Raw genomic sequence first — 57,671 nt, forward strand, 5'->3', positions numbered from 1 at the left:
GCTCACCGGCTTTATGCTCGCCGCCGCGGGCTGCCAATCGGGCGACAATGGCATCCTTGGCCTCGGCTTCGGCAAGAAGAGCGACCCGACAGCGCCACCGCCGCCGCAGGATCCCAAGGTTCTGGCCAGCCAGCTGAATGCCTATTGCCCGAGGGTAACGGTGCGCGACGGCACCGCCTTCTTCAACACCTATGTCAACGAGGTCAAGAAGCTCAAGCCGAAGCTCAAGAAGACCGGCGACGCCGCGGCGGACGCGGCGGCCCAAGCTGCGGCTGATGCCGCCGCCGCCACTCCGCCCGACGATTCGGCGAGGATCATCTATCAAGCCTCGATTTCCGACGTGACCCGCGATTGCAGCCGCGCCGACGGGCAACTGACGATGAAGATCGCGGTCGCCGGAAAGATCGTGCCTGGCCCGAAGTTCACGCCTGGCACCATCACAATGCCGATCCGCACCGCGGTGATGCACGGCACCGACGTGCTTTATTCGCAGATCCACCAGTATCAGGTTCAGGTCACCGATCCCTCGGTCGCCACGCAGTTCGTCTTCACCGACACCAATGTCGTCGTGCCGGCGCCGACGGCGCAGGACTATCAGGCCTATGCCGGCTATGACGAAAACGCGCCGAAGGCGACGACGGACAAGCCGAAGAAGACCCACAGGAAGAAGGCCGCCGCGACGAACTAGGCCCGATCAGGGTGTTTCAAGGGCGCTTGCGTCGCCGCCCCAATTGCTCAGGCGTCGGCTGACCATTCCGACAGTGCCGCGATCACGCTTTTCAGCTCCGCCCATCGGCGGATGACCGTTTCAGCGCCGGCCTCTGTCAACGCATCGGCGTGGCCGGGATAGCTGTGGCTGGCGCCGGTGAAGCCGATCACGCGCATGCCGGCCGCCCTGGCGCCGGCAACGCCGTGCACGGAATCCTCGATGACGAAAGTGTTCGCCGGGTTCGCATCGAACTTTTCCGCCGCGAGCAGGAAGACGTCCGGGGCAGGCTTGGTCTTTTTGCTCGGTATCTCCAGCGCGGAGAAGATACGGCCTGCGAAAAACGGCAGTAGATGCACCTTCTCCAGCATGAATTCTATCCGCTCCGAGCGTGAGTTGGAGCAGATGCAGCGTTGCGTCATGACCGAGGCGACCGCTTCGCGCACGCCCTCTATGGCACGAACATCGCTGCGCAATTTCCTGTCGACGAGCTCTTCGGCGCGGTCGATCAGCGAGGCCTGGAACGGGATCTTGGACTTCTCCTCGATCCGCATCAGGATGTCCTTGAACGTCAGGCCCGCATAGGTCTCGGCAACCTCTTCGGCCGAAATCTCATATCCGGCCAGCGTTATCAGCTCGGCCTCGACCCGCGCGGCGATGATTTCGGAATCGACGAGCACGCCGTCGCAATCGAAGATGACAAGGTTTGGCTGGGGCATGGTGATCCGGACAAAGGCAGGATGGAGGAATGGCCGCTACGGGCTCAGGCGGGGCGGCATACACCAACGGTGGGGTCTTCGCAAACCTGGCAAGCGATCGCGTTGGCCTTCACCGAATATTTACGCTGATCGGTAACCATAACAGCGAGTAAACAGTAACGCGTGCCTTGGGTGTAAACATGTCTGCCGTGCGTCTTCTCGACGAGTTGTCCCACGCCCCCCAGCAATCCGAATGGCTGGACACGATCCTCAAGGGCGACTGCGTCGCGGCCCTCGACCGCCTGCCCGAAAAGTCGATCGACGTCATCTTCGCCGATCCTCCCTACAATCTGCAGCTCGACGGCGATCTGCACCGGCCCGACCAGTCCAAGGTCGATGCGGTCGACGACGACTGGGACCAGTTCGAGAGTTTCGAGGCCTATGACGCCTTCACCCGCGCCTGGCTGCTGGCGGCGCGCCGCGTCTTGAAGCCCAACGGCACCATCTGGGTCATCGGCTCCTATCACAACATCTTCCGCGTCGGCGCCAAGATGCAGGATCTGGGCTTCTGGATCCTCAACGACGTGGTCTGGCGCAAGACCAATCCGATGCCGAATTTCCGCGGCCGTCGCTTCCAGAACGCGCATGAGACGATGATCTGGGCTTCCCGGGATCAGAAGGGCAAGGGCTACACCTTCAACTACGAAGCCATGAAGGCTTCCAACGACGACATTCAGATGCGCTCCGACTGGCTGTTCCCGATCTGCACCGGCGGCGAGCGGCTGAAGAACGACAATGGCGACAAGCTGCATCCGACGCAAAAGCCGGAAGCGCTGCTTGCCCGCATCATGATGGCCTCGACCAAGCCCGGCGACATCGTGCTCGATCCGTTCTTCGGCTCCGGCACGACAGGCGCCGTGGCCAAGCGCCTTGGCCGCCATTTCGTCGGCATCGAGCGCGAGCAGGCCTATATCGACGCCGCCAACGAGCGCATCGATGCGGTGCGGCCGCTGGAAGATGCCGATTTGACGGTGCTGACCGGCAAGCGCGCCGAGCCGCGCGTTGCCTTCGTCAGCCTTCTCGACACCGGACTGATGCAGCCGGGTTCCACGCTCTACGACGCCAAGAAACGCTGGGCGGCCAAGGTGCGCGCCGACGGCACCGTGGCGATCGGCGACAGCGCCGGCTCGATCCACAAGATCGGCGCCGAAGTGCAGGGACTGGACGCCTGCAACGGCTGGACCTTCTGGCACTATGAGCGCAGTGGCGGCCTCACTCCCATCGACGAGTTGCGCCGCATTGCCCGGCTGGGCATGGAGCGGGCAGGGGGTTGAACCCCTGCCGCCTGCCGCCTTCGTGTTGATTCAAGATCTTAGCGGATCGCCGCAAGCGATTCGGATCACGCCTTGATTCCGAACCGCTCAAGGTCTGCCTTAAGCGTCGTGGCGTCGGTGAACAGTACAGCTTGCCAGCCAGCAGCCTTGGCGCCGTCGACATTCTTCTGGCTGTCGTCGATGAACAGCGACGCCACCGGATCGAGGTCGAATGAGGCGACGTGGTGGTCGTAGATCCTGCGGTCCGGCTTGATCAGGCCGATCTCGGCCGACACGGTGATGCCACGCGGGCGGTCAAGGAATGGAAAGCGGCCGCGCGCCTCGATGAAGGTGTCGGCGGCCCAGTTGGTCAGCAGCGTTACATCGTGGCCGGTGTCGATCAGTCTCTCCAGGATGGCGACGCTGTCGTCATAGGCGTGCGGCGCCATTTCATGCCAGTGACGGCGGAAATTGCGGATGTTTTCCGCATGATCGGGATGCTCGGCGATGGCAAGCGCCTCGGCCTCTTCCCAGGTCCGGCCGCGATCCTGCTCGATGTTCCAGTCATGCGTGCAGACATTGTCGAAGAACCACTTTCTCTCCTCGGCATCGGGAATGAGGCGACTGAACGGAATGTTGGGGTCGTAGTGGACCAGCACCTTGCCGATGTCGAAAACGATGTGGCGGATTTCAGTCATGAAGCCTCTTTCAATGCTGGCGTTGCTTTGGTGCATGTCGCCAAAAGTGTGCGGCGGTTCGCGGAAAACGACATACAAAAATCAAACGATCCAAAGCACGTCGCGGTGTAACCACCTCACATTCGACGTGCTTTGGTCGCGCCGGGTATCGCAGCCTCGATTGCCTTTTTAATGACAGTTGGCAGGGCCTCTCCGGAAATTTCGTGGGCCAGCGACCAGAAATGCCCTGCGGGTGCATCACCTTTGATGTCGGCGTGAAAGACGTCGAGCTCCAGCGCGAAATGGGTGAAGACATGGGTGATTGTTCCGGCGCGCCGCCAGTCGCCGGGAAAGGGTGCCGCCGCCGGCGTGGTGGCACCGTCCCCCCGCGCCGTCCAGGCCGTGGTCGGCACTTCGGTCATGCCGCCGAGCAAACCTTTCTCGGGCCGTTTGCGCAGAAGAATGGCGCCGTCCTCACGCTCGGCGATGAAAGCCGCGCCGCGCCGCAGCGGCTTGTCGGCTTTTGGCAGCCGCACCGGGAAATTTTCGGGATCGCCCGAGACGACGGCGCTGCAATCTTCGCGCAGCGGGCACAACATGCAGCGCGGTCGGCGCGGCGTGCAGATCGTGGCGCCGAGATCCATCATCGCCTGAGCGAAGTCGCCCGGCCTTGCCGCCGGCACCATGGCCTCGACATGGGCACGGATCCCGGCCTTGGCTTCGCTCAGCGGCGTGGTGATCGAAAACAGCCGTGATATGACGCGTTCGACATTGCCATCGACAACCGCGGCGGGGCGGTCGAAGGCGATGGCCGTGATCGCCGCCGATGTGTAGGCGCCGATGCCGGGCAGGTCTCGCAAGCCTGCCTCGGTGTCGGGAAACCGGCCGCCGCGCGCCGCCACCAGATCGGCGCAGGCCTTGAGGTTGCGGGCGCGGGAGTAATACCCCAGCCCCGCCCAGGCCTTCATCACATCCTCGGTTGGCGCCGCGGCCAGCGCCTCGACATCGGGCCATTTCTCGACAAAGGCGCGGAAATAGGCCTTCACCGCCTCGACCGTGGTCTGCTGCAGCATGACTTCGGACAGCCAGATGCGGTATGGGTCGGGGCGGACACCGCGTGCATGCTCGCGCGGGCTCACGCGCCACGGCAATTCGCGATGATGCACGTCGTACCAGGCCAGAAGGCGCGACGCGGTATCGTCCGGAATCGCCTTGCGAGTCTGGGCCTTGGGGGACTGGGCCTTGCGGGTCTGCTCTGCTGATGCCATTGATCGTGTATTGGCCTGGCCGGTATCTGCTGGGGTCGTGGCTGGAGAACGTACATGGCAGGGAGAACGCCCTACGGCAATCCCGTCCCGGTGAGCGATCTTGCGACCAAAATCCTCGATCCGGTGCTGCGCAAGCGGGCAGGCATCTCGATTGGTCTTGTCCAATCCTGGGAAGAGATCGCCGGACCGCGGCTGGCCAGTCGATCGCGGCCCGAAAAAATCCAGTGGCCGCGCCGCCTGCATGAGGACGATCCGTTCGAGCCAGCGGTGCTCGTTATCGCCTGCGAGGGCATGGCGGCGCTTCATCTGCAACACGAGACCGGCGAGATCATCAACCGGGTCAACGCCTTCCTCGGCTTTACGGCGATAGGCCGCATCAGAATCGTGCAAAAACCGGTGACGACGGACAAAGGACAGCCTAAACCGACCTTCAGGCCCTTGACGGCGGTGGAGCAGAACAAGTTGTCCAGCACGGTCGAACGGATCGAGGATGACGGGCTGCGCGCCTCGCTGGAACGGCTTGGCGCAACCATTTTGGGTGAAAGAAAGTCGAAAACCCCTTGAAGACAGTCATCGATTTGTCGTCAACATCTCGCATTCGTGATCACATCGGTCAGGTTTCGCGATTGGATTGGGGATGGAGATGCCTTAATTCGCGCCAACTCTCGCCTTTTCGTGCCTTTGCATTGCAAAATTCAACCCTTGTCAGGTGATTCGTATGAACCGTCCTCCGTTCGGCAAAAGTCTGTCTCGCAGAAACGTCCTGTCTTCGCTGGCCGCCATCCCGGCGGTGGCCCTGCTCGCCGCCTGCAGCAACTCCGGCGAAGAGGCCAAGGCGGCGGATGTGAAGCCAGCTGATCCGGCCGCTCCCGCAAAGCCGGCCACCCCGGCTGCCGTTCAGGTTCCCGAGTCTCAGGGCAATGTCGACATGGCCGAACTGCTGAAGCCGGGCGCGCTGCCCGACAAGCAGCTCGGCAAGGACGATGCCAAGGTGACGATCGTCGAATACGCTTCGATGACCTGCCCGCACTGCGCGCATTTCGCCGAGACCACCTTCCCGGATCTGAAGACCAAGTACATCGACACCGGCAAGGCGCGCTATATCCTGCGCGAATTCCCGTTCGATCCGAGCGCGGAAGCCGGTTTCATGCTGGCGCGCTGCGCCAAGGATAACTATTTCCCGATGGTGGACGTGCTGTTCAGGCAGCAGGCGAACTGGGTTGGCGTGTCGAACACCAAGGATGCGCTGCTGCAAATCTCGAAGCTCGCCGGTTTTACACAGGAGTCGTTCGAGGCCTGCTTGACGGACCAGAAACTTCTGGACGATGTGAGATCGGTCCAGAAGCGCGGCGCCAATGAATTCAAGGTCGACTCGACACCGACCTTCTTCATCAACGGTAAGACCTACAAAGGGGCGATGTCGATTGAGGAAATGTCGGCCATCATCGACCCTCTGCTCTGACATCAGGTCAGCGCTGAAGCGGCAGCGCTTCGGCGCTCGCCTTTATGGGGCGCGTGAATGAAGTTTTCGCGCCTTCGTCTCCTCGGTTTCAAGTCCTTCGTCGAGCCCGGCGAGTTCGTCATCGAACGCGGCCTCACGGGTATTGTCGGGCCGAATGGCTGCGGCAAGTCGAACCTTGTCGAGGCGCTGCGTTGGGTGATGGGCGAAAGCTCCTACAAGAACATGCGCGCGTCCGGCATGGACGACGTCATCTTCTCCGGCTCGGGCACGCGGCCCGCCCGCAACACCGCCGAAGTCACGCTTTTCCTCGACAATACCGACCGTTCGGCGCCCGCCGCCTTCAACGACGCCGATGAGTTGCAGGTGTCGCGACGTATCGAGCGCGAGGCCGGCTCCCTCTATCGCATCAATGGCAAGGAAGCGCGCGCCAAGGACGTGCAGCTTCTGTTTGCCGACCAGTCGACCGGCGCGCGCTCGCCCTCGATGGTCGGGCAGGGCCGTATCGGCGAACTGATCCAGGCCAAGCCGCAGGCGCGCCGTGCGCTGCTCGAAGAGGCCGCCGGCATTTCAGGCCTGCACACCCGCCGCCACGAGGCGGAATTGCGGCTGAAAGCGGCAGAACAGAACCTCGAACGCCTGGACGACGTCGTCGGCGAACTGGAAAGCCAGATCGAAAGCCTGAAGCGCCAGGCGCGCCAGGCCTCCCGCTTCAAGAACCTCTCGGCCGATATCCGCAAGGCTGAGGCAACACTGCTGCATCTGCGCTGGACGCTGGCCAAGACGCAGGAAGGCGAGGCGCGCTCGGCGCTGGCGGTCGCCACGGCACTGGTCGGCGATCGCGCCTCCGCGCAGATGGCCGCCGCCAGGGAGCAAGGCATCGGCGCTCATCGCCTGCCGGACCTGCGTGACGCCGAAGCCGCCGCTGCGGCCGCCTTCCAGCGCCTGTCGATCGCCAAGTCGCAGATCGAGGAGGAGGCCGGCCGCATCCGCAATCGCCAGGCCGAAATCGAGCGCCGCTTGCAGCAACTCGACGGCGACATCGCCCGCGAGGAGCGGATGGTGCGTGACAATGCCGATGTTCTCGAACGGCTTCGCACCGAAGAAGCCGCGTTGAATTCCGAGAACGCCGGTGCGGCGGAACGCGAGGCCACCACCCGTGCGGCGTTCGAACAGGCGGCATCGACGCTTGCGCAAAGCGAAGCCAGGCTTGCCGCGCTGACCGCCGAACGGGCCGAGGCTGCCGCCTCGCGCCATCAGATCGAACGCACGCTGCGTGAAACCGCCGAGCGCCGCGACCGTTTTGCCCGGCAGCTCGCCGAGGTCGACCGCGAATTGTCGGACATCCTCTCCAAGGTCGCCGGCCTGCCGGATCCGGCCGAAAAGCGTGTTCTGGTCGAACAGGCCATGGCGTTGCTGGAAGAGGCCGAGGGCGCCGTGGCGCAGGCCGAGCAGTCGGTCATCGATGCCCGCGCCACCGAAAGCGCTGCCCGTCCGCCGCTTCAGGATGCCAAAGCCGAACTGGCGGGCATCGAGACGGAAGCCCGCACCCTGGCCAAGATCCTCAACGCCGCCAGCGGCGATCTCTTCCCTTCGGTGCTCGAGCAGATCAGTGTCGAGCGCGGCTTCGAGACGGCGCTGGGGGCCGCCCTTGGCGAAGATCTCGACGTGCCGCTCGACCGCAGCGCCCCGGCGCATTGGGGCGAAAGCCAGATCCAGCCGGGCGACGCGGCGCTGCCGGAGGGCATCAAGAGCCTTGCCAACGTGGTTCGTGCCCCGGCGCAGCTTGCCCGCCGCCTGGCGCAGATCGGCATTGTCGATGCTTCCGACGGCCGCCGGTTGCAGGCGCTGCTTGCGCCGGGCCAGCGTCTGGTCAGCCGCGAAGGCGCGCTGTGGCGCTGGGACGGTCTGATCGCCAGCGCCGATGCGCCGACCGCCGCGGCACAGAGGCTGGCGCAGAAGAACCGGCTTGCCGAACTCGATGCCGAGGCGGTTCAGGCGACACTTGTCCTGCGCCAGGCCGAGGAGGCGCTGGCACAGGCGGAGCAAGCGCTTCGCCAGGCGAGCGAGGCCGAACGCAGCACGCGCCAGGCCGGACGCGACGCCCAGCATCGGCTGGACGCCGCCCGCAACGCGCTGGCCGAAGCCGAAAAGGCCGGCGGCGAACTGGCGAGCCGCCGCGCCGCCCTGGATGAAGCACGCGCGCGCATCGTCGACAGCCATGAGGAGACCTCGGCGGCTTTCGTCGAGGCCGAAATGCTGCTGCAGGACGCGCCCGATCTCGGCGACCTGCAATTGCAGCTCGAACAGTCCTCGGCCAATGTCTCGCGCGACCGCGCCACGCTGGCCGACGCGCGGGCCGTCCATGAAGGGCTGCGGCGCGAAGCGGAGGCACGCATACGCCGGCTCGATGCCATTGGCGCCGAACGCAGCAACTGGCTGGTGCGGGCCGAAAACGCCTCGACGCAGATCGCCTCGCTCGGTGAACGCAAGGCCGAGGCCGAGGCCGAGCGTGAACGGCTGGCCGATGCGCCCGACGAGATCGACGCCAAGCGGCGGGCATTGCTGTCGCAGCTCACCGAGGCCGAGACCTTGCGCAAGGCGGCCGCCGATCGCCTGCAGGAAGCGGAGAACAAGCAGGCCGAGTTCGACAAATTGGCCACCGGCGCCATCCAGTCGCTAGCCGAGGCGCGCGAGACCCGGGTGCGCGCCGAAGAGCGGCTGACGGCGGCCGACGAGCGCCGGCTGGAGGTCGAGGCGCGCATCCAGGAAACGCTGAACACGCCGCCGCATCTGGTCATCCGTCACACCGGCCTTGAAGCCGACGATCCGATGCCCGAGATGGCCGAGATTGAACGCCAGCTCGACCGGCTGAAGATCGAGCGCGAACGGCTCGGCGCCGTCAATCTGCGCGCCGAGGAAGAGCAGAAGGAGCTGTCCGACCGGCTGGAGGCGATCGTCTCCGAGCGCGAGGACATCATCGAGGCGATCCGCAAGCTGCGGCAGGCGATCCAGAGCTTGAACCGTGAGGGCCGCGAGCGGCTTCTCGCCGCCTTCGATGTCGTCAACAGCCATTTCCAGCGGCTGTTCTCGCATCTGTTCGGTGGCGGCACGGCGGAATTGCAGCTGATCGAATCGGAGGATCCGCTCGAGGCTGGCCTGGAAATCCTCGCCCGCCCGCCCGGCAAGAAGCCGCAGACGATGACGCTGCTCTCGGGCGGCGAGCAGGCATTGACGGCGATGTCACTGATCTTCGCGGTGTTCCTGACCAATCCGGCGCCGATCTGCGTGCTCGACGAAGTCGACGCGCCGCTCGACGACCACAATGTCGAGCGCTTCTGCAATCTCATGGACGAGATGGCCAAGACGACCGAGACGCGCTTCGTCATCATCACCCACAACCCGATCACCATGGCCCGCATGGACCGGCTGTTCGGCGTGACCATGGCCGAGCAGGGTGTTAGCCAGCTCGTCTCGGTCGATCTGCAGGCGGCAGAGGCGATGCGCGAGGCGAGCTGAAGCGACCGGGCCGGTCCACTCCAATAAGCGATGCCTTCGCGGCACGATCCAGTAGGAAGATATTGGCTGGGGCGCCAGGATTCGAACCTGGGAATGTCGGTACCAAAAACCGATGCCTTACCACTTGGCGACGCCCCAATAGCCATTAGAGCGACGTGCGTCCACTTGGACGCAAAAAGTACGCTCTAACACTAACAATCTTTGCACTGGCCCGAAAATCGATCTCGATTTCGGGCCGGTGCGATCGAGTCGCTTGTGCGGCGCGTTCTTAGCAGAGCAGCCGAAAAGCACAATGCTTATGAGCGACGACAAGAACGCCCAAATCGGGCAATCCACAGATGCCGCCAGACCCGACCGGGGCGGGCTATTCACCCCAGACGGCCAACTCATTGCCGGCCGGATCGGTGAAGTGGAAGCGCCGGCCGCCGGGGAACAGGAAGATTGGCTTGACAATCGTGCCGCCGCTCGTCTCGACCGCTGCTAGCGTTTCTTCCAGATCCTGGGAATAGAGCACCGGCAGCGGCTTGGCCGGTGCTTCCGCGGCATCGGCCTGAAAACCGCCGTCCAGGCCTTCGGCAAAGGCCGAATAGGTCGGCCCGTAATCGGTGAACGACCAGGCAAAGGCGGCACTGTAGAAAGCTTTCAACCGGTCCAGCGTGCCGCCGGTGGCGGGCATTTCCAGATAGTCGAGTTTTCCAGTCAGTTTCATGGGACACCTATTTGTTCTGCTTATGTTCTATTCGCTGAGCCGTGACGTGGCAAGTCTTTTTGCCGCATGTCCGGGCAGGCCTTTTTCTTAATCGATTGTAGCGGCAGCACGGCTTTGCCGGCGCTTGCCTTTCGCACTGCAGCATCTTATCGCTCCAAAGTCGAACACGGGCGGAGCTTTCCATTTCGCCAATCTTTCCAATCTCCTGCAACCGGAGAGCAAAGCATGACCAAATGGGTTTTCACCTTTGGCGATGGTGCGGCGGAAGGCCGTGCCGGCGACAAGAATCTGCTGGGCGGCAAGGGCGCCAATCTCGCCGAGATGTGCAGCCTGGGCCTGCCGGTGCCGCCGGGCTTCACCATCACCACCGAGGTCTGCAACGCTTATTACGCCAACGGCCGCGCCTATCCGGCGGGGCTCGAAGCCGATGTCGCCGTGGCGCTCGACCATATCGGCCGAATCACGGGCCGCCGCTTCGGCGATCCGTCGAAATTGCTTCTGGTGTCGGTGCGCTCCGGCGCCCGCGCCTCGATGCCAGGGATGATGGACACAGTGCTCAATCTTGGCCTCAACGACGAGACGGTGGAGGCGCTGGCCGCTGATTCCGGCGATCCGCGCTTTGCCTATGACAGCTACCGCCGTTTCATCCAGATGTATTCGGACGTCGTCATGGGCCTCGACCACGAGGTGTTCGAGGAGATCCTGGAGGACCAGAAGGCTAGCCTCGGCCATGAACTCGACACCGAACTGACCGCCATGGAATGGCAAGGCGTGATCGCGCTCTACAAGGCCAAGGTCGAGGAGGAGCTCGGCAGGCCGTTCCCGCAGGATCCGCAAGAGCAGCTTTGGGGTGCCATCGGCGCCGTGTTCTCGAGCTGGATGAACAATCGCGCCATCACTTATCGGCGCCTGCACGATATCCCCGAAAGCTGGGGCACGGCGGTCAACGTCCAGGCCATGGTGTTCGGCAATATGGGCGAGACCTCGGCCACCGGCGTCGCCTTCACCCGCAACCCGTCGACAGGCGAAAAGCAGCTCTATGGCGAGTTCCTGGTCAACGCGCAGGGCGAGGATGTCGTGGCCGGCATCCGCACGCCGCAGAACATCACAGAGGCCGCCCGCATCGCCGCCGGCTCCGACAAGCCGTCGCTGCAGAAGCTGATGCCCGACGCCTTCCAGTCTTTCGTCACCATCTCCGACAGCCTCGAAAAGCACTACCGCGACATGCAGGACCTCGAATTCACCATCGAGCGCGGCAAATTGTGGATGCTGCAGACCCGCTCCGGCAAGCGCACCGCCAAGGCGGCGCTGAAGATTGCCGTCGAGATGGCCAGGGACGGCTTGATCACGAAGGAGGAAGCCGTCGCCCGCATCGACCCCGCCTCGCTCGACCAGTTGCTGCACCCGACAATCGACCCGAAAGCGGCGCGCGACGTCATCGGCGTCGGCCTGCCGGCGTCGCCGGGCGCCGCCACCGGCGAGATCGTGTTTTCCTCCGGCGATGCCGAGGATATCAAGGCGCAAGGCCGCAAGGCGATCCTGGTGCGCATCGAAACCAGCCCCGAAGACATCCACGGCATGCATGCGGCCGAAGGCATCCTGACGACGCGCGGCGGCATGACCAGCCACGCCGCCGTGGTCGCGCGCGGCATGGGCAAGCCTTGCGTTTCGGGCGCCGGCTCGCTGCGCGTCGACTACAAGGCCGGCACGCTGCTCTCGATGGGGCAGACCTTCCGCAAGGGTGACATCATCACCATCGATGGCGGCAACGGCCAGGTGCTGAAGGGCGCCGTGGCGATGCTGCAGCCCGAACTGTCGGGCGACTTCGCCGCCATCATGGAATGGGCCGACGCGGTGCGGCGCATGAAGGTGCGCACCAATGCCGAAACGCCGCTCGACGCTCGCATGGCGCGCTCCTTCGGCGCCGAAGGCATCGGGCTTTGCCGCACCGAGCACATGTTCTTCGACGGCGCCCGCATCGTCGCCATGCGCGAGATGATCCTCGCCGACACCGAGAAGGACCGGCGCGCCGCTCTTGCCAAGCTTCTGCCCATGCAGCGCTCGGATTTCCTGGAACTGTTCGAGATCATGGCCGGCCTGCCGGTGACGATCCGGCTGCTCGATCCGCCACTGCATGAATTCCTGCCCAAGACCGAGGCCGAAATCGCCGAGGTAGCGGCGGTCATGAACGTGTCGCCTGACAAGCTCCGGCAGCGCACCGAGGCACTGCACGAATTCAACCCGATGCTCGGCCATCGCGGTTGCCGGCTGGCCGTCTCCTATCCCGAGATCGCCGAGATGCAGGCGCGCGCCATTTTCGAGGCCGCGGTCGAAGCCGGCAAGAAAGCCGGCGCGTTGGTGGTGCCCGAGATCATGGTGCCGCTGGTCGGCCTGGTGAAGGAGCTTGATTACGTCAAGGCGCGCATCGATGCGGTCGCCAAGAGTGTCATGGACGAGAGCGGCGTCAAGATCGATTATCTGACCGGAACCATGATCGAGCTGCCACGAGCGGCGATACGCGCCCATGTCATCGCCGCTACTGCCGAGTTCTTCTCCTTCGGCACCAACGATCTCACCCAGACCACTTTCGGCATCTCGCGCGACGATGCGGCCTCGTTCCTGGAGACCTACCGCCAGAAGGGCATCATCGAGCAGGATCCATTCGTCTCGCTCGACATTGAGGGCGTTGGCGAACTGGTGCGCATGGCCGCGCAAAAGGGCAGGGCGACCCGGCCCGACATCAAGCTCGGCATCTGCGGCGAACATGGTGGCGATCCCGCGTCGATCCGTTTCTGCGAGGAGGTCGGGCTAGACTATGTGTCGTGTTCGCCGTATCGCGTGCCGATCGCCAGGCTGGCTGCGGCGCAGGCAGCGGTACAGGCGGCGAAGGCCGGCAAGGGATAGGACGCAATGCATGTCGCCCGAAGTGAGTTCGATCCATTGAGTTCGATTCTGGGTCAACGGCGTGCATGCAAACAAGGACCTGAAGCGCGTGCATGAACCGGTTTCAATGCGACGCGTTTTAGCCTGCGCGAAAGCTTACGGTTTCGTATGTAAACTCACGCGAACGTGCTGAAGGCACTGCGTAATCTCGACATTGTTCCTGACCAATTTGCTGAAGTCCCGCCAACTGTCCCCGGAAGCACAAGTTGCAGATCTCTCCCGCGCCGTTCCATTCGATCCTGGTCATTCAAACGAAGTTCATAGGCGATATCGTTCTTGCGTCGACGCTCGCCAGGAACCTGCAACTCGAATTCCCCGGCGCCAGGATCGTGTTTCTTTGCGAGGCTCGTTTCGAGAGTTTTGTACTGGCGCATGGCATCGCTTCCGAAGTGGTTGCGTTCAGGCGGTCCCGCATCCGCGGCACCCCGCTGCAGCGTGGAAAAGAACTCTATGCAATGGTGCGAGCCCTGCGCCGCTTCCGCTTCGATTTGACGATCGACCTGACCGATTCAAAGACCTCGCGCTTCGTCAGCGGGCTCGTCAACGCGAAGACACGCGTCGGTTACAATCCTCCCGAGAGGCCACTGAAGCGGCTGGAGCGGCAGCCCGCCAATGTCTTTGCCAAACCGCTGGGATTTGGCGGCCAGCATTTCATCTATCGCTATCTGTCGCCCCTTGAAGCGCTCGGCATCGATCTGCGCGTGACGATGCCCGGCATCCAGCCGCTGCCATCAGAGACGATGAAAGCCCTGGCGCTTCTGGCCAAGCATCATCTCACGCCAAACCGGTTCGTCGCCGTGCATGCGGGCGCGAGTTTCGAGGGCCGGCAGTGGCAGCCGGAACGGTTTGCCGAGGCGATTGACGAGATTGCAGCCGACACTGGACTGGCCGTTGCGCTGGTGGGCGGGCCGGACGAACGCGAGACCGCCGCGCGCATCATCGCCAGCACGGCGGCGCCAGTTGTCGATCTTGTCGGCACAATGTCGCTCGAGACCCTGCTGGCCGCCCTTGAACAGGCGCGGCTGTTTCTCGGCAATGAGAGCGGCCCGATGCATATGGCCGCCGCCGCGGGCACGCCGGTCGTCGGGCTTTTCGGCCTGACGCATCCGGCGCGCTGGGGGCCGGTCGGCGTGCCCAGCATCGCGCTTCGGCCGTCAATGCCGTGCGACTGCGTCGCCAAGGGCCTGTGCCGCCCAACCGATCCCAGCAAGGCCTGCTGCGTCTGGCGCCTGGAGGTGAAGCCAGTCGTTGAAGCCGCGCGCGAACTCCTCGCGCGCACCGAGATGAAGCCGGAGCGCGCCGTCTGAACGGCAATCGAGGCCGAATGGTGCATTCACCAGGCGGGCGGTCAAATTGCCGCGCCAGGCACTTTTCTGCTATCCACCAACCCGATTTCCGCCTTCATGCGGGTCTTGGGATACCGGCTTGAAATCGCCGGTCACGAATTCGCCCTGTCAGGAATTGGTTTGATGCGTCTGCTGCAAAGACATCTCTGCATGATCGCCATGTCGCTGGTGGCGATATCCAGTGCCCAGGCCGCGCCGCTGGTCGAACCCACGCTGCACATCAAGCCCGCGGCAAGCGGGGCCGGCCACGTTGCGCTCACGCTCGATGCCTGCGGCGGACAGACCGACACACGCATTCTCTCGGCGCTGGTGGAAAACAAGATCCCTGCCACCATTTTCGTTACCGGTATCTGGCTGAAGCGCAATGCCGCGGCCGTCGAGATCATGCGGGCGCATCCCGATCTTTTCGAACTGGAGAATCACGGCGGACGCCATGTTCCGGCGGTCGACACGCCGCGCAAGATCTATGGCATACGCAGCGCCGGCAGTCCGGAGGCAGTGCAGGCTGAGGTCGAGTCGGGGGCCGCGGCGCTAGCCAGGACCGGCGGGCCGGCACCGAAATGGTTCCGAGGCGCTACCGCCGAGTACAGTCCCTCGGCAATCGCGATGATCCGCAAGCTCGGCTTCAAGGTTGCCGGCTTCTCGATCAATGGCGATGGCGGCTCGCTGCTCGGCGCCAGGGAAACCGCCAGGCGCATCTCCGCCGCCAAGGACGGTGACGTTATCATCTCACACATCAACCAGCCGACGCATGCCGCCGGCGAGGGCGTGGTGCAGGGCCTGTTGGCGCTGAAGGAAAAAGGCATGACCTTCGTGCGCCTCGACGACGCCGACGGCTTCGGCAACAACGGCACCACCGATTGAGGGTGGCGCCGTCTAGCTGAAGCGTTCAGCCCGGCGTGGCTTCGATCGTCACCTTGCTGGCGTAGAACGCGCCGTGGTCGCGGATTTCGGTCATTTCGTCGAAAGGCCGCTCGTAAGCCACATTGCATTCTGGCCGGCTTCGCCGGCCGCCGGCACGCTCCAATAGCTGGCGTCGCCCTTGTAGGGGCAATGGGTCGAGTGCTGCGTGCTGCTCAGCTTTGTGAAGTCGATGTCGGCGAACGGAATATAGAAAGCGGCGGCATAGGGAGCCTCCGTCAGCACCTTGGCCTTGGTGGATGACGCGATGACCGCATCGCCGGCGCGCACGGTGACGGTGCCGACATAGGGCTCGATGGTGATGATCTTGTCGGGATTGCGCTGGAAGCCGGGGGCCGGGTTGGCGATCTTGTCCATGCTGGTTCTCCTTTGCCTGGCCTCTAAAGTGTGGCGGGCATGGCTGTTCCGCAAGGTCCATGCGCATCACGAAAACAGGCGCCAATCGCCGTGGCATGGCGCCAGCGCAATTCCAGGAAAAGTTTGAGCGGTCTTCCTGGGAGAAGCGCACAGCACTTCCCCCTTGGGAATTGCGTGAAAACAAAGAGTTAGAACGGATCGCCGTTCCGTGAAACGGTGAAATGTTCCAAGCGCTTTCGCGTGTCAGCCCAGGCTCAGGCGGCGGTTTTGAATGCGTCCATCAGTCCGGCATAGGCGGCGGCGATGCCCGCCAACGGGTTGCTGCTTCTGGAGACAGTCTCGACTTTCAGCGAGCCACCGCCGGTCGGCAAGGTCAACAGCAGGAACTGGCGATTGCCGCCGGCGCCGACGGATGCGGCCGCGACATGTTGGCCTTCGCCTTCGTTCTTGACGCACATCTTGAACAGCAGCGTGCCGCCGACCGCCTCGAGCGCGCCGCCGACAACTTCGACAAATTCGTCTTCGGAAACAGTCTTCTCGTCCGGCACCAGATCGGCCAGACTTTCGGCCAGTGTGCTCTCCAGCGCCTTGTCGTCGAGCTGCGCGTCCATGCGAACCTCTTTCAGTCGCCAATCGCACCCCTTTGCCCGTTAACGAAACTTAACGCCGACGATGGCCGGATTGTGGCGGATTTCCCGGTCATTTCACCGGGCAGGACATTCCCGCCATCATGATGGCTTTGGCCATCCTGCCATTTCGGTGGCACGAGGGATCGGGCGGGCGAGTTCCAAAACATGCCAGAATTCAATCGCTTGCCGTTGCGGCACCGGCTCCGAAAATTCGTGCCCCGCGCGTGCGGGTGGCTGGACAATCCGCCCGTTCGCTTCACAATGCGCCAAAGCTACGACGCAAAATGCGCGAGAGAGGAGGAACGGAATGCTGGGCCTGATGCAGGAATGGCCGCTGCTGTGCCACAAGCTTATCGACAACGCCGAACGGCAGCACGGGGTGCGCGAGATCGTGTCGCGCTCGATCGAGGGACCGATCGTGCGCACCACCTATGCCGACATCCATCGTCGTTCTCTTAAGGTCGCCCAGCGGCTGGAGCGCGACGGGTTTGGCTTGGGCGACCGCATCGCCACGCTGGCCTGGAACACGGCGCGCCACATCGAGGCCTGGTACGGCATCATGGGCATCGGCGCGATCTATCACACGCTCAACCCGCGACTGTTTCCCGAGCAGATCGTCTGGATCATGAACCATGCCGAGGACAAGGCCGTCTTCGTCGACCTCACCTTCATACCGCTGCTGGAAAAGATCGCCGGTGCCGTCAAGTCGCTGAAGAAGGTGATCGTCCTGACCGACAAGGCGCGCATGCCGCAAACGTCCTTGCCCAATGCCGTCGCCTATGAGCCCTGGCTTGACGAGGTCGATGGCGATTTCGCCTGGAAGACCTTCGACGAAGGCACCGCCGCCGGCATGTGCTACACATCGGGCACGACAGGCGATCCCAAGGGCGTCGTTTACAGCCACCGTTCGAACGTGCTCCACGCCATGATCGCCGCCATGCCGGACGCGATGGGCCTGTCGTCGCGCGACACGATCCTGCCGGTTGTGCCGATGTTCCATGCCAATGCCTGGGGTCTTGGCCAGAGCGGCCCGATGATCGGCGCCAAGCTGGTCATGCCCGGCTGCAAGATGGACGGCGCCTCGATCTATGAACTGCTCGACACCGAGAAGGTGACGTTCAGCGCCGCCGTGCCGACCGTCTGGATGATGCTGCTGCAATATCTGGAGGAAACCGGCAGGAAGCTTCCCTATCTGAACAAGGTCGTCATCGGCGGTTCTGCCTGTCCGCGCGCGATCATGACGAGGTTCCAGGACGAGTACGGCGTCGAGGTCATCCATGCCTGGGGCATGACTGAAATGTCGCCGCTCGGCACGTTGTGCACGTTGAAGCCGGAATATGCCGGTCTGCAGGGCGAGGCCCGGCTCGATGTCCAGCAGAAGCAGGGCTATCCGCCCTTCGGCGTCGAAATGAAGGTGACCGATGACGACAACAATGCGCAACCCTGGGACGGCAAGACCTTTGGCCGTTTGAAGGTGCGTGGACCGGCCGTTGCTCGCGCCTATTATGGCGGTGTCGGCGCGGAGCAGTTCGATGAGGACGGCTGGTTCGACACCGGGGACGTCGCTCACATCGACGCCGGCGGCTATATGCAGATAACCGACCGGGCCAAGGACGTCATCAAGTCCGGCGGCGAATGGATTTCGACCATTGACCTGGAGAATCTGGCCGTCGGCCATCCGGACGTTGCGGAAGCGGCGGCCATCGGCGTCCATCACTCCAAATGGGGCGAGCGGCCCTTGCTGGTCGTCGTCGCCAAGCCGGGCAAGGAGCCGACCAAGGCGGATATTCTCGGTTTCATGGACGGCAAGGTGGCCAAGTGGTGGATGCCCGACGATGTCGCTTTCGTCGGCGAAATACCGCATACCGCCACCGGCAAGATCCAGAAGATCACCCTGCGCCAGCAGTTCAGGGACTACCGCTTGCCGACGGATTGACGGGATATTGCGTGTTTCGGCTTCAAGCCGCCGCGAAAAGGCACTAAATCTCCGTCCGGGTTGGGGCAGCGCAGAGAACAATGATTAGCATTCCCGAACGGCGAACGTCGAAGGCTGCCGGCTGGTCGCGGCGCACGGCCGCATTTTCAATGGTGCTTTTGCTGACCGACTTCGTCGGCCATCGCTTCGATCTCGTCGAAACGCCGGTGTTCCTGTGGGTTTTGAGCATTGTCGCGCTGCTGGCGGCGCTGGCGCTGCTGTTTGCCGCCTTCGCCTTTTCGAGGCTGTGGAAATTCGGCGATCGCGGCGGCCGCGACCTGACTGTCGGCGCCTTGCTGGCACTGCTGGTGCTGGTCCCCTATGGCGTTGCCGCCTACTGGGCGACGATCTATCCGCCGCTCAGGGACATCTCGACCGATTTCGACGATCCGCCCGCGCTCGACGTCGGCGACCGGACAAAGGACATGAATGTGCTTGTCCCATCCACGCCAGGCGAACAGCGGCTGCAGAGCGACAGCTATCCGCTGGTCACCGCGCGCAGCTACGACCTGCCATTCGAGACCATCGTCAATGCCGTCGAAACCGTGCTCGACCGGCGCGGTTGGGAGCTGTCCGAACCCTATCCCGACCCTGCCGGGCAAAGCGCTGTAACCATCACCGCTGTCGCCAAGGGTTTCGTGCTCGGCCTTCCGGCCGATGTGGCGATCCGCGTAACGGACGACGGCGATACGGTGATCGTCGACATGCGGTCGGCTTCGCGTTACGGCCGCTACGATCTTGGCGACAATGCCCAGCGCATCACCGATTTTCTGGCGGAACTGGATCAGGAGGTCGCCGGTCAGGTGGGTGCGGCGCCTGCCGAGTGAAGTCCAGAACATCTTGCGGCCAGGCGGATTCGCGCAGTGCCGCACGAATGTGGCTTCTATCTGCGAGCGGACTACTCGGCCGGCTCGAACCTGCCTTGCAGCAAGATCGTCGCGACCGGACCAAGCGGATTGGCGATCCGGCTCTCGAGGACCGCGATTAGTTTGTGCCCGACATCTGCCATGTCCACGGAATGAACGTCGATGTTCGCCGGCAGGAAACGCGCCAGACGCGTATTGTCACGGGTGACGATGTGAACGTCGCGGCCCGGCACCAGACCCCGTCTGCCGAGAGCGTGTAACGCGCCAAGAAGGCCCAGTTCGTTGGCGCATGCCAGGCCTGTCGGAGGATCTGACGACGCCAGCAGGCGATCGAACCAGGCCGCGCTCGATTCCATTGTGAACGTGCCGTCACCGATCAGCGATTGGTCGATCGGGATACCGGCCTCGGCCATTGCCCTTCTATAGCCGGCGAGACGCGTGGCGCTCGCCTGATCCTTCTGCACGAGAAGTTGTAGAGCAATGCGTCGACATCCCTTGTCCATGAGCCGCCGGGTCGCCTCATAGGCGATCTGTTCATTGTCGATATCGACATAAGGATAGGCGATGTCCAGGTCGGTTCTTCCAAACGCGACGAACGGTATGCCCTGATCCAGCAGCAGCTTGACGCGCGGATCGCCCGAGACCATGCGCGTGATGATCAGACCGTCCGCGCTGTGCGCCTGAAGCAGGCGCTGCACGCTTTCGACGGGATCGTCGTCGGGCGTGGTGGAATAGATGGACAGACTATAGCCCGCTTGCCGCGCCGCCAGTGTCAGTCCTTCGATCAAAGGAAGCTTCGCCAGATCCGACAGGTAGTCGCGTGTTTCCATCGGCAGCACCGCCGTCAGCGTCAGGGTCTGTCCGGTTTTCAGCGCGCGGCCGTGATGGTTCGGGACATAGCCGACCCGCTTCGCCACCTCCTTGACGCGCGCCACGGTCGAGGGATGCACCTCCGGCCCGTCCTTCAACGCGCGTGATACCGTGGTCACCGAAAGGGAAAGTTCCGCCGCGATCTGTTTTAGATTGGCCATGTCGCCCGACTTCATTTGCGAAAGCGCCGGCTGATTTGCTTGGCATCGTAACGTTACCGGATTCGACCCGAGGGTCAAATCCGCGCTCGCCGAAACTGACCGAGTCCGCCTGAAAGCAGCTTGACTCTGAGGCATTTCGCGGTAATCGTAACGTTACGATTTTAAAAAAAGCCCACATAAGGCGATATTTCGAAGAATCCTGGAGGAGAACACATGTCACGGTTACTACGCATTTCGCTGGCGGCGATCGCAGTCTCGGCCGCCGTGCCCGTCTATGCCCAATCAGTCACCATCACGACCGCGGGCGGCGATTATGGCAACGCCATGAAGGAGGCGATGTGGGCGCCTGCCGCAAAGGAACTTGGCTATGATGTTCGCGAGGAGACGCAGAGCGATGGCCTTGCCGCTTTGAAGATGCAGGTCACCGCGGGTGCGGTCACCACCGACATCATCCACCTTGGCTCGCCGGAAGGCGCGCAGGCGGCCGCCCAGTCGCTGCTGGAGCCGCTTGATTACAAGATCATCGATCCCAACTCCGTGCCGGCCGGCGCAAAGTCCGATTACTGCTATCCGTTCGACTCTTATGGCACCGTCATGTCGTGGAGCACCAAGACCTATGGCGAGAATCCACCAAAGACCTGGGCGGAGTTCTGGGACGTTGCCAAATTCCCGGGCCGTCGCGCGCTGCGCGCCAACGCGCAGGACCTGATCGAGATCGCGCTTCTCTCCGACGGCGTGGCGCCGGCGGACGTCTATCCCACGCTCAGCACGCCCGAGGGCCTGGCGCGCGCCATCAAGCGGCTTGAGGCGATCAAACCCAATGTCTCCGTGTGGTGGACCTCCGGAGCGCAGTCGGCGCAATTGCTGAAGGACGGCGAGGCGGATCTGGTCGTTACCTGGAATGGGCGAGCCCAGACGGTGAAGGCGGACGGCGGCTCGGTTGACTACACATTCAAAGGTTCCGTCATCGGCACGGACTGCCTTGGGGTGCCGAAGGGAGCGCCGAACAAGGAAGCGGCCATGAAGCTCATCGCGGCAATGACGCAGCCCGCACGGGTGGCGAAGCTAACCGACTTCATCGCCTATGGTCCGGTCAATCCTGCCGGCTATGAGGGTGGTCTTATCCCTCAAGATCGCCTGAAAACCCTGGCGACGGCGCCTGAAAACGTTGGCACCTCGGTGTTTTCGAACGCTGACTGGTGGGTTAAGAACGGCGAGGCCGCTCAAAAAGCCTTCGATGAAATGATGGGTCGCTGAGTCTATGGTGCATCAGCGCTAGACGTTCGAGCCTCACCATGAAGTCGCTCCCGATCATCATCGACAGCGTGCGCAAGACCTATGGATCTTACGTCGCGCTGGACGATGTATCGCTCGACATTCGGGCTGGCGAATTCTTGACGCTGCTGGGGCCATCCGGGTCGGGCAAGACCACTTTGCTCATGGCTCTGGCCGGGTTTGTCCGTCCCGATTCCGGCAAGCTTCTGTTGGGGGATCGGGACATCACCCGCCTGGCCCCCAACAAGCGCGACATCGGCATCGTATTCCAGAACTATGCCTTGTTTCCTCATATGAGCGTCCTGGCGAATGTCGAGTATCCGTTGGCGCTGCGTAAGACGCCGAAAGCGGAGGCTCGGCAGCGGGCGCTTGACACCTTGGCCCGCGTGAAGCTGGAAGGTCTGTCGGAGCGCAACATTGCCGCGCTGTCCGGCGGCCAGCGCCAGCGGGTGGCGCTGGCGCGGGCCATCGTCTTCGAACCGCGCGTGATGTTGATGGACGAGCCGCTGTCGGCGCTCGACAGGAATCTGCGCGAAACCATGCAGTACGAGATTAGGCGTCTGCACGATGATCTGGGGATAACCACGATCTATGTGACGCATGACCAGCGCGAGGCGCTGACCATGTCCGACCGGGTTGCGGTGATGAATTCCGGCCGCATCCAGCAGATCGACACGCCGCAGCGAATTTATGATCGTCCGTCGACCCGCTTCGTCGCGCAGTTCATGGGCGAGGCCAACATTCTGGCCCCGGGCTTGGTGCGCACAATCGACGGCGGCGATGCATCTCACGAGACCCTGATGATCCGCGCGGAAAACTTCCACCTGGATGCCAGGCTCGCCGGGCCCGACGCAGTGGCGCTCGAAGGAATGCTGCGCGCCAAGGCGTTTCGCGGCGAGAACTGGCTTTTGACGCTGGCCCCTCACGGTGGGCAGGAAGTTCTTGTCTGCATTCCGTCGGCACTCGCCGGCGGCTGCGCCGAGCTTGCCACCGGCCAGCGGGTGACCGTGTATGCATCGGCAGCGAAAGCTCACGCCATACCGGGAGCCATGGCGTGACCATCGCCGCCGATCCTGCGCTCGCCGCCGGTGCGCGAAGTGAACGGCGGTTCTTCCTTGCGCTTTCGCTACCGGCGCTTGTCATCGTCGGACTGGCGGCGATACTGCCCATCCTCTGGATTATCCGGCAATCCTTCCTGACCACAGGGGGTGAGTACACTGTCGGCAACTACGAGAAGGTGCTTTCGAGTGGACTGACATGGTCGGCACTCATAACAACCGTTGAGCTGTCCCTGGGGACGCTGGCGTTCTGCATCCTTCTAGGCACCCCCCTGGCGCTCGCTCTGGCCAGCGTCAGGCCAAGGGTGGCCAATTTGCTGATGGCTTTCGTCATGCTGCCGCTGTGGACCTCCATTCTGGTGCGCACCTATGGCTGGCTGGTGCTGTTGCGGCGCGATGGCCTGATCAACGCGGCTTTGACGGGCTCGGGGCTGACAGCGGAACCGTTGCCCCTGGTCTACAACTTCACGGGAACGCTGATCGGCATGGTCCACTACATGCTGCCGCTCTTTCTGCTGCCCGTTTATGCCGCGATGCGCGATATCGACGCAAACCTTGTTCGCGCATCGGCGAGCATGGGAGCGACGCTCGGGCAGGTGATCCGCACCGTCATTCTGCCGCTTTCGGCCGGCGGCATCTTCTCGGGTTCGATGATCGTTTTCATCTACACCATAGGTTTTTTCATCACGCCGGCGGTGCTGGGCGGCGGCAAGGTAAATCCTCTTTCCATCCGGATCGAGCGCACGCTGTCGACCTTTCAGGACTGGGGTTCGGCGAGCGTCCTGGGCATTCTGCTGCTCGTTCTCATGGCGCTTGTCGGTGCGATGTTCCTGGTGGCGCGGCGACTGGTGGCGCGCAACAAAGTCGGTGCGGCCCATGCTTGAAGCCTATCCGGACAACAGGCTGGCCCGCATCTTGCTGTGGGGCTTTTCCGCACTCGCAATGGCGTTCTTGATGCTGCCGACGCTGGTGGTCGTGCCACTCTCCTTTTCGGCGTCCGATCTTCTCGAATTTCCGCCGCGCGCATACTCGCTGCGCTGGTACGAGAATTTCTTCGGTTCGGCGACATGGATGGCCGGACTGAGGACGAGCCTGATCCTTGGGACGTTGACAGCGATGGTCGCGGTGCCTTTAGGGCTGCTGGCCTGCATCTCGATGAACCGGCTCGGCGGAAAGACCGCCTCAGCCATTCAAGGTGTTCTGCTCGCCCCCTCCATCGTGCCGGGAATCCTGCTTGCGATCGGCCTCTTCTTCGTGCTGGCGGCGCAAGGCCTGGTCGGAACGCTGTTCGGCGTGCTGGTCGGACATGTGGTGCTGGCCATTCCGGTCGTGTGCATCGTGCTGTTGCCTGCCGTGGCCCGCTTCGACTGGAACCAAGTCCAGGCGGCGCGCAGCCTTGGCGCGGACTGGGCGAGGGCCATCGGCGGAATAATCGTCCCGCAACTTCAAATCAGCCTGTTGTCGGCGACATTGATGGCCTTCCTGACGTCGCTCGACGAGTCCGTCATTTCGATCTTCGTCGCCAGTGGTCGCAACAGCACCCTGCCGAAGCTCATGTTCCTGTCGCTACGTGATCAGATCGATCCGACCATCGCGGCGATCTCGACATTGTGGACCGCCATCGTCGTAATCGTCGTCCTGATCGTGACCCTTCGCCAAAAATCCTGACCGAGACTGGAAACATGCCTGCCCATCATCATGCAACCGCCGAACTGACGGATCAACCCACGGACATACCCCAGGTGGGGTTGGCGATCATCACCGGGTCGGCAAACTGGGGGCTTGCCTTCCCGGAAGATGTCCAGGTCGATGGCGTGCGCACCTTGCAGCGCGACATGAGTTTTGAAACGCCTTTCGGCCGCACCGACAACTGGAAGCTGCTCGAGTTCGATGCGTCGATTACCGCCGAAGGCAAAACAAAACGCGCCTTGTGCATGTATTCGCACGGCAATCCCCGCGACCATATCGATCATTCCTGCCATCGCCGCGCATTCTGGGTGCTGATGCGGGCGGGTGTCCGACAGGTCCTGTCCTGCTCGACCGTTGGCGCCGTCAACAAGGCCATCAAGCCCGGCGACATGGTGGTGAACGCCGATATTATCGAACTGACGCAGACACCTTTTTCGCTGCTTCCTGGCCGCCAGAGCTTCGACTGCTCGGGCAAGCAGATCGTATGTCCAAGATGCGCGGCGGTTTTGGTCGAAACCGCCCGCCGTCATTGGCCAGCCGAATGCCGTGTTCACGGCATCGAACAGCAGTTGGTCGCCGCCCACTGTTACGGGCCGCGGCTTACGACCCCGGCCGAGGCCCTGGCGTTCCGCAGCATGGGGGCGGATGTGCTCAACCATTCGATCGCCCCCGAAGCCACCTTGTCGCGAGAGATCGGCGCGTGTTTCGTGCCTTGCGCGTTCGTGACGGCAGGTTTCAACGACTATATGGACCGCAACCGCCAGCAATTGCTTCAGGAGGACGTGTTGCCGAACTTGTCCATGACCGCCTCGCGGGTCGCGCTGGAAACCGCCGCACGACTCCCTGCCAATCCGGAATGTTCTTGCCAGGGTTTGAAGTCGCCTCAACCAGAAGAACGGTCCAGCCGGTTCTGAGGCAGGGTAGTGCAAGGTCGTGGCGAGGTCTTGGATTAGCCAGCCGGCGTGAAAATGCCGTCGATGGCAGGGGCGGCGTCGGTCGACACCAGGCCGCGCGCCACCAGATCCTCGAGATGGGCAAGCACCGACAGTCCGGCGGCGCCATGCAACTGCGGATCGGTGTCGCGATAGATTGCCTTGACCATGTCGGCAACCGTCCGGTCGCCGGCTCTGACCCGCTCCAGTATGGCCCGCTCCCGCATCTTGCGATGCGTCTTCAACCCGCGCATGAAAGCGCGCGGCTTCGTCACCGGTCCGCCATGCCCAGGCAGCAGCAGGTGGTCGTCGCGCTCGATCAGTCTGTCCAGCGATGCCATGTAATCGGCCATGGCCCCGTCCGGAGGTGCCACGATGGAAGTCGCCCACGCCATGACATGATCGGCCGAAAACAGGATGCCGGTTCCGTCCAGCGCGAACACTGCGTGGTTGGCGGTGTGACCGGGGGTGAGAACCGCGCGGATCGCCCAGCCGTCGCCGGCGGTCAGCGCACCGTCCGGCAGGGCGATGTCGGGAACGAAAGCGGTATCGGCGCTGGCGTCGAGCGCATTGGTCTCGCCGATATGCAACGGCCTTGCCGGCCTGTGCGGCCCCTCCGCCATCACCGTGGCGCCGGTGCGTTCTTTCAGCCGGGCCGCCAGCGGAGAATGGTCGCGATGCGTGTGGCTGACGAAGATATGGCTGACCGGCCTGCCGGCGATGACGTCGAGCAAGGTCTTAAGATGTGCCTCGTCGTCCGGACCGGGATCGATCACCGCCAGCGTGTCGCGCCCGACGACATAGCTGTTGGTGCCATGAAAAGTGAAGGGGCTCGGGTTTCGGACCGTGACGCGCTGCACGTCCGGTGCCACGTTGACGCCCTGGCCGTAATGCGGATCGAAACTGGTATCGAATTTGAGAGCCATATCGGCACATTGTTCCCGGAACGGCAAAACCGATTGCCGCATAGCACGCAAGCCAATATAGGAAAACGCTGAGACCGCGATTATCGGATCGCGACAGATCGGATTGGGGAAGACCATGGCAACCGCAACGACGATGCGCCCGCTTATTTCTCTGGCTTTGCCGCAAGAAGGCGCGGCGCGACTGGCAACGCAGCTTTTCCTGGCGATCGCCGGGACGCTGCTCTTGACCCTGTCGGCGAAGACCAAGGTCGTGCTGGGCCCCGTCGATATCTCGATGCAGACGCTCGCCGTCCTGCTGATCGCCGCCGCCTTCGGCATGCGCCTCGGCGTCGCCACGCTGCTGCTCTACATGGCGGAGGGCGCGATGGGCTTCCCGGTCTTCCAGGGTACGCCGGAGAAGGCCATCGGCATCGCCTATATGCTTGGCTCGACTGGCGGCTACCTCGCCGGCTTCGTCGTCATGGCGGCAATTGTCGGTTGGGCCGCCGATCGCGGCTGGGATCGCCACCCGATCAAGCTTTTCAACGCGATGCTGGTTGCCGAAGTGCTGATGATGGCGATGGGTTTTGCCTGGCTTGCGCTGCTCATCGGTCCGGAAAAGTCCTGGCAGTTCGGCGTCGTGCCGTTCATCGTCGGCGACCTGATCAAGGTTGCGCTGGCGGCAAGCCTCGTGCCAGCCGTGTGGTCGCTGCTGAAGCGTTCCTGAGGTCCGCGGGAAGCCTGGCGTGCCGTAGACGTCAGGGGTCCATTCGCGAGGGCGGGCGTTTCCGATGAAGGTTCTGGTCACCGGCGCCGCCGGCTTCATAGGCTATCACGTCGCCAGGCGGCTCCTGGAGCGGGGCGACGAGGTTGTCGGCGTCGACAGCGTCAACGACTACTACGATCCGGCGATCAAGCAGGCGCGGCTGCGCCTGCTTGCCGAGGCCAGCCGAAGCAGCAATTCCGGCTATCATTTCATCCACGGCGATCTTGCCGACAGAGGCATCGTGGACGGCTGCTTCGCAGACCATTCCTTCGACCGGGTGATCCATCTCGCCGCCCAGGCCGGGGTGCGCTACAGCCTGGAAAACCCGCGCGCTTATGTCGAAAGCAACATCGTCGCTTTCACCAACATGCTGGAGGCCTGCCGCGGCAGCGGCATGGCGCACCTGACCTATGCCAGCACATCGAGCGTCTACGGCGCCAACACCGACATGCCGTTTTCCGAGCACCGCCCGGCCGATCATCCGCTGCAGTTCTATGCCGCGACCAAGCGCGCCAACGAACTGATGGCGCACAGCTACAGCCATCTGTTCGGGCTGCCGACCACAGGCTTGCGTTTCTTCACCGTGTACGGCCCTTGGGGGCGTCCCGACATGGCGCTGTTCCTGTTCACCAGGAGCATCCTGGCGGGCGAGCCGATCAAGCTCTTCAACAATGGCAACCACACACGCGACTTCACCTATGTCGATGACATCGCCGAAGGCGTGATCCGGACCAGCGACAGTCCTGCCGCCGGCAACCCGGCCTGGGATTCCGGCCATCCGGATCCGGCCACGAGCAGGGCGCCCTGGCGCATCTTCAACATCGGCAACAACAACCCGGTGAAGCTGACCGCCTATGTCCAGGCGCTGGAAAACGCGCTTGGTCGCAAGGCCGTCATCGAGTTCTTGCCGCTGCAGGCCGGCGACGTGCCGGACACCTTCGCCGACACTTCGGCTTTGCAGGAGGCCGTCGGCTATCGCCCCGGAACGTCGGTGCCGGACGGGGTAGGGCGGTTCGTCGAGTGGTACCAGGCGTATTTCGACGGCACTAACCAGGCCTTGTCCCAGCGCGAATAGGCCGGTCGTTTGCCGAGCGCCGCGATTGACAAGCCGGTGCATGGAACCTAAGCACAGACACTCAGGGCCGGGGGGCTTTGGCATGTCAAGGAGAGCTTCTTGAAGGGAATTATCCTTGCTGGAGGCAGTGGAACGCGTCTGTATCCACTGACATTAGCAGTCTCTAAGCAAATCCTCCCGATATACGACAAGCCGATGATCTATTATCCGCTGAGCGTACTGATGCTCGCGGGAATCCGTGAAATTCTGATCGTTTCGACACCGCGTGATCTGCCGGCTTTTCGTGATTTACTCGGCGACGGGTCGGAATTCGGGCTGGCGTTGTCCTACGCCGAGCAGCCGCATCCCAATGGTCTTGCGGAAGCTTTCATTATCGGCCGGGATTTCATCGGCAAGGACAGCGTCTCGATGATTCTTGGCGACAACATCTATTTCGGTGACGGCCTGTCGCAGCTCTGCCGCACCGCGGCTGCGAGCGACACGGGCGCCTCGGTGTTCGCCTACCATGTCGAGGATCCCGAGCGCTATGGTGTCGTGTCCTTCGACAAGGCAACCGGGACCGCGCTGACGATCGAGGAAAAGCCGCAGAAGCCGAAGTCGAACTGGGCTGTCACCGGTCTCTATTTCTATGACAATGAGGTCGTCGATATCGCCTCGACGATCCGCCCCTCGGCGCGCGGCGAGCTTGAGATCACGGCGGTCAACAATGTCTATCTCGAGCGCGGCAAGCTGCAGGTGCACCGTTTGGGTCGTGGCTATGCCTGGCTCGACACCGGCACACATGACAGTTTGCACGAAGCCTCTTCGTTCGTGCGCACGATCGAACATCGGCAGGGCATCAAGGTCGCCTGCCCCGAGGAGATCGCCTTCGAGCAGGGCTGGCGGACGGCGGAGCAAGTGCTGCAACGCGCAACTCGGTTGGGCAAAAATGAATATGCCGCCTACCTGCGGCGGCGGGTCACCGATCTGTCGGAGGGCTAAGTTTTGGAGATCAGGTCCCTCGGCATCGATGGCGTGCTGGAAATCGTTCCGAAGCGACATGGCGATGCACGCGGTTTCTTCATGGAAACCTACAATGCCGAGCGGTTTTCGCAGGCGGGCATAGACTTGGTTTTCGTCCAGGACAATCATTCCTATTCCGCGACGGCAGGCGTCTTGCGAGGGCTTCACTATCAACTCGAGCCGCGAGCCCAGGACAAGCTGCTGCGCGTCATTCGCGGCAGTATCCTCGACGTAGCGGTCGATATCCGGCGTGGTTCGAGAACCTTCGGGAGGTGGGTGGCCTGCGAGATTTCGGCCGAAAAGGGCAATCAGATTCTGGTGCCAAAGGGTTTCGCGCATGGCTTTGTGACGCTCGTGCCCGATACCGAGGTTCTCTACAAGGTGACCGACACCTATTCGCCCGAGCATGATCGGTCTGTCCGCTTCGATGATCCCGCCATAGGCATCGAATGGCCTTCAGTGACTGGCGGGTTCCAGCTTTCGGACAAGGACCTCAAGGCGCCGATGCTTGCCGATGCGCAAGTGTTTGCCTGATGGGCATGGGGGCAGCGGCATGAATTTTCTGGTGACAGGCGGAGCTGGCTTCATCGGTTCGGCGGTGTGCCGGCATCTGTGCGCCAATCCGGCCTACCGGGTGACCAATCTCGACAAGCTGACCTATGCGGGCAACCTGGCTTCGCTGCGGCCGATCGAGAATGCCCACAATTATCGCTTCGCCCAGGCGGACATCTGTGACGACAGGGCGGTGCTCGATCTCCTGCGCCGCGACGACATCGACATCGTCATGAACCTCGCCGCCGAGAGCCATGTCGACCGCTCGATCGACGGACCCGGCGCCTTCATCGAGACCAACATCGTCGGCACCTACAAGATCCTCAATGCCGCCCTCGAATACTGGCGCGGCCTGTCCGACGACAGGAAAAGCCGCTTCCGCTTCCATCACGTTTCGACCGACGAGGTGTTCGGCGATCTGCCTTTCGACGGCGGCATGTTCGTCGAGGAGACGCCTTACGCGCCGTCCTCGCCCTATTCCGCCTCGAAGGCGGCCTCGGACCATCTGGTGCGGGCCTGGCACGAGACCTATGGCCTGCCGGTCGTGCTTTCCAACTGCTCGAACAATTACGGTCCCTATCATTTTCCCGAAAAACTGATCCCGCTCGTCATCCTCAATGCGCTCGACGAAAAGGCGCTGCCTGTCTACGGCGCTGGCGCCAATGTGCGCGACTGGCTGTTCGTCGAGGATCACGCCCGAGCCCTGGAACTGGTCGCCACCAAGGGCACGCCGGGCGAGAGCTACAATGTCGGCGGCAATTCGGAACGCACGAACCTCGCCGTCGTCGAGACGATCTGCGACCTGCTCGACACCAGGCGTCCCCGCGCCGGCGGCCGGCGCTATCGCGAGCTGATCTCCTTCGTCACCGACCGCCCCGGCCACGACCGCCGCTACGCCATCGACGCGTCCAAGATCGGCCGCGAGCTCGGCTGGGCGCCGAAGGAAAATTTCGACAGCGGCCTGGCTAGAACCGTGGACTGGTTCCTCGACAACAAATGGTGGTGGGGGCCGATCCGCGAGCAGCGCTATGCCGGCGAGCGGCTTGGCGAGGCGCGCAAGGAGGTCGTGTGAGGCTCGTTGTCACCGGGCGCGAGGGACAGGTCGTGGCGAGCCTCCTGGAGGCCGGCCAGCGCCGCGCCGATGTCGAGGTCATCGCCATTGGCCGGCCGCAACTCGATCTGACCCGGCCCGACACCATCATCGACGCCATCGCGGCGGCCAAGCCGGATATCGTCGTATCGGCCGCCGCCTACACGGCCGTGGACCAGGCCGAGGACGAGCCCGATCTGGCTTTTGCGGTGAACGCGACAGGCGCCGGCAAGGTGGCGCAGGCTGCTGCCCAGCTTGGCGTTCCGGTCATCCATCTTTCGACCGACTATGTCTTTGACGGAACAAAGATTGGCGCCTATGTCGAAACCGATGCGACGGCGCCGCTCGGAGTCTACGGCGCCTCCAAGCACGCGGGCGAGCAGGCGGTGGCCGCCGCCAACGCGCGCCATTTGATCCTGCGCACCGCATGGGTCTACAGCCCGTTCGGCAAGAATTTCGTCAAGACCATGCTGCGCCTTGCCGCCGACCGCGACGAAATCTCGGTGGTGGCCGATCAATGGGGAAACCCGACATCGGCGCTTGATCTCGCCGACGGGATCCTGCATGCGGCGGCCATGCTGCGTGGCAACAAGAGTTTTGGCGCGTTCGGCGTTTATCATCTGACCGGCACGGGCGAGATCAACTGGAGCGGCTTTGCCCGTCATATCCTCGACACAAGCCTGAAGTCTGGTGGCCCTTGGGCGCGGGTACGGGACATTAGTACGATGGATTATCCGACCAAGGCGCGCCGCCCCGCCAATTCCCGGCTATCAAGCGCAAAATTCGCCTCCGCCTTGGGCTGGACGGCGCCGGACTGGCGGCAATCGACGGAAACGGTGGTGCACCGGCTTCTGGTTGGCAATACGACACAGGCATTGACAGCATGAACAAGCACCCTTTGCCGGAGCGGCAGACTGCTGGCGAGGCGGGACCTAGAGTGCGCCCCGGGAGGAAGGCCAAGCAAGCTGGAGCACAAGGCAGCTCACTTCGTGACCTATACCAGGCCCATGGCGGCAAAGTTTCGGACAAATGGTCGATCTATCTTGAAACGTATGATCGAATTTTCGCGCAATATCGAAACAAGCCGGTTCGGATTCTGGAAATCGGCGTCCAGAACGGCGGTTCACTCGAGATCTGGCGGCAATATTTTACCGAAGCAGAGCTCGTTCTAGGCTGTGACATAAACGTGGCATGCGCCAAACTGGTTTTCGATGACAAGAAAATCGGAGTTGTTGTCGGTGACGCAAATACGGACGAGGTAGAAAAAAACATTACGGTGATTTCCAAGGAATTTGACATTGTCATAGACGACGGATCGCATACGTCATCCGATATAATACGCTCCTTTGCTCGCTACTTCCCTCACCTTTCAGAGGGCGGAATTTATGTAGCGGAAGATTTGCATTGCAGCTATTGGCAAGAGTTCGAAGGCGGTCTCTACGACCCTCTTTCCTCGATGTCATTTTTCAAGCGCCTTCTCGATGTGGTCAACTATGAGCATTGGGGGCTGAACCGTGGTCGAGTGGAGGCTTTGGCCACCTTCACCGAAAAGCATAAGGTCGCCTTCGATGACGCTGCTCTGGCGTCAATCCATTCCATCGAATTCCTGAACTCGCTCTGCATCGTAACGAAGCGACCGATCCAGGAAAACGTCCTGGGTTCTCGCCGCGTGCAAGGCAGGATCGCCATCGCCGATGGGAGCATGATTCCCCTTGACGGCACCGAGAACAAGGCGATCGATCAGGTCGGGAATCCATGGTCGCTGAACTCGGTGACCATGGAAGAAGAAATTGAGACCAACAGAGAGTTGGAGGGAGGGCAGGGGGCGCAGATCGAGGCTTTATCCAGCGAGCTGATCGATGCGCGTGCGGGTATCAGGGATCGCGAGGACGAGATCGCGCAGGTGAGGGCGCAAGCCGTCGCCAGAGCTGAAGAGATCCAGATCTTGCAGGAAGAATTGTCGGCTGCACAGGAGATGACTGGCAGCTTGCTCGCTGACCGGGACAATGCGCGCTCCGAGGAAGCCCGGTTACATGGTGTTCTGGATGCCGTTTATGCCAGCACGTCTTGGCAAATCACAGGGCCATTTCGAGGGCTTGGGAACCGCGCCCGCGCCATCGGTAAGGCGCCCGCCAGAGCTCGGCGCATCATGGCGCGCTGCGCTTACGGCTGTTGGCACAATCTGCCGCTACCCATGGGCGCGAAGAGAAAGTTGAAGAACACGGTTTTTTCGCACTTTCCGTCACTGTTTGGCGTGACGAACGCCTACCGTGCCTGGAGAAGCTTGGAGGCGCCAGATGCCCCGCCTGGCGCAGGCTCACAGGCGGTTCTGTTCAGGTCTGGCCCGAGTCTTGCGCCAGAACCGGTCTACGTGCCGCGTATCGCCGCGCCGCCATTGCTCCAGAAGCCGGTGCGGGTGATCGCATTCTATCTACCTCAGTTCCACCCGATCCCCGAAAATGATGAATGGTGGGGGCAGGGCTTCACCGAATGGACCAATGTCAGGCCCGCTCAGCCGCAGTTTGTCGGCCACCATCAGCCGCATGTGCCGGAGGGGCTCGGTTACTATGATTTGCGCGATCCCGCTGTGCAGCATCAGCAGGTCGAATTGGCAAAGCTCTATGGCGTGGAAGGCTTCTGTTTTTACTTTTATTGGTTTGGCGGCAAGCGGCTGCTGGAAACGCCGCTGCAAAACTGGCTTGAGGACAAGAGCCTCGATATGCCGTTTTGCCTCTGCTGGGCCAACGAGAACTGGTCACGCCGCTGGGATGGCATGGATCAGGAGATACTTGTCGCTCAGGATCATTCTCCCGAGGACGATCTCGCCTTTATCGCCGAGGTGGCTCCTTACCTTCGCGACTCCCGCTCCATCCGCGTCGACGGCAAGCCGGTGCTGCTCGTCTATCGGCCAAGCCTGCTTCCAGCGGCGGCGGAGACTGCCCGGCGCTGGCGGACATGGTGCCGGCAGAACGGCATTGGCGAGATTTTCCTCGCCTATACCCAATCCTTCGAATCTGTGTCTCCCGACCGCTACGGGTTCGATGGTGCAGTCGAATTTCCGCCGAACAATTCAGCACCACCAAACGTCACACACACTGTGACGCCGCTGCACGGGGATTTTGCCACGACCGTCTATGACTGGTCGGCCTTCCCGCAACGCAGCGAGAACTATCCCGCCCGCAAATATAAGCTCTTCCGTTCGGTTTGCCCTGGCTGGGACAACACGGCGCGCCGTAAGCGCGGCGGCACCGTATTCGTCAACAACACACCCGCGCTCTACCGCAAATGGCTCGACAACGCCATCGAGGACACACTGGCTCAAGTCGAAGAGCCGTCCGAGCGATTGGTCTTCGTCAATGCCTGGAACGAGTGGGCGGAAGGCGCGCACCTGGAGCCCGACAGTGCCAACGGCTATGCCTATCTGCAGGCGACCCGAGACGCTTTGGAGGCGGCGGGCGGAAAGGGCAAACCCCGGATCGTGATCGTATCCCACGACGCCCACCCGCATGGGGCGCAAGTGCTGGCGCTGGCAATGGCTCGCGAATTTGGAGAGTTGCGATACGATGTGGACATGATCGTACTTGGCGACGGGCCCATGATGCCGCGCTTTGCCGAAGTTGCCTCCCTGCATCGCATCGCCCTCGACAGAGAATCGTCGGAATCGGTGCGTCGGAAGGTGGAAGCGATACGGACCGCCGGTGCCGATATCGCCATTGTCAACACCACGGTATCTGGCTTGATGGTCCCCATCTTGAAGGAAGCGGGCTTCCGTACCGTCTCGCTGGTTCACGAACTGCCGGGGGTGCTGGAGTCCTACAGCCTGAACAGGCATGCTGCGGCCATCGCCGAACACGCTGACAAAATCGTTTTTGCAGCGCCTGTCGTCCAATCTGGCTTCGAGCGCTTCCTCGGCGAACCGCTCAGGCAGGCATTGATCCGTCCTCAGGGCCTTGTCCGGAAAAACCCATTTAAGGGCCGGTCCGAGGAAGCGCGTCGTCTCGTTTGCAGCCAGCACGGCTTTGCACCGGACACCCGGTACGTTCTTGCGGTGGCCTTTGTGGACCACCGGAAAGGGCCGGACCTCTTCATCGAAGTGGCAGAGGAAGTTCTTCGCTCGCATCCCGGTACGGCATTCATCTGGATTGGTCATTTCGACCAGGGGATGCAGGAAACGATCGAGACGCTTCTCGCCCAGAAGGGGTTGACGGATAGCGTCAAGTTCGTCGGGTTTGTTCAGGACCCGATGGCGTACTATGCGGGGGCATCCATATACGCATTGACGTCCCGCGAGGATCCGTTTCCGAATGTCGTGTTGGAGTCCGCGGAAGTCGGTGTCCCGGTCGTGGCCTTTCAGGAAGCTACCGGCGCGGCCGATTTCATCGTCGAGAACGGAGGAAGGCTCGCCAGAAAGCTCGACGTCGAAGATTTTGCGATCCAGCTAAGGGAAATCTTGGACAGGCCTGGCCAGCAGGACCTCGCTGCGGTCGGATCAATGCGCCACTATCTTATGGATCTCCTGCACTACGCGACGGGGTTCCAGCGCGTATCGGTGGTCGTCCCGAATTACAACTATGCGGACCACTTGCCGCAGCGGCTCAGGAGTGTCGCGAACCAGACTTATCCGATTTATGAGCTTATCGTGCTGGACGACGCCTCGACGGATCGAAGTGTCGAGACCATAAACACCTTCCGCGCCGAGCACGGCGCATTGGGTGCGGAACTGGTCATCAACAGCCAGAACTCGGGATCGGCCTTTCATCAGTGGGCGAAGGGCGTGGGCCGTAGCCGTGGCGATCTGGTCTGGATTGCGGAGGCGGACGATTTCGCCGAGCCCGGCTTTCTCGAAGAGCTTGCGCCGGCATTCGCGGATCCGTTGCTCGTGCTTGCCTATAGCCAATCCGGGCAGTTGGACGGCAAGGGACGCGTGCTCGCGGAAGACTATACCGACTACACACGCGACATCTCTGATGATTGGTCGTCCGACTATACCAGGAATGGCCACACCGAGATCAGCGAGGCGATGAGCGTCAAGAATACAATTCCGAATGTCAGCGCGGTCGTGTTCCGGCGCCTTGCGATCAGCAGGGCGATCACCGAAATCGGCGACGAGTTGTTCAGCTATCGCATAGCAGGAGATTGGCTCGTCTACCTCAGGGTGTTGCTGCAGGGAAAGATGCGATTCAGTGCGAAGCAGCTCAACTGGCACCGGCGTCACGCCCAAGGCGTGACACAGTCCGAAGTGGCGGAAAAACATCTGGACGAGGTGCGGCGGGTGCAGGAGGCAGCGCGCTCCCTTGTGTCAGTCTCCGCCGAAACGCGTCGGAAGGCTGATGCCTGGCTGCGGCACGTTCGCACCTATCTCGGTGTCAAAGGTTCGGATGCGGCATGACGCAGGAGCGCCCGCAACCCGCCGGCAAGCGCAGGAAGGCGGTTATCCTCGGGGCCTCCGGTTTCATAGGGATAAACCTCGCACGGACCCTGGCGCAGCAGGGCTTTGAGATTGTTTGCTTTGCCCGCAATGCGTCCGCACACTGGCCTGCCGGGAGCAGCGTCATTCTCGGTGACCTGACCGCTCCCCCGCGCCAACTCTTCGCAGCGATGGAAGGCTCCATGGTCTTTCACTTGGCCAGTTCCACGCGCCCCACGGCAGCAACTGACATGGCCGTTGCGGAGATCGAGGCCAACCTGATTGCCACGGTGGGGTTGCTTGAGGCGACCAAGGGATCGGGCTGCCGATGGGTTTTTTCTTCGTCGGGCGGTACTGTTTACGGCCAGACCGACGATTTGCGGATATCCGAGGAACACCCGAACGTCCCAATATCATCCTACGGCACGGTCAAACTCGCTATCGAGCGATATTACAGTCTCTACCGGACTCTGCATGGCGTCGAGAGCGTGATAGCGCGGATTTCGAACCCTTTTGGTCCGCATCAGTCGGCGGCGAAGGGGCAAGGATTGATTGCGGCCCTGTTCGACAGGATCGCAGGCCGAACCCCGGTGACGATATGGGGCGATGGCGAGAATGTGCGCGACTATGTCTATATCGACGACGTCGCGGAGGCGCTGGTATTGCTGGGCCTTGGCGGACGAGCCGGCGAAATCTACAATGTCGGCTCCGGCGCAGGCACGAGCGTGATCGAACTGGTGGCAAAGATATCCGCCATTCTCCGCGTTCCGGCAAAACTTGTTTATGCCCCCGCCCGTGGGGTCGATGTCCGCCGGAACGTTCTCGATATACGGAAGATCGAACGCGAACTCGGCTGGCGTCCGACTCATACGCTCGATGAGGGAGTGGCTCTCACCTATGACTGGCGACAGGGCCAAAGCTCAGCGGGGCAATTTCGCGATCCCGGGCAAAGGCTGGCTTAGTCAGGGGATTAGCCACGTTTTTGTTGGGGTTAATAGGGATCCATGCGGTGCACCGAAATGCAGGACAAGGAATGATCATGGTCCTCATTGCTATGATCTAGCTAACTCGATAATAGAGGACGAGATATCATTTGCAGAGCGAGGCGTTACTCTAAATCCAGGTACAAAGACAAGGTCTTGACCGCAAATTCCGCAAAGCTCAGACTGAATTCTATCAGCAACACTCTTTTCTGGTTGATCCCCAATCTCAATTACCTGTGTTTCTCTCCCCATGAAGACTGAATTGTGCAGAACGCTGCCAGTAAATCCGATCAAGGTCTTTGCCCTCGAGATAGCCATAACTTGCGCCTCCGCAGTCATACTTTGAGGCAGAATGGCTTGGACCCCTTTGTTGGCGAGCGTCTCATAGACCGCTCGTTCTGAAGGATGCCACCGTCTATGATCTTCCGACCTCATGACCAGCACAGTCTCGTCGCGTCGATCCTGCTCAAAGGCGGAGCGGATTCTCTGGTATACGCTGGATATCGCTGGGTGAATTGACGGACTCGCAGTACCAAATGAAGTCAAACGCTGGGGCACGTAAAGGGACTTAGCCAAGACAGGTTTGGCGGTGACGATTATTCGGCGCTTACCCCATCCCGCGGCGTTCAGTATCGGCGCAACGTGTCTTTCATAGCCGTTCGTCCATTCGTTCTGTGCGGTAATCTCCCATGGCGAGAAGACGACCGGAACCTTTGGAAGTTCATTGGTGACTGCAGCGCTGGACAGCGTTTCGATCAGGAAATGACCCCAAGAGTAAAAGAAGTGCCCGCCATAAATGGCCTCCTCGAGTTGTAAGGGGTCGGCTGTCGGCTCAACACTTCGGGAGATCGGGATGTCGGGTCTGTAGGTATAAAGAGGTGACGCTGGTCGTAAGGAATGAAAAACGAGAGCCCCGGCACTATCATAGACCGCTCCCTTGTACGTCATCGAGGCTTTGTCAAAAACCGTCTCGGTCACTGTAGCATACGCAATCGCTCGATAGCTGGGCACCAGGTCATGACGAAACGCCGACTGGACGCATGCCGATTCGTCAAAAACAGCGGGCTCACTCGGCGTGGCCGGGAGGTGACGACGTCCCCGAATAAACTGCAATATTCTAGACACAGACATCCCTTTTTCCAGCCGACTGGGGTGGACTCAACAATCACGCCCGTAGTGGCCTTAAGTTCCAAATTTCCATAAATCTCAGTTCTGCTCAAATACGAATAAATAAACTGCTGGACGGTGCGCAGCGATCATATGGTGGATTTCAGTCCATGGTGTGGCATCAGCTGTGCTAAGCCATCAGTTGTTTAGTCGTATTCAACTCACCAATGGGTCGACCAAACTCCGCAGCAAGGAGGCGGGGGTGTGGCCCCCGTACACCCTGTCTTCGACCGAAGCCCAGAGCGGATTGTTCGCATAGAGGGTACTAAGATCCTCTTCTGTAAACCAGAACTCGGTGTTTCTTATATAGGGTGGCGTAACATTTGACCTGTATCGTATCAGGGCATCGGCAACGTCGGCTTGTTGAAGATCGAACGCCTTCGCTACGTCGGCGGCTAGATGCTCCGTACGAAGCCAATGGTGAACATCCATGTTGAAGAGGTCCATGTAGTCATCGGCGGAATTAACGTAAGTTCCATCGAAACATTGGCCGCGGATAATCATTTCGCGGGTAGCAACCAGGTGTTCGTTACGCGTCGCTTCGAAGATAACCATGCTCATAATCCATGACGGCAAGCGGCGAATACAAGCAAACACCCGCTTTCCAGATGGGTCGAAACTGGGATCAGCCGCTTGGCGCGCGGCTATAGTGTGATGCCATCGACCGCTCACATCGTCGATATCGTCGAACTCAATGGCAGGCCTGCCTTGTAAGAGGTCGCGCAACACCAATTCCAAGGTAGTTCCAGCGCACTTGGGGAAATGAAGCCAGATAAAGTCTGGACCTATGATCATATCCGCTCCTGTACCGCCTTTTATCCCTCGATTCTTGGTATCGGTAATCAATTGAGCGATCAAGCGGTTGAAGCCTCGTTCACCAGTTTTCAGCTTCAGCCTATCCTCTATAGCCAAAACAGCTTGGTGATCTCTTCGTGCGATTGGAGGTCGGCGCTCTTGGTCAAGGCGAGTCGCGAGTAAAATTCCTTAAGCGCTTTGCCGTCAACCTCTATGAATTCCCTTACGATTGAGAAGTAGCCATCCAAAATGGTTGACGAATCTGGATCCAGGTTCGTGATTGCCACCAAGCCGGTCGGAGGACAATCCAAATACGTGATCTGCAGGTCAGGTCTGTACTTTCGTAACGCAGGGAGGATCTTCCAGACATCTCCTGCCCAAGCGCCACGAGTGTGAACACGGCTAATCATCTCGGTTGTGGTCGGGAGGCAGTCATGCAGTAAGATAATGGAATTCTTTCCGCAATATCTTTCCGTGTTGGAGAAATCTCTCAGAAGATACTCGAATCGATGCATTCCATCGAGGAAGGCAAGTTCGATAGGCCGCCTCAAGTAGTCAATCGGGGAGTGGTCGCGAAAGAAATCATCGCTCGGCATCTGGAACATATGCAGAGAAGGTTTGGAGCCGATTACGTTTTCGGCAAGCCTGAATTGAGGATCGACGGCAACGCTGGCGCATTTCATCGCCTTGAGGGATACTCCAGCATCAGTTCCAATCTCGAAATACGCCCTAGGATTAAGAAATGTTGCGAGAATATCTATCATCTTGGTATAAAAGATGCCTCCGTGGCTAATGAGAGTGCCATTATTATTTACACCAAATGCGTTCATGGCGGCCTTTTCCTTCATGAGCGGGTTTCAAATTACGTGGGCCGAATGACCAGGTCAGATGATCCCGGAAACAGGATTACGACGACTTAGCCACAGCTCCAACGCGCTTAACCGGCTCTGTCGTGAACGATTCAATTCGGCCGCTCCTGAGCGTCAGTTTCTTCGTGCACACACTTTGTATGAGCGCCTCACTATGGCTCGCCAGCACGATGATGCCAGCCTTTTCCGCCAGTTCGTCCATGCGCCTTTTGGCTTTCTCCTGGAAAGAGGCGTCGCCGGCGCCGATCCACTCGTCCATCAGCAGAATCTCGGGATCAAGCGCTGTCGCTGCGGAAAAGGCCAGTCTGGCGGCCATGCCTTGGCTGTAGGCCTTGAACGGCAGATCGATGAAATCTCCCAGCTCGCTAAAGGCGATGATGTCCTCCATCTTCTCTTCGATCTCGGCTTCCGTCCATCCGCTGATCAATCCTCGCAGCACGATATTCCGGCGGCCGGTGGCCTCGCGGCGGAAGCCTATGTTGATGTTGAAGAGGGCGTCGACTTTGCCTTCGATGTCGACGCTTCCGTCCGTTGGCTCGTATATGCCGTACAGCACCTTGAGAAGGGTGGTCTTGCCTGCTCCATTAGGGCCGACAAGGCCCAATCGGTCGCCGGCCTTGAGGTCGAAACTGACTCCATCGAGCGCCTGCACAAACTGCTTTCTGCCCGAGCCTTCGATTCTACCGCCTGGCCCGGCCACGCGCCGGTCCGGCGCGGAAAGCGTCAGCTTCTCGTGCAACTTGTAAACAAGGCTAACGTTGTTCAGCTTGATAGAGACCATCGATAACTCAGATAAGGAAGACGATTTGCTTGCGATATCGGCCAAGCAGCAGCAAGGCAATCGCCCATGTAAATAACGATGCGAGGATCGTTACAGTGAAGGCGTGAGCCGGAAACTCTCCATTTATGATCGGCAAACGGACGATCTCCAGAAAATAGGTGAACGGGTTCCACTCGTAGGCGTATTTTTGGATGGGATCTTGGCTGTTGTTCATCCAGAAGACGGGCGTGAAAAACATGCCGACCCGCAACAAATTGCCCACGATGAACTGGCTGTCGGGAAAGAAAGCCCCAAGAAACGCGAACACGGTGATAAGGGCTGGCGTGGCGAACAAAATCAACAGCAATCCTGCCAACGACCAAAGCCATGGAGTGGCGACCGGGGAGCCGCTAAAGACCAGAATGGCGACGCAACCTGCGATCGCATAGCCGGCTCTGATGACGGACTGCAAACCCAGTCGCATCACGTACACGAACAAGGGCAGCGTCGTGCCTTCTATAAAGCTTTCCTCGCGTTGAAAAAGCGACACGCTCATGGACATCACTTCCATGAGGTAGAACCATACCAGAAGGCCGATCGCGACATAGGCGGAATAACCCGCCGCATCTCTGCCGGCTGGCTGGAAGACGAAGACGAACGTTCCCACGAACGCCACGTAATTGACCAGCAGCCAAAGCGGTCCGAGAGTCGTGCGTCTGTGCTGGTCGCCGATGTCCTCATGGGCCAGCGCGATCCAGACCCTGTGCAGCCTCATGGCCCTGGAGATGTCGTCAAAAGCGCCGTTTAGTGCCGCAATCATCGTTGGAGGTATCGCAATCTCTTATTCTGGCGCATTATCTTCGCCGGCCATAGCGAACCACCAAGCCCCTCTCCTAATAGCCATTTCAAGGAGCCCATGGCAACGCATTGCGTCGTAACGAGGTCGGGAGCAGAGTCAACTGCGGCAAACGAGATACACGCTGACGTTGCGGGAGCGTACAAATCGCCGGGCTCCCCGCGCACTCGGCAACAGCTGGCACAGAATAAGGGCGCCAACCCCACCGTTACCAGTCGACCTGCCGAAAAAACCGCTAGCCCTGCTCCCAGGTCCGCATTATGCGTTACGGGACGGCGGGGTCGGGGATGGCATTTTTAGATGAGTGACCGGCCACGAATGATCTTCGTGTTCGCACTTTATGGCGCTCATGTCCGCAAGCCTGGAGTTTAGTACGGCCTAATGAATGCTTCCCTGAAAGCCGTGTTCGGACCCGAAACCGAGATACGGCGCGCTTTCTCCACAATACAAAATCTAAGCATGGTCGTTCGCGGCCCCGCAAAACTCGACATCGAGACAAGGCTAGCCCCAACGCCGATAGCCCAAAGCGCCGGCAGGCGACCCAAGGCGAGCTCAGTTTCCGACAACGAGCGTGATGCCGTCGGATATGACACTCTCAGACCAGGTGTTTGACATCGGTGGATAGGGCAGATCTGCGCATAGCTGTGCTGATGGGCACGAGGGACGGCGCCGCGTTCATTGAGGAGCAGTTGCAATCCCTGCTTGCGCAGTCGCATCCGCTCATCGACCTTTGGATTTCGGATGATGGCTCCGTCGACGGCACGGTTCCCATCATCGAGGGTTGGAAGTCTCGCTGGACAAAAGGTCGAATCACCTTGGTGGCGGGGCCGCGCCAAGGATTCGCCGCTAATTTCCGGTCGATGATCCTCGATCGGCGCATCGATGCGGACTTCTATGCCTTCAGCGACCAGGACGACGTCTGGGAGCCGGACAGGCTCGAAAGCGCCATCCAATGGATGCAGGCCTTTGATGCCGAAACTCCGCTGATGTTCTGCTCGCGAACCGCGACCATGATCGAAACGGGAAGCCTGGTCGGCCACTCCCCATTGTTTCGGCGGCCGCCATCCTTCCGCAACGCGCTCGTGCAAAGCATCGCCGGCGGCAACACCATCCTGCTCAACCGCGCGGCACGCGATCTGTTGGCGAGGGCTTCGGCACGCACGGGCTTCGTCAGCCACGACTGGTGGGCCTATCTGGTTGTCACAGGCGCCGGCGGCGTTGTCCACTACGACCCGCGGCCGCTGGTGCGCTACCGGCAGCACGCGGCGAACCTTGTCGGCGCCAACGTGTCGTGGCGGGCAAGGGTCTCGCGGCTTGGGCGCCTGTTCAAGGGCGAGTTTGCCGACTGGACCGATCTCAATCTTGCCGGTCTGGCGGCCAATCGCGACCTCCTTACGCCGGATGCCATGGCATGCCTCGACCTGTTTGCAAGCGGCCGGCAGGGCAGTCTTTTCCAGCGTCTGCGCACTCTGCCCGCGAGCGGTGTCTATCGGCAGACTCTTGCCGGGACCCTGGGGCTCTATCTCGCATTCGTCCTGGGTCGCATCTGAAATCGAACCGTTTCAAGGCGCGTGGTCGGGCGGTGCCCCCCGTGTTCTATCGGCCCGAGCGTTTCTTCATTGTCACAAGGTGACCGCGATCGCGATCTTTTTTTGGGGAACGCCGTGCTGTTCTCGCATGAGGCCTGCGAACGCAGTGACCGCCGTCGGAAGGCGCCAGCGCGAGAACCATCTTCACAAGACGGCCGCTGTTTAATCCGCGGATGCGATTGCCCGCGCCCTTTCAAGCGTCAACGCCACGATTGCCGTCGCTCTGTCCTGGTTCGCGGCCTCCGAATAGCACCGGAGTTCAGGCGCGTTGCCGGACGGCCGCAAATGAATGATCTCACCAGTCTGCATTCGCGCCCTGAGGCCGTCGGTTTCATCGACGTCTGCAACAGTCCCGAAAGGCGCCAGAAACTGCTGCAGTGCATCCCGATCCGCTAGTCTTTCCATCAAACCGCGCGAACTTTCCACGGGAAAGTTCTCGAGGCGCTCGCTGGCGCACGCCGGAAGCTTCCAAAGCTCGCGCTGACGCGACAGCGTATTTCCCGTCGATGCAACCAGGCCGAGGACGCAGAGGATGGGGAGCATCGAATCCCGCGTCGGCAATGCCGCCAACGTCTTTCCGTGCAGGGGACAATCTGACCCGAGGAGAACGCCGCCATTGGCCTCAAAGCCGACAACGATCCGACCGGCACGGTACGAGGCTTCCATGGCTTCTATGACAAAGGGAGATCCGACCTTCGTTCTCACCACCTCCAAACCGAAGGCTTTCGAAATACCCGAATTGGAGGTCACCGGCGTCACCACGACGTCTGCCCGCAAGAACAAAGCCGTGGCGAGGCCGATCAGGTCGCCGCGAAAGAGATCGCCGTTCTCGTCGGCGATGAGCGGCCGGTCGGCGTCGGCATCTGTCGACACGATGGCGTCGAGGTTGAATTCCCTAGCCCAATCTTTGAATTTCGAAAGTGTGGCCGGGCTCACGGCTTCGGTGTCAACAGGCACGAAGATGTCCGACTTGCCGAGAGGCGTCACGCTGGCACCAAGGGATTGGAGAATCTCGACCAGCAGGTCCGCCGCGACCGAACTGTGCTGATAAACGCCGACTCTCAGGCGTGAAAGCGAGCCGGCCTCCAATATATCGCCGGCGCGCGCGCGGTAGGCCGCCATCGCCTGGTCGTGATGTACCGGAAAAGCCGTTTCTATTGACGGCGGCGCGCAATAGGAATCCGATCTCTCGGCGGCGTATCGTGCCATGGCCGCTTCGTCGGCCTTGCTGATCTCGCCGTGCGGGCCGTAAAACTTGATGCCGTTGCGATCAGAGGGAATATGCGAGCCCGTGACCATAAGTGCCGCTGCGCCATGCTGCTTGCCGTAAAGCGCCAAAGCCGGCGTTGGAATGGCGCCACAATCGATCGGTTGAAGACCACTTGCCGCCAGGGCTTTCATACAGTTGGCGGCGATGGTCGGGCTGCTGTCGCGTAAGTCACGACCTATCAGCACCATGGCCCCGGGCTGAATCCCGCCGGCAGCCAGGCGCCAGGCGAAAGCCTCGGTGTAAAGTCCACTCGGTCTCCCGACGAGTTCCGCAGCCAAGCCTCGAAGGCCACTCGATCCAAATTTCATCATTTCGCTTTGGCCGGTGAGAGGGAAGGCCGTCATATTGCAGCAGGTTCCTCTGTCAACCAAAAATCGCTTCGACGGTCACCCGGCGTTTCCTAGAGAACTTCAAAAATATCGATGAACGAAAGCGTTGACGTAGCGCTGCAGAAAGGATGTCAAGCCGCAGCCAATTTGTGTCGCTGACCTGCTCGTGACAACAGCGTGAACCTTAAATCTTTCCGACGGTTACCTGAGTTGCCTGTCAGTTCTATAAGCAATGGCTACTTTTGTGCTTGCTGTTGCGCGATATCTTTGTCGACGTACCTCGTCCAAATCAACGGCCTGTGAAAAAATCTCTGGCGACGGCCTCAACTCCACGCTATGCGATAGAGGCGGCGGGGGCCGAGGATTTGACGCTAAGAACAGGCGGCCGGCGACGAATGGCATTCGGTCTGGCGCGGGATTGGTGTTGAAGTTCTCATGCCCGGAGTTCAGTACTAGCCAATGACTTCCTATGTAAATGCCGTATCCGGATTCCGGCCGAAGATGCGGCGCGCCATCATCATGGTCCAGGACATGGTCATGGTCCTGATCGCCGTGGCGCTTAGTCTTGTCCTCTCCAGGTCAGACCTTTCGTTCGATGCATTCTCCGACGAAGGCTTTGCCACCTGGGCCGGGGTCGTTCTCATCAGCCATTTGCTGTTTCGATATTGTGGTCTCTACACCACGATCTGGCGCTTTGCCTCGACCCCTGACTTTTTCAACATTCTGAAAAGCTGTGCGATTCTGACGGTCGTGCTTTATGCTGTTTCGCTGGCGTCCCGTTTCTTCCAGCCCGTGGCTGGCCTCAACGAGCGTCAATTCATCGTCTTCTTCCTCGTTTCCTTCACCATTATATCGGCGCCTCGGCTGTTCTACCGGTTCCTTCGCGACGGCGCGAGTTGGGGCATCGTCACCCTGAAGACTGATAAGGCGCAGGCCAAGCGGGCGCTGTTCGTCGGTCGGCTCGGCGAAGCCGACCTGATCATTCGCTTCACGCGCACGGCGGAGCCGGCCGACTATTCCATCGCCGGCATCATGGCGACCGAGCGCGGCGCACCCTTGGGCACACGCATTCGAGGTGTTCCCGTGGTGGCGTCCCGGCCACGCCTCATCGATGTGCTGGAGGACTATGCCGCCGGCACCAAGAGCATCGACCTGGTTATTTTCGGCAGCGGCGTCGAGCATGAGATCGAGGAGTATTCCGAGCTTGTGCGCATCGCCCGCCATGGCGGCATGGCCGTCTTCCAGTTCTCGAGGCTTTCGCAGCTGGGGCAGGAGGGAAGGATCGTTCTCGACGAGGTCGAGATGGAAACGATCCTGCGCCGCCCGACGGTGCCGTCCGATATCGAACGCATCGGTGCCTTTGTCGGCGGCAAGCGTGTCCTGGTGACGGGAGGGGCCGGGTCCATCGGCCGCACACTGGTCAAGCGGTCGCTGGAACTGGGGGCAGGGGCGGTGCTGGTCGCCGACAATTCCGAGTTCGGCATCTTCCAGTTGAGCCAATATGTCGACGAGAGCGACCATGATCGCCTGAAGGTCCGCATCGTCGATGTCGCGGACCGGCGCCAGATGACGCGTGTCGTCACTGAGTTCAAACCGGACATCATCTTTCATGCCGCGGCGCTCAAGCACGTTCCGCTGCTCGAGGAGAACTGGGAATCGGCAATTCAGACCAATGTTTTCGGCACGCTTGTCTGCGCTGAGGTTGCCGCCAAGTGCGGCGTTCCGCAGTTCCTGCTCATATCGAGCGACAAGGCCGTGGATCCGACCTCGGTGCTTGGCATCACGAAGAGAGCGGCCGAGCAGCTCGTCAGTTCCCTGCACGAAAGCCACACGATCGCGTCGGACGGGCGCCGTTCCGGTACCAAGTTCATAGCTGTGCGGTTCGGCAACGTATTTGGCTCCAATGGTTCGGTGGCGACGATCTTCCAGGCGCAGATCGAAGCTGGTGGTCCGGTCACCATTACCGATCGGCGCATGACGCGATATTTCATGACAGTGGCGGAAGCCGTCGACCTCGTCATCATGGCCGCCGCCGACGCACAGTCGCGCAACGGCATGGACGACTATGCCATCTACATGCTGGACATGGGCAAACCCGTGCCGATTCTCGAAGTCGCGGAAACCATGATCCGCATGGCCGGCAAGACGCCCTATGCGGACATCCCGATCCGCTTCACCGGCATCAGGCCCGGTGAGAAGCTGCATGAGACGCTCCAGGGCGCCAATGAAGAGATCATTACGCTCGACATCGCCAAGATCTTCGGTCTCAGGACCGATGTCGTGGCGTGGCCGGCGGTCCAGTCCGCGCTGGCTGCGCTGCAGGCGGCAATGAAGAACCAGGATAAGGCCTCCGCCCTTGCCGTGTTGGCCGAACTCCATCGGCCGCAGACTCCGGCGCCGGCCGACACGCGGCAGCAAACTGGCCCCAGACCAGTCGGGCAAGCAGGTTAGAGACGTTGCAGCGGGCGGTTGAATGGCGAGATTGTTGCCTGGATATCGATCCCGCGGCTCGCGCTGCCGCCGTTTCGCACTTTCCTGGAATTGTTCGCGTGATCAGGGAATGGCCGTGAACGGACTGAAGCGAGCCTTCGATCTCGTCGGGACAGCCCTGCTGTTGTTGGTGACGTCGCCCATTCTATTGCTCTGCGCCCTTGCGGTGCGCGCATCCTCGCCAGGTCCTGTGATTTTTTCGCAAATGCGGGTTGGCCGCGATGGTGCGTTGTTTCGCTGCCACAAGTTGCGCACGATGGTCCAGGGAACGCCGTCCTTGCCCTCACACGAGGCGCCACCGAATGCCGTGACCCCGGTCGGAAGGACCTTGCGGAAATTCAAGCTCGATGAACTGCCGCAATTCTGGAATGTCCTGCGGGGCGAGATGAGCCTGGTCGGGCCGCGCCCTTGCCTGCCGACGCAGACGGAACTGATCGAGCGTCGAAGGCAGCTGGGGGTCTTGGAGGTACGTCCGGGCATTACCGGCATGGCCCAGGTCAGGGGCATCGACATGTCGAACCCGCGGCTTCTGGCCGAAACGGATGCCGCCTATCTCAGGAGGGCGTCGTTCTGGCTCGACCTTCGCATCCTGTTCGCAACGCTCTACCGCAACGGCGGCGATTGAGCGTTTCCAAGCCGCGCTATCTCGGCCAGCCGCTCCAGCGTGCCGGTTTCCGGCAGCCAGCCTTCGGACACGAGCAGGGACGGGTCGCATATCTGCGTTGCGGTCATGCTGTCCCAGGCCGTCCGTTTGCCCAGGAGGATCGCGGCTGCCCGCAGCGGCCAGGCCGGCCCGGCGATCAGGCGCTTCGGCCGTCCGAAACCACTGCGAAAGGCGCCGACGATGCCAGCGATCGAGACCGGCGGCACATCGCTGGCAATATAGATCGGGCGCAGCGGTCCCGAACGGTTCAGCAGATGCCATATCGCTCCTGCCGCGGATTGCGATGACAGCAGCGAGCGTTTTCCCGTCAGTGCGCCTTTCGGCAGCGGCACGCTTGTATCGGCCAGGCGCATCAACGTCGCCAGGTTTCCTTTCATGCCGCTTCCATGGACAGGGGGCAGCCGCAGTACGGTGGCGTCGGAACGGCCGCGCGATGCATAGGCGTCCAGAACTCCGATCTCCGCTTCGCGCTTCGAGCGCCCATAGGCGCATTGCGGATCGGGTATCGTGTCCTCGTCGATCGTTGCGCTGACGCGCGCGCCGATCACCGCCCGGATCGAGGAGAGCTGGATAAAGCGTCCGCTTGCCTGTTCGGCGGCGGCTTGCGCCAGCCGTGCGCTCAATTGCGCATTGGCGGCTCGAAAATCGGCTTCGGTGGCGTTGCCTTCATCATTGTTGAGGCCCGCGCAATGGACGACATCCGTGACATCCCTGGTAAGCGCCAGGAAGGCAGCCACCGGCGTATCGAACTCTGGCATCAGCACTGCGTCATGTCCCGGACCGAGCCTTTCCGGATGCCGGGATGCGAGGCGAAGCTCCGCCCCCGCCTCACGAAGCCGATGCACCACTTGGCGGCCGATAAAGCCCGTCGCGCCTGTAACCAGGACTTTCATTGGCTTTGCCCTGAAACGGCTATTGGGTGGCCGGTAGAAGCGGCCGATCTTCCGTCGCTGGCGCAAGTGCTTGGTCCTGCGGCAACGGAGCCTGACGTCCGGAGGCAAGATAGGTTCCGGACACCAGGAAGACCATCAGCACTGAATCCAGAATGTCGTGACCAACCAGGATGCCCGTCATGCCGGCCGTGAGATAGGTGATCACCACGATGACGATCATCGTAGCGCCAAAACGTTCGATCGGATCGGCGCTTTTTCGCAGGACTTGTGCGGCATTTCTGGCTGCAACGACAAAGATCGCCGCCAGCGTCACCGCTCCCAGGATTCCAGCCTGCACCAGGGCCGTCAGAAAGCCGTTGTGGAAATGATTGAAACCGGCATCCATCCCGAACTGATCCCGAAAACCCCGTCTTATCAAGGATTGGGTGGCACCCACGCCATGTCCAAACCATGGAGTCTCCCGGAACGCCTTCAGGCCTATGTCCCAAAGGGCAACCCGGAATCCCAACGAGGTGCTGTAATTGCCCTGTGCCCCAAGCCCATCCCAGTCGGCGCGAAGAAAGTCGACGCGCCCGGATATGGTCTGGAAGCCGACAGCAGCGACCACGACGCCGACCGCCGACAACAGCAACAGCAGGCGAACGGCATTCCTCCCTCTCAGCCGCTGCTGGTTGATTGCTAGGACCGCAATGCCGGTGAGCAGTAGCGACAGCCATATGATGCGCGTACCGGAATAGACGATGGCGATCGTTCCGCCGAGCGCAGCGCAGATAAGGACGTTCCTGTGTCTCTCGATACCCGACAAGGCCGCAGCCACACAGACCATTACGGCAAGGCAGAGGACCTCCGCGAACACGATCGCATTGCCGGCCCCACCCTTAGCCCTCATCCCAAGCCCATATTGCTGGATAACGGCCAGCAGCAGCGCAGCAAAACAGGCTGCCATGCTGCTGAGCACGATGACCCGGACAAGCGTCGTCTTCTGGGTGATGCTCCACGTCGAATAGGAGATCGGGAAAAGCAGGAAGGTGACGAGCGGGACCAGGCGTAGCGCATCCCTGGCGATCGCACCGTTGACAAGGGAAGCCACCAGATTGGCGGCGCAATAGGCATAGATCGCGATCGTCAGCGCCATCATCGCAGGGTCGACATTGAAACGTCTTTTCCTGAAGGCGACCAACAGGACGGACCACAGGCCTCCCCCATTGAACACGAAGCTGACAGCCGATCCCAGAACTGGGGGGCAAAAGAAGCATAGAATGGAGAAGCCGATATTGACCCGGGAAGGCGTGAATTGCTGTCGCAGGGATGAAAGCCGGCTCAAGTCTCGGGCTCGCTATTTCTTGGGCATCTTTCATTGCGGCGCGCCTTGCTTGACGAGTGCGCTCGCCTCGAAATTACCCGTCCTCCTGATGCACCTGCCATCGTCCCCGGGCTGGTATAGCGGCTGGGCGGTCTCTTCGATAGTGTGCGAGGTCAAATTGCCGCTCGAAAACCGCCATCCGGTGCCGGCCGATCAGGGGAGGCTCGCGGACGATTTACAGTCGGTCTATTCAAGCAATATTTTTCCCGCTCTTTCGCCTCGGCAGACCCCGGGAGGAGAAATTTCCGGGATCCGCCGAAATCATGGAAAATTCATTCTCGAACTGGTCGCTGCCGGGCTCGTCTTGCATTGTTCTGCCGTGCGCCGATCTGCTAGAACGCCCGCACGAAACACTTTGTCCAGAAGCAAAGCTTGAACCGGGCGCAAAAAGCTCGTTGATTTGACGCAAGGCCTTCCGGCGCAAGGCACGAGAGAACGCTCACAGTCCATGACCATAGCACTTACGCATCTGCAGCGGCTTGAAGCTGAATCCATCCACATATTCCGCGAGGTTGCGGCCGCCTTCTCCAAGCCGGTGATGCTCTATTCGGTCGGCAAGGATTCATCCGTGCTGATGCATCTGGCTATGAAGGCATTCTATCCGGCCAAGCCGCCGTTTCCGTTTCTTCACGTCGACACCACCTGGAAATTCCGCGAAATGATCGCTTTTCGCGATCAGATGGCCCAAAAACTCGGCTTCGACCTTCTGGTTCATGTCAACGAAGACGGCGTGCGCGACAACATCAATCCGTTCGATCACGGCTCGAACACCCACACCCATGTGATGAAGACCGTGGCGCTGCGCCAGGCGCTCGACAAATATGGTTTCGATGCCGCCTTCGGCGGCGCCCGCCGCGACGAGGAGAAGTCGCGCGCCAAGGAGCGCATCTTCTCTTTCCGCAATGCCCAGCATGTCTGGGATCCGAAGAACCAGCGGCCCGAGATGTGGAAGATCTTCAACACGCGCATCGCATCGGGCGAATCGATCCGCGTCTTCCCGCTGTCGAACTGGACCGAACTCGATATCTGGCAGTACATCCTGCAGGAGAACATCCCGATCGTGCCGCTCTATTTCGCCAAGGAGCGGCCGGTGGTGGAACGCGATGGGATGCTGATCCTCAATGACGACGATCGCATGAAACTGCGTCCCGGCGAGACCGTCGAGAACCGGCTGGTGCGGTTCCGCACTTTGGGCTGCTATCCGCTGACCGGCGCTATCGAATCCGCCGCCGACACGCTCGAAGCCATCGTCGGCGAGATGCTGACCGCGCGCACCTCCGAGCGCCAGGGTCGCCTGATCGACCGTGATGAGGCTGGCTCGATGGAAAAGAAGAAGCGCGAGGGGTATTTCTGACCATGCGTCACATCATGGCAAAAAGCCTCGCCCCGACCGACAGCGTCCGCGACTATCTGGCCGCGCAGGAGAAGAAGTCGCTCTTGCGCTTCCTGACCTGCGGTTCGGTCGATGACGGCAAGTCGACGCTGATAGGACGCCTGTTGTCCGACACCAAGCAGATATTCGAGGACCAGCTTGCCGCGCTCGAACGCGATTCGCGCAAGCACGGCACCACCGGCGACGACATCGATTTCGCGCTGCTGGTCGACGGCCTCGAGGCCGAGCGCGAGCAAGGCATCACCATCGATGTCGCCTACCGTTTCTTTGCCACGCCGAAGCGCAAGTTCATCGTCGCCGACACGCCCGGCCACGAACAGTATACCCGCAACATGGCGACAGGCGCCTCCACCGCCGACCTAGCGATCGTGCTGATCGATGCCCGGCAAGGGGTGCTGCGCCAGACCAGACGCCATTCGATCATCGCCTCGCTGCTCGGCATCCGCCACATCGTGCTGGCGGTCAACAAGATCGATCTCGTCGATTTCGATCAGGCTATTTTCGACCGGATCGTTGAAGACTACGGACAATTCTCGCGCGATCTCGGCTTCCAGAGCATCGTGCCGATCCCGATGTCGGCTCGCTACGGTGACAATGTCAGCGGCCGCTCCGACAACATGCAATGGTACTCCGGCCCGACGCTGATCGAGCACCTCGAGACTGTTTCGGTGGAAGAGGCCGCTGTCGAACTGCCGTTCCGTTTTCCGGTGCAATACGTCAATCGCCCGAATCTCGACTTCCGCGGCTTCGCCGGCACGATCGCGTCAGGTGCCATCGCACAAGGCGACGAGGTCGTCGTCGCCAAATCCGGCAAGTCGTCGCATATCAAACGCATCGTCGCTTATGGCGGCGATCTCAAGCAGGCGGTGGCCGGCCAGGCGATCACGCTCGTTCTTGACGACGAGGTCGAGGTTTCCAGAGGCAATATGCTGGTCTCCCCGGCCGCCCGGCCGCAGGTCGCCGATCAGTTCGCCGCCAACATCGTCTGGTTTGACGAGCATGCGCTGTTGCCGGGCCGTTCCTACATCCTGCGAACCGAAACCGACCAGACCAGCGCCACCGTCACCGACCTGAAATACCGCATCAATGTCAACGACTTCGCCCATGAGGCGGCCAAGTCGCTTGAAATGAACGAAGTCGGCATCTGCAACATCTCGACGCGGGCGCCGATCGCCTTCGATCCTTTCGCGGAGAACCGCACCACCGGCGCCTTCATCCTGATCGACCGCATCAGCAATGCCACGGTCGGCGCTGGCATGATCGTGCATTCGCTGCGTCGCGCCGAGAACATCCACTGGCAATCGCTCGATGTCGGCAAGCGCGTGCGCGCCGACATGAAGAACCAGCGGCCCGCCGTCTTCTGGTTCACCGGGCTTTCGGGCTCCGGCAAGTCGACCATCGCCAATCTGTTCGAGAAGAAGCTGTTCGCCACCGGCCGGCACACCTATATCCTCGACGGCGACAATGTCCGCCACGGTCTCAACCGCGATCTCGGCTTCACCGACGCCGACCGCGTCGAGAACATCCGCCGCGTGGCTGAAGTGGCCAAGCTGATGGCCGATGCCGGGTTGATCGTCATCGTCTCGTTCATTTCGCCCTTCAGCGCCGAGCGGCGCATGGCACGTGAGCTGATGGCCGATGGTGAATTCATCGAGGTGTTTGTCGATACGCCGTTCGAAGAATGCGCCAAGCGCGATCCGAAGGGCCTCTATGCCCGCGCGCTGAAAGGGGAGATCAAGAACTTCACCGGTGTGGATTCGCCTTACGAAGCGCCGGAAAAACCGGAAATCCATCTGAAGACGCTCGGCAGATCGGCGGAAGAGATGGTAGATGCCCTGGAACACTGGCTGAACGAGCGTGACATTGCCGAAGACCAATATGACAGTGGCGGCGGTATCTGACGACAGGTCGATGCTCGACATCTTCGAACAGCTGGCTTTGGCCGCTGGACGCGAGGTCATGCGCGTGTTCCACGCCGGCTGCGCGGTTGATCGCAAATCGGACTCCTCGCCGGTAACCGAGGCGGACCGTGAGAGCGAGAAGATCATTCTCGCCGGCCTGCGCGCCGCGTTCCCCGACATTCCCTGCGTGGCCGAGGAGGAAGCGGCGGCCGGCATTATGCCGGCTGATCTTGGCGACGCCTTCTTCCTCATCGATCCGCTCGACGGCACCAAGGAATTCGTCAATCGTCGCACCGACTTCACCGTCAACATCGCGCTTGTCCGCCATGGCGTCCCGGAAATCGGCGTCGTCTTCGCGCCTTGCACCGGCCGCTTCTTCTCCGGTCTGCCGGGTAGGGCGGAATCCCTGGAGCTCGACGGCGATTACCATATCGTCGGCCGCCGGCCGATCACGGTGCGGGCAGGGGGCACGCCGCTCGCGGTCGTTGCCAGCCGCTCGCACAACACGCCTGAAACCGATGCCTTCATTCGCGATCTCGGCACTGCGGAGATCGTCTCGGTGGGCTCATCGCTGAAATTCTGCCTACTCGCGGCAGCGGAAGCCGACGTCTACCCGCGTTTCGGCCGCACCATGGAGTGGGACACCGCGGCCGGCGATGCGGTGCTGCGCGCCGCTGGCGGCATGACGCGGACCCTGGATGGCAAGCCATTGGCCTACGGCAAGCGCGACCAGCCAACCGACAGCGATTTCGCCAACCCGCATTTTATCGCGAGCGGCAGGACAGGGGCTGGCGGCGGCGATCACGGGCATTGAAGTGGAAAATCCTCTTCGATCGCCTATGCTGTGCGAGCGGGTTCCTGAGTCGGTAGTTCAATGTCGTTTTCGCATAGATGTCGTGCGCTCGTTCTGGGCGATCTTTCGGTATGGACCTGCAATCGTGATGAGATAGCGCTCAGGATGTTGATGGGCTTGTACGCCATCTCACCCGCGCTTTTTGCCTTCATCGAAATGTCGCCCACCGTCCTGGCCATTGTTGCGGCGCTATTAAGCACGCTCAGTCTCCTGGCGAAGCGGGCACGCTTCGCTGGCGGAACAATCCGCCTCGCGGTCACTCTTGCTCTCGTGTCCGGTCTGGTTCTGTCGAGCATGCTTTGGTCGGTGGACTTGAGCCGCTCGCTCGCGGCGGGGACTGGCGTTCTTTTCTACTCGATCGCTGCCGTCCTGCAGGTTCAGGGCATGCTCGCGCTGACCAGAGCCCAATGCGAGCGGCTAGCGAGGGTCTCGTTGATCGGCTTGACCATCGGCTTGCTGTCGGTGATCGGCAGGGAATTGTATTTTGCGTTCTTGACCGACGATCCGCGATTTGTCGAAAATGTTTTCACGCTGCACAAGATCACCGTCTATGGAGCGTTCTTCGCGGTCGTCCTTCTCGCCCAGCCGGCGCCGATCTGGAAGGGGCTTGCTGTTCTTTTTGCCGTGCTGACATTGGCCTACGGTCAATCGACGGGTGTCAATCTGGCGATCGTCGTTGTCGCGATCATCTTTGTCGTCCCCGCTAGCCGCCGGCAACATGCCTTGGTCGGATTCTTCGCGATCTATCTGTCTCTTGCGCTGATTGCCCCTTTCATCGCGGGGCCTGTCTTCGACTTGCTCAAGACGACGGGATGGCTGGCCTTTTATCCGGGAACCTTCGCCGCTAGGCTAGATCTCTGGCAGATGATCGCTCCCCATATCGTGGACAAGCCGTTCCTTGGCCACGGCGCGAACACGATTAGAAACGCTGCAGACGTTGTCGTTAATCCCACATATTACACGCTGGTGGATCTCCCAAGCGCGCATAATATCGTCTTCGACCTGTGGTACGAACTGGGCGCCCTGGGCATGATCGTGTACGCGGTGCTGCTAGGGGCAATCTTGAGGACGATCCGCATTCTGGACGACCGCAGCCATTTCATAGCCGGCAGTTTCCTGATCGTAACCGTCGTCGAACTGTCGGTCGACCATCGAATCTGGTTGTCATGGGTTCTCGGAACCCTGGTCTTCGCAGCAGGCGTCTGCATATTGCATTGCCGCGCGGTTACCGTCTCGGGAACGGGCAGCCGAACGGCAATTTCTGCGGTGCATTTGAACTCAAACGCTCCAACGCACCGCTGAACCGCGCCGATATCGGCTGACTTCGACGTTTACTCGGCTGCGGCCTGTGCCGAGTTCGAGCCGATATAGTTGCGGATCGTTTCGATGATGCGGTCCTGGTCGGCTTCGCTGAGATAGGGATGCATCGGCAGGCACAGGATCCGCTTCGGCAGGTCTTCCGAAACCGCAAGGCCGGTCGGAGTGCGCGGGTAGTCGCGATAGGCCACCTGCTCGTGCAGCGGCTTCACATAGTAGATCACCGACGGAATGCCCTTTTCGCCCAGATGCGCCTTCAACCCGTCTCGCTTGGGCGTCTCGATAGCGTACTGCGCCCAGGCCGAACGGCTGCCGTCGAGGTTCCGGGCGGCTGTCACGATATCGCCGAGCCCTTCGGCATAGCGGCTAGCCACCACCTGGCGCGCCACCATCTCGTCTTCGAGAATGGCAAGCTTTTCGATGAGGATTGCCGCCTGCAGGGTGTCGAGCCGCGAATTGATGCCGACGCGGACATTGTCATATTGCGTCTCGCCCTTGCCGTGGAAGGCGAAGGAACGCAGCTTGTCCGCCATCGCGTCGTCATTGGTGAACATCGCGCCGCCGTCGCCATAGCAGCCCAGCGGCTTGGCCGGGTAGAAGCTGGTCGACCCGACATGGCCGAAGGCACCGCACATCTTGCCGTCAAGCGACCCGCCCATCGACTGGGCGGCGTCCTCGATCACCAACAGCCCTTCGCGGTCGGCGATGGCCATGATGGCCTCATAGTCGGCGGCAAGGCCGAACAGGTCGACCGGGATGATCGCCTTCGGCTTCAGCCTTCCATCCCTCTTGATCATGGCGATGGCTGCCTCGAGGCTGGCGATGTCGACGTTGTAGCCCATCGGATCGACATCGACGAAGACCGGTTCGGCCTTGGCCAGCGCCACCACTTCGGCTGTGGCGGCGAAGGTGAAGCTCGGCACGAACACAGCATCGCCCGGGCCGATGCCGGCGGCAAAAAGCGGCAACAGCAGCGCATCGGTGCCGTTGGCGCAGGCCACGACATGCTTGGTCCCTACATAGGCGGCGAGCTTCTTCTCGAATTCCGCGACCTGCGGACCGAGGATGTAGCGGCCGTCCTCGACGACATGATCGATCGCGGCCTTCAGCTGGTCGCGGATGCGTTCGCGCTGCGCGCCAAGATCAATGAACTGCATGTCGGCCTCAAAAACGATTTTAACCAGGCTGTTCAGCCAGATAACGGCCCGCTGGTACCAGAGTTGCGCCTGGCGAGGAAGCCGGACAGCCAGGGCTGTCAATTGCCCGGATATCGCCGTCTGTTACCTCTGATTTCAGGCGAATCCAAGCGAGATGCCGGAAATCCGGGCTTCGCCGGGCGCAATCGCGCCTTTATAGCGCCTGGGATCGGCCCTGCGAAACATAAAGTGATCGGTTGGCTCAACTTAAGGTGAGCGTTGTTCAGGCGATTTCATGCCGCCAGGGCGGATTGGCGCCAGCGCGCGACACTGTCACCGCTGCCGCCTTGGCGCCGAGCGCCAGGGCCTTGCGGATGGCGTCCTGCGTGAGGCCGGCGATGGCCGCTTTCGTCAGCAGGCCCTGTTCATGCAATGAGGCAAGGATGCCGGCGTTGAACGTATCGCCGGCGCCGACCGTGTCGACCACCTCGACCTTTTCCGGCATTACGGTGATGGCATGGTCCTTGGTGTAGCCGACAGCACCTTCGCTGCCATGGGTCACAACGATCAGTTTGGGGCCGCGATCGAGCCAGTTGCGGATGACATCCTCATGCGAGCCGGCCTCGCCGAACCAGTGCAGGTCTTCGTCCGACAGTTTCACGATGTCGGCCATCGCCATCATGGCGCGGATGCGCCTCAGGTGCTTTGCCTTGTCCGGGATGAAGTTCGGCCGGATGTTGGGATCGAGCATCATGACGCGGCTCGCATACTCGCGCCGCATGAACTCTTCATAGGCGCTGCCGGCGGGCTCCGAGATAAGGCTGATGGCGCCGAACAGCATGGCCTCGATCTCGCTGCCGAGCGTCGGCAGGTCG

The 57,671-nt window shown here is 61.4% G+C and carries 47 protein-coding genes, 1 tRNA gene and 1 pseudogene (2 of these 49 running past the window's edge); 30 read left to right on the forward strand and 19 right to left on the reverse strand.

The window, feature by feature from the left end; all coding sequences use genetic code 11:
• Window positions 1-688, forward strand: the 3' portion of a protein-coding gene (locus tag A3AU_RS0114370) for a hypothetical protein (RefSeq protein ID WP_027053463.1). 44 nt of this gene lie to the left of the window's left edge; 688 of the gene's 732 nt are visible here — the last part of the coding sequence; its start codon lies beyond the left edge, outside the window; the stop codon is at window positions 686-688.
• Between the two features lie 47 nt (window positions 689-735).
• Here the strand turns inward: A3AU_RS0114370 and A3AU_RS0114375 are convergent, their stop codons facing one another.
• Complete coding sequence (locus A3AU_RS0114375) at window positions 736-1,425, reverse strand: HAD family hydrolase (protein ID WP_027053464.1); 690 nt, start codon at window positions 1,423-1,425, stop codon at window positions 736-738.
• 179 nt (window positions 1,426-1,604) lie between these two features.
• Between A3AU_RS0114375 and A3AU_RS0114380 the strand changes: the two genes are divergently transcribed.
• Complete coding sequence (locus A3AU_RS0114380; RefSeq protein ID WP_027053465.1) at window positions 1,605-2,738, forward strand: site-specific DNA-methyltransferase; 1,134 nt, start codon at window positions 1,605-1,607, stop codon at window positions 2,736-2,738.
• Between the two features lie 65 nt (window positions 2,739-2,803).
• Here A3AU_RS0114380 and A3AU_RS0114385 read toward each other — a convergent pair whose 3' ends face one another.
• Both A3AU_RS0114385 and mutY read right to left on the reverse strand, forming a co-directional pair.
• Window positions 2,804-3,415 (reverse strand): HAD family hydrolase, encoded by a 612-nt coding sequence (locus A3AU_RS0114385; protein WP_027053466.1) that lies wholly within the window; start codon window positions 3,413-3,415, stop codon window positions 2,804-2,806.
• A gap of 116 nt (window positions 3,416-3,531) precedes the next feature.
• Window positions 3,532-4,662, reverse strand: a complete 1,131-nt coding sequence (gene mutY, locus A3AU_RS0114390; RefSeq protein WP_027053467.1) for an A/G-specific adenine glycosylase — start codon at window positions 4,660-4,662, stop codon at window positions 3,532-3,534.
• 54 nt (window positions 4,663-4,716) lie between these two features.
• Between mutY and A3AU_RS0114395 the strand changes: the two genes are divergently transcribed.
• The 3 genes from A3AU_RS0114395 to smc all read left to right on the forward strand — a co-directional run bounded on the left by A3AU_RS0114395 (window position 4,717) and on the right by smc (window position 9,640).
• Window positions 4,717-5,226, forward strand: a complete 510-nt coding sequence (locus A3AU_RS0114395) for a DUF721 domain-containing protein (RefSeq protein ID WP_027053468.1) — start codon at window positions 4,717-4,719, stop codon at window positions 5,224-5,226.
• Between the two features lie 154 nt (window positions 5,227-5,380).
• A complete protein-coding gene (locus A3AU_RS0114400; protein WP_027053469.1) occupies window positions 5,381-6,124 on the forward strand; it encodes a DsbA family protein in 744 nt (247 codons plus the stop codon).
• 57 nt (window positions 6,125-6,181) lie between these two features.
• Window positions 6,182-9,640, forward strand: coding sequence for a chromosome segregation protein SMC (smc, locus tag A3AU_RS0114405; protein WP_027053470.1), 3,459 nt, complete (start codon window positions 6,182-6,184; stop codon window positions 9,638-9,640).
• 63 nt (window positions 9,641-9,703) lie between these two features.
• On the opposite strand, the gene A3AU_RS0114410 is transcribed toward smc, so the two are convergent.
• Together A3AU_RS0114410 and A3AU_RS0114415 are read right to left on the reverse strand one after the other, a co-directional pair.
• Window positions 9,704-9,778, reverse strand: a tRNA-Gln gene (locus A3AU_RS0114410).
• 226 nt (window positions 9,779-10,004) lie between these two features.
• A complete protein-coding gene (locus A3AU_RS0114415; protein WP_027053471.1) occupies window positions 10,005-10,349 on the reverse strand; it encodes a VOC family protein in 345 nt (114 codons plus the stop codon).
• A gap of 225 nt (window positions 10,350-10,574) precedes the next feature.
• On the opposite strand from A3AU_RS0114415, the gene ppdK reads away from it, so the two are divergent.
• The 3 genes from ppdK (at window position 10,575) to A3AU_RS0114430 (ending at window position 15,502) form a co-directional block, all read left to right on the forward strand.
• On the forward strand, window positions 10,575-13,253 hold the full coding sequence (gene ppdK, locus A3AU_RS0114420) for a pyruvate, phosphate dikinase (RefSeq protein ID WP_027053472.1): 2,679 nt from the start codon (window positions 10,575-10,577) through the stop codon (window positions 13,251-13,253).
• A gap of 245 nt (window positions 13,254-13,498) precedes the next feature.
• A complete protein-coding gene (locus A3AU_RS0114425; protein WP_027053473.1) occupies window positions 13,499-14,599 on the forward strand; it encodes a glycosyltransferase family 9 protein in 1,101 nt (366 codons plus the stop codon).
• A 162-nt stretch (window positions 14,600-14,761) separates the two neighbouring features.
• Window positions 14,762-15,502 (forward strand): polysaccharide deacetylase family protein, encoded by a 741-nt coding sequence (locus tag A3AU_RS0114430; RefSeq protein WP_027053474.1) that lies wholly within the window; start codon window positions 14,762-14,764, stop codon window positions 15,500-15,502.
• 25 nt (window positions 15,503-15,527) lie between these two features.
• On the opposite strand, the pseudogene A3AU_RS1000000136865 reads toward A3AU_RS0114430, so the two are convergent.
• Window positions 15,528-15,916 (reverse strand): annotated as a pseudogene (locus A3AU_RS1000000136865) (DUF427 domain-containing protein).
• A gap of 254 nt (window positions 15,917-16,170) precedes the next feature.
• Window positions 16,171-16,527, reverse strand: coding sequence for a hypothetical protein (locus A3AU_RS0114440; RefSeq protein ID WP_027053475.1), 357 nt, complete (start codon window positions 16,525-16,527; stop codon window positions 16,171-16,173).
• 325 nt (window positions 16,528-16,852) lie between these two features.
• On the opposite strand from A3AU_RS0114440, the gene A3AU_RS0114445 reads away from it, so the two are divergent.
• Window positions 16,853-18,481 carry a fatty-acid--CoA ligase gene (locus A3AU_RS0114445; RefSeq protein WP_027053476.1) on the forward strand — a complete coding sequence of 543 codons (1,629 nt, stop codon included), beginning with the start codon at window positions 16,853-16,855 and terminating at the stop codon, window positions 18,479-18,481.
• Window positions 18,482-18,561: 80 nt separating this feature from the next.
• The gene (locus tag A3AU_RS0114450; protein ID WP_027053477.1) at window positions 18,562-19,347 is read left to right on the forward strand and encodes a DUF1499 domain-containing protein; all 786 of its coding nucleotides are present in this window, start codon (window positions 18,562-18,564) and stop codon (window positions 19,345-19,347) included.
• 71 nt (window positions 19,348-19,418) lie between these two features.
• Here A3AU_RS0114450 and A3AU_RS0114455 read toward each other — a convergent pair whose 3' ends face one another.
• Complete coding sequence (locus tag A3AU_RS0114455; protein WP_245235486.1) at window positions 19,419-20,432, reverse strand: LacI family DNA-binding transcriptional regulator; 1,014 nt, start codon at window positions 20,430-20,432, stop codon at window positions 19,419-19,421.
• Window positions 20,433-20,630: 198 nt separating this feature from the next.
• Here A3AU_RS0114455 and A3AU_RS0114460 point away from each other — a divergent pair, with 198 nt between their 5' ends.
• Genes A3AU_RS0114460 through A3AU_RS0114480 form a run of 5 tightly spaced genes read left to right on the forward strand, consistent with a single transcriptional unit; the run spans window position 20,631 to window position 25,353 of the window.
• The gene (locus A3AU_RS0114460) at window positions 20,631-21,674 is read left to right on the forward strand and encodes an ABC transporter substrate-binding protein (protein WP_027053479.1); all 1,044 of its coding nucleotides are present in this window, start codon (window positions 20,631-20,633) and stop codon (window positions 21,672-21,674) included.
• A gap of 38 nt (window positions 21,675-21,712) precedes the next feature.
• Window positions 21,713-22,750 carry an ABC transporter ATP-binding protein gene (locus A3AU_RS0114465; protein ID WP_027053480.1) on the forward strand — a complete coding sequence of 346 codons (1,038 nt, stop codon included), beginning with the start codon at window positions 21,713-21,715 and terminating at the stop codon, window positions 22,748-22,750.
• Window positions 22,747-23,634 carry an ABC transporter permease gene (locus A3AU_RS0114470; RefSeq protein WP_027053481.1) on the forward strand — a complete coding sequence of 296 codons (888 nt, stop codon included), beginning with the start codon at window positions 22,747-22,749 and terminating at the stop codon, window positions 23,632-23,634. The genes A3AU_RS0114465 and A3AU_RS0114470 overlap by 4 nt, the downstream gene beginning before the upstream one ends.
• Window positions 23,627-24,418, forward strand: coding sequence for an ABC transporter permease (locus A3AU_RS0114475; RefSeq protein WP_027053482.1), 792 nt, complete (start codon window positions 23,627-23,629; stop codon window positions 24,416-24,418). The genes A3AU_RS0114470 and A3AU_RS0114475 overlap by 8 nt, the downstream gene beginning before the upstream one ends.
• A 14-nt stretch (window positions 24,419-24,432) precedes the next feature.
• Window positions 24,433-25,353, forward strand: coding sequence for a phosphorylase family protein (locus tag A3AU_RS0114480; RefSeq protein ID WP_027053483.1), 921 nt, complete (start codon window positions 24,433-24,435; stop codon window positions 25,351-25,353).
• Window positions 25,354-25,388: 35 nt separating this feature from the next.
• Here A3AU_RS0114480 and A3AU_RS0114485 read toward each other — a convergent pair whose 3' ends face one another.
• A complete protein-coding gene (locus A3AU_RS0114485) occupies window positions 25,389-26,297 on the reverse strand; it encodes an MBL fold metallo-hydrolase (RefSeq protein ID WP_027053484.1) in 909 nt (302 codons plus the stop codon).
• Between the two features lie 115 nt (window positions 26,298-26,412).
• Between A3AU_RS0114485 and A3AU_RS0114490 the strand changes: the two genes are divergently transcribed.
• The 8 genes from A3AU_RS0114490 to A3AU_RS01000000135435 all read left to right on the forward strand — a co-directional run bounded on the left by A3AU_RS0114490 (window position 26,413) and on the right by A3AU_RS01000000135435 (window position 37,130).
• A complete protein-coding gene (locus A3AU_RS0114490; RefSeq protein WP_027053485.1) occupies window positions 26,413-27,003 on the forward strand; it encodes a biotin transporter BioY in 591 nt (196 codons plus the stop codon).
• A gap of 64 nt (window positions 27,004-27,067) precedes the next feature.
• The gene (locus A3AU_RS01000000135425) at window positions 27,068-28,117 is read left to right on the forward strand and encodes an NAD-dependent epimerase (protein WP_032917384.1); all 1,050 of its coding nucleotides are present in this window, start codon (window positions 27,068-27,070) and stop codon (window positions 28,115-28,117) included.
• 99 nt (window positions 28,118-28,216) lie between these two features.
• Window positions 28,217-29,098, forward strand: coding sequence for a glucose-1-phosphate thymidylyltransferase RfbA (rfbA, locus tag A3AU_RS0114500; RefSeq protein WP_027053486.1), 882 nt, complete (start codon window positions 28,217-28,219; stop codon window positions 29,096-29,098).
• A gap of 3 nt (window positions 29,099-29,101) precedes the next feature.
• Window positions 29,102-29,653: a dTDP-4-dehydrorhamnose 3,5-epimerase gene (gene rfbC, locus A3AU_RS0114505; protein ID WP_027053487.1), complete on the forward strand. Its 552-nt coding sequence runs from the start codon at window positions 29,102-29,104 to the stop codon at window positions 29,651-29,653.
• Window positions 29,654-29,672: 19 nt separating this feature from the next.
• A complete protein-coding gene (gene rfbB, locus A3AU_RS0114510) occupies window positions 29,673-30,743 on the forward strand; it encodes a dTDP-glucose 4,6-dehydratase (RefSeq protein WP_027053488.1) in 1,071 nt (356 codons plus the stop codon).
• Window positions 30,740-31,648, forward strand: coding sequence for a dTDP-4-dehydrorhamnose reductase (rfbD, locus tag A3AU_RS0114515; protein WP_027053489.1), 909 nt, complete (start codon window positions 30,740-30,742; stop codon window positions 31,646-31,648). Before rfbB ends, rfbD begins: the two co-directional genes overlap by 4 nt.
• Window positions 31,645-36,150 (forward strand): glycoside hydrolase family 99-like domain-containing protein, encoded by a 4,506-nt coding sequence (locus tag A3AU_RS1000000140120; RefSeq protein ID WP_154674589.1) that lies wholly within the window; start codon window positions 31,645-31,647, stop codon window positions 36,148-36,150. Before rfbD ends, A3AU_RS1000000140120 begins: the two co-directional genes overlap by 4 nt.
• Window positions 36,147-37,130: an NAD-dependent epimerase/dehydratase family protein gene (locus A3AU_RS01000000135435; protein WP_051355357.1), complete on the forward strand. Its 984-nt coding sequence runs from the start codon at window positions 36,147-36,149 to the stop codon at window positions 37,128-37,130. The genes A3AU_RS1000000140120 and A3AU_RS01000000135435 overlap by 4 nt, the downstream gene beginning before the upstream one ends.
• Window positions 37,131-37,220: 90 nt before the next feature.
• Here A3AU_RS01000000135435 and A3AU_RS1000000137875 read toward each other — a convergent pair whose 3' ends face one another.
• The 5 genes from A3AU_RS1000000137875 to A3AU_RS0114555 form a co-directional block, all read right to left on the reverse strand.
• Complete coding sequence (locus A3AU_RS1000000137875) at window positions 37,221-38,282, reverse strand: glycosyltransferase 61 family protein (RefSeq protein WP_081709533.1); 1,062 nt, start codon at window positions 38,280-38,282, stop codon at window positions 37,221-37,223.
• Window positions 38,283-38,474: 192 nt separating this feature from the next.
• Complete coding sequence (locus A3AU_RS0114540) at window positions 38,475-39,176, reverse strand: hypothetical protein (protein ID WP_154674590.1); 702 nt, start codon at window positions 39,174-39,176, stop codon at window positions 38,475-38,477.
• Between the two features lie 44 nt (window positions 39,177-39,220).
• Window positions 39,221-39,961, reverse strand: coding sequence for a class I SAM-dependent methyltransferase (locus A3AU_RS01000000135440; protein WP_051355358.1), 741 nt, complete (start codon window positions 39,959-39,961; stop codon window positions 39,221-39,223).
• A gap of 58 nt (window positions 39,962-40,019) precedes the next feature.
• The gene (locus A3AU_RS0114550; RefSeq protein ID WP_027053491.1) at window positions 40,020-40,763 is read right to left on the reverse strand and encodes an ABC transporter ATP-binding protein; all 744 of its coding nucleotides are present in this window, start codon (window positions 40,761-40,763) and stop codon (window positions 40,020-40,022) included.
• A 7-nt stretch (window positions 40,764-40,770) separates the two neighbouring features.
• Entirely contained in the window at window positions 40,771-41,562 is a 792-nt protein-coding gene (locus tag A3AU_RS0114555; RefSeq protein ID WP_027053492.1) for an ABC transporter permease, read from the reverse strand.
• A gap of 653 nt (window positions 41,563-42,215) precedes the next feature.
• Between A3AU_RS0114555 and A3AU_RS0114560 the strand changes: the two genes are divergently transcribed.
• On the forward strand, window positions 42,216-43,148 hold the full coding sequence (locus tag A3AU_RS0114560; RefSeq protein WP_027053493.1) for a glycosyltransferase family 2 protein: 933 nt from the start codon (window positions 42,216-42,218) through the stop codon (window positions 43,146-43,148).
• A 201-nt stretch (window positions 43,149-43,349) separates the two neighbouring features.
• Here A3AU_RS0114560 and A3AU_RS0114565 read toward each other — a convergent pair whose 3' ends face one another.
• Complete coding sequence (locus A3AU_RS0114565; protein WP_154674591.1) at window positions 43,350-44,801, reverse strand: phosphomannomutase; 1,452 nt, start codon at window positions 44,799-44,801, stop codon at window positions 43,350-43,352.
• 444 nt (window positions 44,802-45,245) lie between these two features.
• Here A3AU_RS0114565 and A3AU_RS0114570 point away from each other — a divergent pair, with 444 nt between their 5' ends.
• Both A3AU_RS0114570 and A3AU_RS0114580 read left to right on the forward strand, forming a co-directional pair.
• Window positions 45,246-47,237 carry a nucleoside-diphosphate sugar epimerase/dehydratase gene (locus A3AU_RS0114570; RefSeq protein WP_027053495.1) on the forward strand — a complete coding sequence of 664 codons (1,992 nt, stop codon included), beginning with the start codon at window positions 45,246-45,248 and terminating at the stop codon, window positions 47,235-47,237.
• A gap of 109 nt (window positions 47,238-47,346) precedes the next feature.
• Complete coding sequence (locus A3AU_RS0114580; protein ID WP_027053496.1) at window positions 47,347-47,901, forward strand: sugar transferase; 555 nt, start codon at window positions 47,347-47,349, stop codon at window positions 47,899-47,901.
• Here the strand turns inward: A3AU_RS0114580 and A3AU_RS0114585 are convergent.
• Window positions 47,880-48,833, reverse strand: coding sequence for an NAD-dependent epimerase/dehydratase family protein (locus tag A3AU_RS0114585; RefSeq protein ID WP_027053497.1), 954 nt, complete (start codon window positions 48,831-48,833; stop codon window positions 47,880-47,882). The two genes, A3AU_RS0114580 and A3AU_RS0114585, sit on opposite strands and share 22 nt — an antisense overlap.
• Window positions 48,834-48,852: 19 nt before the next feature.
• Window positions 48,853-50,157, reverse strand: coding sequence for an O-antigen ligase family protein (locus A3AU_RS01000000135445; protein WP_032917385.1), 1,305 nt, complete (start codon window positions 50,155-50,157; stop codon window positions 48,853-48,855).
• Window positions 50,158-50,644: 487 nt separating this feature from the next.
• Here A3AU_RS01000000135445 and cysD point away from each other — a divergent pair, with 487 nt between their 5' ends.
• The 4 genes from cysD (at window position 50,645) to A3AU_RS0114610 (ending at window position 55,645) form a co-directional block, all read left to right on the forward strand.
• A complete protein-coding gene (gene cysD, locus A3AU_RS0114595) occupies window positions 50,645-51,550 on the forward strand; it encodes a sulfate adenylyltransferase subunit CysD (protein WP_027053498.1) in 906 nt (301 codons plus the stop codon).
• 2 nt (window positions 51,551-51,552) lie between these two features.
• The gene (gene cysN / locus A3AU_RS0114600; RefSeq protein ID WP_027053499.1) at window positions 51,553-53,490 is read left to right on the forward strand and encodes a sulfate adenylyltransferase subunit CysN; all 1,938 of its coding nucleotides are present in this window, start codon (window positions 51,553-51,555) and stop codon (window positions 53,488-53,490) included.
• 10 nt (window positions 53,491-53,500) lie between these two features.
• Window positions 53,501-54,304, forward strand: coding sequence for a 3'(2'),5'-bisphosphate nucleotidase CysQ (cysQ, locus tag A3AU_RS0114605; RefSeq protein ID WP_032917386.1), 804 nt, complete (start codon window positions 53,501-53,503; stop codon window positions 54,302-54,304).
• 156 nt (window positions 54,305-54,460) lie between these two features.
• A complete protein-coding gene (locus A3AU_RS0114610) occupies window positions 54,461-55,645 on the forward strand; it encodes an O-antigen ligase family protein (RefSeq protein WP_161633509.1) in 1,185 nt (394 codons plus the stop codon).
• Window positions 55,646-55,674: 29 nt separating this feature from the next.
• On the opposite strand, the gene A3AU_RS0114615 is transcribed toward A3AU_RS0114610, so the two are convergent.
• Both A3AU_RS0114615 and A3AU_RS0114620 read right to left on the reverse strand, forming a co-directional pair.
• Window positions 55,675-56,817 (reverse strand): DegT/DnrJ/EryC1/StrS family aminotransferase, encoded by a 1,143-nt coding sequence (locus A3AU_RS0114615; protein ID WP_027053502.1) that lies wholly within the window; start codon window positions 56,815-56,817, stop codon window positions 55,675-55,677.
• A 262-nt stretch (window positions 56,818-57,079) separates the two neighbouring features.
• On the reverse strand, window positions 57,080-57,671 hold the 3' portion of the coding sequence (locus tag A3AU_RS0114620; RefSeq protein ID WP_027053503.1) for a carbohydrate kinase family protein. 332 nt of this gene lie beyond the right edge of the window; only the last 592 of its 924 coding nucleotides appear in the window; its start codon lies off the right edge, out of view — the gene reads right to left on this strand; the stop codon is at window positions 57,080-57,082.

The organism is Mesorhizobium erdmanii USDA 3471 (genome assembly GCF_000472705.1).
GTDB classification, from domain to species: domain Bacteria; phylum Pseudomonadota; class Alphaproteobacteria; order Rhizobiales; family Rhizobiaceae; genus Mesorhizobium; species Mesorhizobium erdmanii.

Excerpts from the sequence above, each read along its gene's own strand:
- A3AU_RS0114395 (WP_027053468.1), top strand. The coding sequence starts at position 4,717 with ATGGCAGGGAGAACGCCCTACGGCAATCCCGTCCCGGTGAGCGATCTT.
- A3AU_RS0114445 (WP_027053476.1), top strand. The coding sequence starts at position 16,853 with ATGCTGGGCCTGATGCAGGAATGGCCGCTGCTGTGCCACAAGCTTATC.
- A3AU_RS0114570 (WP_027053495.1), top strand. The coding sequence starts at position 45,246 with ATGACTTCCTATGTAAATGCCGTATCCGGATTCCGGCCGAAGATGCGG.
- A3AU_RS0114440 (WP_027053475.1), bottom strand. The coding sequence starts at position 16,527 with ATGGACGCGCAGCTCGACGACAAGGCGCTGGAGAGCACACTGGCCGAA.
- A3AU_RS0114465 (WP_027053480.1), top strand. The coding sequence starts at position 21,713 with ATGAAGTCGCTCCCGATCATCATCGACAGCGTGCGCAAGACCTATGGA.
- ppdK (WP_027053472.1), top strand. The coding sequence starts at position 10,575 with ATGACCAAATGGGTTTTCACCTTTGGCGATGGTGCGGCGGAAGGCCGT.
- A3AU_RS0114580 (WP_027053496.1), top strand. The coding sequence starts at position 47,347 with ATGGCCGTGAACGGACTGAAGCGAGCCTTCGATCTCGTCGGGACAGCC.
- cysQ (WP_032917386.1), top strand. The coding sequence starts at position 53,501 with ATGCTCGACATCTTCGAACAGCTGGCTTTGGCCGCTGGACGCGAGGTC.
- A3AU_RS0114550 (WP_027053491.1), bottom strand. The coding sequence starts at position 40,763 with ATGGTCTCTATCAAGCTGAACAACGTTAGCCTTGTTTACAAGTTGCAC.
- A3AU_RS0114460 (WP_027053479.1), top strand. The coding sequence starts at position 20,631 with ATGTCACGGTTACTACGCATTTCGCTGGCGGCGATCGCAGTCTCGGCC.
- A3AU_RS0114565 (WP_154674591.1), bottom strand. The coding sequence starts at position 44,801 with ATGACGGCCTTCCCTCTCACCGGCCAAAGCGAAATGATGAAATTTGGA.
- A3AU_RS1000000137875 (WP_081709533.1), bottom strand. The coding sequence starts at position 38,282 with ATGTCTGTGTCTAGAATATTGCAGTTTATTCGGGGACGTCGTCACCTC.
- A3AU_RS0114400 (WP_027053469.1), top strand. The coding sequence starts at position 5,381 with ATGAACCGTCCTCCGTTCGGCAAAAGTCTGTCTCGCAGAAACGTCCTG.
- A3AU_RS0114450 (WP_027053477.1), top strand. The coding sequence starts at position 18,562 with ATGATTAGCATTCCCGAACGGCGAACGTCGAAGGCTGCCGGCTGGTCG.
- smc (WP_027053470.1), top strand. The coding sequence starts at position 6,182 with ATGAAGTTTTCGCGCCTTCGTCTCCTCGGTTTCAAGTCCTTCGTCGAG.
- A3AU_RS01000000135440 (WP_051355358.1), bottom strand. The coding sequence starts at position 39,961 with ATGAAGGAAAAGGCCGCCATGAACGCATTTGGTGTAAATAATAATGGC.
- rfbB (WP_027053488.1), top strand. The coding sequence starts at position 29,673 with ATGAATTTTCTGGTGACAGGCGGAGCTGGCTTCATCGGTTCGGCGGTG.
- A3AU_RS01000000135425 (WP_032917384.1), top strand. The coding sequence starts at position 27,068 with ATGAAGGTTCTGGTCACCGGCGCCGCCGGCTTCATAGGCTATCACGTC.
- mutY (WP_027053467.1), bottom strand. The coding sequence starts at position 4,662 with ATGGCATCAGCAGAGCAGACCCGCAAGGCCCAGTCCCCCAAGGCCCAG.
- A3AU_RS0114585 (WP_027053497.1), bottom strand. The coding sequence starts at position 48,833 with ATGAAAGTCCTGGTTACAGGCGCGACGGGCTTTATCGGCCGCCAAGTG.
- cysN (WP_027053499.1), top strand. The coding sequence starts at position 51,553 with ATGCGTCACATCATGGCAAAAAGCCTCGCCCCGACCGACAGCGTCCGC.
- A3AU_RS0114485 (WP_027053484.1), bottom strand. The coding sequence starts at position 26,297 with ATGGCTCTCAAATTCGATACCAGTTTCGATCCGCATTACGGCCAGGGC.
- A3AU_RS0114380 (WP_027053465.1), top strand. The coding sequence starts at position 1,605 with ATGTCTGCCGTGCGTCTTCTCGACGAGTTGTCCCACGCCCCCCAGCAA.
- A3AU_RS0114490 (WP_027053485.1), top strand. The coding sequence starts at position 26,413 with ATGGCAACCGCAACGACGATGCGCCCGCTTATTTCTCTGGCTTTGCCG.
- A3AU_RS01000000135435 (WP_051355357.1), top strand. The coding sequence starts at position 36,147 with ATGACGCAGGAGCGCCCGCAACCCGCCGGCAAGCGCAGGAAGGCGGTT.
- A3AU_RS0114555 (WP_027053492.1), bottom strand. The coding sequence starts at position 41,562 with ATGATTGCGGCACTAAACGGCGCTTTTGACGACATCTCCAGGGCCATG.
- A3AU_RS0114415 (WP_027053471.1), bottom strand. The coding sequence starts at position 10,349 with ATGAAACTGACTGGAAAACTCGACTATCTGGAAATGCCCGCCACCGGC.
- A3AU_RS0114475 (WP_027053482.1), top strand. The coding sequence starts at position 23,627 with ATGCTTGAAGCCTATCCGGACAACAGGCTGGCCCGCATCTTGCTGTGG.
- A3AU_RS0114430 (WP_027053474.1), top strand. The coding sequence starts at position 14,762 with ATGCGTCTGCTGCAAAGACATCTCTGCATGATCGCCATGTCGCTGGTG.
- A3AU_RS0114375 (WP_027053464.1), bottom strand. The coding sequence starts at position 1,425 with ATGCCCCAGCCAAACCTTGTCATCTTCGATTGCGACGGCGTGCTCGTC.
- A3AU_RS0114615 (WP_027053502.1), bottom strand. The coding sequence starts at position 56,817 with ATGCAGTTCATTGATCTTGGCGCGCAGCGCGAACGCATCCGCGACCAG.
- A3AU_RS0114385 (WP_027053466.1), bottom strand. The coding sequence starts at position 3,415 with ATGACTGAAATCCGCCACATCGTTTTCGACATCGGCAAGGTGCTGGTC.
- A3AU_RS0114480 (WP_027053483.1), top strand. The coding sequence starts at position 24,433 with ATGCCTGCCCATCATCATGCAACCGCCGAACTGACGGATCAACCCACG.
- A3AU_RS1000000140120 (WP_154674589.1), top strand. The coding sequence starts at position 31,645 with ATGAACAAGCACCCTTTGCCGGAGCGGCAGACTGCTGGCGAGGCGGGA.
- A3AU_RS0114455 (WP_245235486.1), bottom strand. The coding sequence starts at position 20,432 with ATGAAGTCGGGCGACATGGCCAATCTAAAACAGATCGCGGCGGAACTT.
- cysD (WP_027053498.1), top strand. The coding sequence starts at position 50,645 with ATGACCATAGCACTTACGCATCTGCAGCGGCTTGAAGCTGAATCCATC.